At 39.3% G+C, this 57,671-nt stretch carries 37 protein-coding genes (2 of these 37 running past the window's edge); 10 read left to right on the top strand and 27 right to left on the bottom strand.

Annotation, left to right across the window (positions count from 1 at the left end; all coding sequences use genetic code 11):
• From AAEU31_RS08730 to bcsR, 11 genes are all read right to left on the bottom strand, one after another.
• A protein-coding gene (locus tag AAEU31_RS08730) for a M23 family metallopeptidase (protein WP_138556806.1) crosses the window boundary here: on the bottom strand, positions 1-323 show its start. It extends 823 nt beyond the left edge of the window; only the first 323 of its 1,146 coding nucleotides appear in the window; it begins with the start codon at positions 321-323; the stop codon falls past the left edge of the window.
• Between the two features lie 132 nt (positions 324-455).
• Complete coding sequence (fahA, locus tag AAEU31_RS08725; RefSeq protein ID WP_138556807.1) at positions 456-1,769, bottom strand: fumarylacetoacetase; 1,314 nt, start codon at positions 1,767-1,769, stop codon at positions 456-458.
• Between the two features lie 156 nt (positions 1,770-1,925).
• Complete coding sequence (gene hppD, locus AAEU31_RS08720) at positions 1,926-2,972, bottom strand: 4-hydroxyphenylpyruvate dioxygenase (RefSeq protein ID WP_062564358.1); 1,047 nt, start codon at positions 2,970-2,972, stop codon at positions 1,926-1,928.
• Positions 2,973-3,286: 314 nt separating this feature from the next.
• Complete coding sequence (locus AAEU31_RS08715; RefSeq protein WP_421967005.1) at positions 3,287-6,010, bottom strand: metallophosphoesterase; 2,724 nt, start codon at positions 6,008-6,010, stop codon at positions 3,287-3,289.
• A 115-nt stretch (positions 6,011-6,125) separates the two neighbouring features.
• The gene (locus AAEU31_RS08710; protein WP_421967004.1) at positions 6,126-7,556 is read right to left on the bottom strand and encodes a peptide MFS transporter; all 1,431 of its coding nucleotides are present in this window, start codon (positions 7,554-7,556) and stop codon (positions 6,126-6,128) included.
• A 244-nt stretch (positions 7,557-7,800) separates the two neighbouring features.
• Positions 7,801-11,613, bottom strand: coding sequence for a cellulose synthase subunit BcsC-related outer membrane protein (locus AAEU31_RS08705; protein WP_421967003.1), 3,813 nt, complete (start codon positions 11,611-11,613; stop codon positions 7,801-7,803).
• Positions 11,604-12,719: a cellulose synthase complex periplasmic endoglucanase BcsZ gene (bcsZ, locus tag AAEU31_RS08700; RefSeq protein ID WP_421967002.1), complete on the bottom strand. Its 1,116-nt coding sequence runs from the start codon at positions 12,717-12,719 to the stop codon at positions 11,604-11,606. Before bcsZ ends, AAEU31_RS08705 begins: the two co-directional genes overlap by 10 nt.
• Positions 12,719-14,968 carry a cellulose biosynthesis cyclic di-GMP-binding regulatory protein BcsB gene (bcsB, locus tag AAEU31_RS08695; protein ID WP_421967001.1) on the bottom strand — a complete coding sequence of 750 codons (2,250 nt, stop codon included), beginning with the start codon at positions 14,966-14,968 and terminating at the stop codon, positions 12,719-12,721. The genes bcsZ and bcsB overlap by 1 nt, the downstream gene beginning before the upstream one ends.
• Positions 14,965-17,628 carry a UDP-forming cellulose synthase catalytic subunit gene (gene bcsA / locus AAEU31_RS08690; RefSeq protein ID WP_421967000.1) on the bottom strand — a complete coding sequence of 888 codons (2,664 nt, stop codon included), beginning with the start codon at positions 17,626-17,628 and terminating at the stop codon, positions 14,965-14,967. The genes bcsB and bcsA overlap by 4 nt, the downstream gene beginning before the upstream one ends.
• A complete protein-coding gene (gene bcsQ / locus AAEU31_RS08685) occupies positions 17,618-18,337 on the bottom strand; it encodes a cellulose biosynthesis protein BcsQ (RefSeq protein ID WP_135925664.1) in 720 nt (239 codons plus the stop codon). The genes bcsA and bcsQ overlap by 11 nt, the downstream gene beginning before the upstream one ends.
• A 13-nt stretch (positions 18,338-18,350) precedes the next feature.
• Positions 18,351-18,554: a BcsR/BcsP family cellulose biosynthesis protein gene (bcsR, locus tag AAEU31_RS08680; RefSeq protein WP_135925662.1), complete on the bottom strand. Its 204-nt coding sequence runs from the start codon at positions 18,552-18,554 to the stop codon at positions 18,351-18,353.
• Between the two features lie 119 nt (positions 18,555-18,673).
• Here bcsR and bcsE point away from each other — a divergent pair, with 119 nt between their 5' ends.
• The 3 genes from bcsE to tyrR all read left to right on the top strand — a co-directional run bounded on the left by bcsE (position 18,674) and on the right by tyrR (position 23,707).
• Positions 18,674-20,302, top strand: coding sequence for a cellulose biosynthesis protein BcsE (gene bcsE / locus AAEU31_RS08675; RefSeq protein ID WP_421966999.1), 1,629 nt, complete (start codon positions 18,674-18,676; stop codon positions 20,300-20,302).
• A gap of 169 nt (positions 20,303-20,471) precedes the next feature.
• Positions 20,472-22,046: a cellulose biosynthesis protein BcsG gene (gene bcsG / locus AAEU31_RS08670; RefSeq protein ID WP_421966998.1), complete on the top strand. Its 1,575-nt coding sequence runs from the start codon at positions 20,472-20,474 to the stop codon at positions 22,044-22,046.
• 104 nt (positions 22,047-22,150) lie between these two features.
• A complete protein-coding gene (gene tyrR, locus AAEU31_RS08665) occupies positions 22,151-23,707 on the top strand; it encodes a transcriptional regulator TyrR (protein ID WP_135925654.1) in 1,557 nt (518 codons plus the stop codon).
• Positions 23,708-23,786: 79 nt separating this feature from the next.
• Here the strand turns inward: tyrR and AAEU31_RS08660 are convergent, their stop codons facing one another.
• Positions 23,787-24,275, bottom strand: a complete 489-nt coding sequence (locus tag AAEU31_RS08660; RefSeq protein WP_135925652.1) for a hypothetical protein — start codon at positions 24,273-24,275, stop codon at positions 23,787-23,789.
• Positions 24,276-24,384: 109 nt separating this feature from the next.
• Between AAEU31_RS08660 and AAEU31_RS08655 the strand changes: the two genes are divergently transcribed.
• A complete protein-coding gene (locus tag AAEU31_RS08655; protein ID WP_135925649.1) occupies positions 24,385-24,915 on the top strand; it encodes a thioesterase family protein in 531 nt (176 codons plus the stop codon).
• A 64-nt stretch (positions 24,916-24,979) separates the two neighbouring features.
• On the opposite strand, the gene AAEU31_RS08650 is transcribed toward AAEU31_RS08655, so the two are convergent.
• The 10 genes from AAEU31_RS08650 to AAEU31_RS08605 form a co-directional block, all read right to left on the bottom strand.
• Positions 24,980-26,221 (bottom strand): DUF642 domain-containing protein, encoded by a 1,242-nt coding sequence (locus tag AAEU31_RS08650; protein ID WP_421966997.1) that lies wholly within the window; start codon positions 26,219-26,221, stop codon positions 24,980-24,982.
• A 410-nt stretch (positions 26,222-26,631) separates the two neighbouring features.
• Positions 26,632-27,864, bottom strand: coding sequence for a DUF642 domain-containing protein (locus AAEU31_RS08645; RefSeq protein ID WP_421966996.1), 1,233 nt, complete (start codon positions 27,862-27,864; stop codon positions 26,632-26,634).
• A 242-nt stretch (positions 27,865-28,106) separates the two neighbouring features.
• On the bottom strand, positions 28,107-32,192 hold the full coding sequence (locus AAEU31_RS08640) for a poly-gamma-glutamate synthase PgsB (protein WP_421966995.1): 4,086 nt from the start codon (positions 32,190-32,192) through the stop codon (positions 28,107-28,109).
• Complete coding sequence (locus AAEU31_RS08635) at positions 32,185-36,459, bottom strand: hypothetical protein (RefSeq protein WP_421966994.1); 4,275 nt, start codon at positions 36,457-36,459, stop codon at positions 32,185-32,187. Before AAEU31_RS08635 ends, AAEU31_RS08640 begins: the two co-directional genes overlap by 8 nt.
• Positions 36,444-37,187, bottom strand: a complete 744-nt coding sequence (locus AAEU31_RS08630; protein ID WP_421966993.1) for a hypothetical protein — start codon at positions 37,185-37,187, stop codon at positions 36,444-36,446. The genes AAEU31_RS08635 and AAEU31_RS08630 overlap by 16 nt, the downstream gene beginning before the upstream one ends.
• On the bottom strand, positions 37,177-39,444 hold the full coding sequence (locus AAEU31_RS08625; RefSeq protein ID WP_421966992.1) for a hypothetical protein: 2,268 nt from the start codon (positions 39,442-39,444) through the stop codon (positions 37,177-37,179). The genes AAEU31_RS08630 and AAEU31_RS08625 overlap by 11 nt, the downstream gene beginning before the upstream one ends.
• Positions 39,431-42,544, bottom strand: coding sequence for a poly-gamma-glutamate biosynthesis protein PgsC/CapC (locus AAEU31_RS08620; RefSeq protein ID WP_421966991.1), 3,114 nt, complete (start codon positions 42,542-42,544; stop codon positions 39,431-39,433). The genes AAEU31_RS08625 and AAEU31_RS08620 overlap by 14 nt, the downstream gene beginning before the upstream one ends.
• Entirely contained in the window at positions 42,544-44,439 is a 1,896-nt protein-coding gene (locus AAEU31_RS08615; RefSeq protein WP_421966990.1) for a hypothetical protein, read from the bottom strand. The genes AAEU31_RS08620 and AAEU31_RS08615 overlap by 1 nt, the downstream gene beginning before the upstream one ends.
• Before the next feature lie 9 nt (positions 44,440-44,448).
• Positions 44,449-46,662 carry a CapA family protein gene (locus AAEU31_RS08610; protein WP_421966989.1) on the bottom strand — a complete coding sequence of 738 codons (2,214 nt, stop codon included), beginning with the start codon at positions 46,660-46,662 and terminating at the stop codon, positions 44,449-44,451.
• A 330-nt stretch (positions 46,663-46,992) separates the two neighbouring features.
• Complete coding sequence (locus tag AAEU31_RS08605) at positions 46,993-47,646, bottom strand: OmpW/AlkL family protein (protein ID WP_421966988.1); 654 nt, start codon at positions 47,644-47,646, stop codon at positions 46,993-46,995.
• Between the two features lie 233 nt (positions 47,647-47,879).
• On the opposite strand from AAEU31_RS08605, the gene AAEU31_RS08600 reads away from it, so the two are divergent.
• Both AAEU31_RS08600 and dapE read left to right on the top strand, forming a co-directional pair.
• On the top strand, positions 47,880-49,298 hold the full coding sequence (locus tag AAEU31_RS08600; protein WP_421966987.1) for an MATE family efflux transporter: 1,419 nt from the start codon (positions 47,880-47,882) through the stop codon (positions 49,296-49,298).
• 70 nt (positions 49,299-49,368) lie between these two features.
• Positions 49,369-50,547 (top strand): succinyl-diaminopimelate desuccinylase, encoded by a 1,179-nt coding sequence (gene dapE, locus AAEU31_RS08595; RefSeq protein WP_421966986.1) that lies wholly within the window; start codon positions 49,369-49,371, stop codon positions 50,545-50,547.
• 45 nt (positions 50,548-50,592) lie between these two features.
• On the opposite strand, the gene olsF is transcribed toward dapE, so the two are convergent.
• Positions 50,593-52,308, bottom strand: a complete 1,716-nt coding sequence (gene olsF / locus AAEU31_RS08590) for a bifunctional ornithine lipid synthase OlsF (RefSeq protein ID WP_135925617.1) — start codon at positions 52,306-52,308, stop codon at positions 50,593-50,595.
• Positions 52,309-52,431: 123 nt separating this feature from the next.
• Between olsF and AAEU31_RS08585 the strand changes: the two genes are divergently transcribed.
• Complete coding sequence (locus AAEU31_RS08585) at positions 52,432-53,352, top strand: 2-hydroxyacid dehydrogenase (RefSeq protein ID WP_421966985.1); 921 nt, start codon at positions 52,432-52,434, stop codon at positions 53,350-53,352.
• A gap of 97 nt (positions 53,353-53,449) precedes the next feature.
• Positions 53,450-53,584 carry a hypothetical protein gene (locus tag AAEU31_RS08580; protein WP_421966984.1) on the top strand — a complete coding sequence of 45 codons (135 nt, stop codon included), beginning with the start codon at positions 53,450-53,452 and terminating at the stop codon, positions 53,582-53,584.
• 62 nt (positions 53,585-53,646) lie between these two features.
• Here AAEU31_RS08580 and smrA read toward each other — a convergent pair whose 3' ends face one another.
• From smrA to AAEU31_RS08565, 3 genes are all read right to left on the bottom strand, one after another.
• On the bottom strand, positions 53,647-54,228 hold the full coding sequence (gene smrA / locus AAEU31_RS08575) for a DNA endonuclease SmrA (RefSeq protein WP_199526988.1): 582 nt from the start codon (positions 54,226-54,228) through the stop codon (positions 53,647-53,649).
• Between the two features lie 148 nt (positions 54,229-54,376).
• Positions 54,377-54,622: a hypothetical protein gene (locus AAEU31_RS08570; RefSeq protein ID WP_135925610.1), complete on the bottom strand. Its 246-nt coding sequence runs from the start codon at positions 54,620-54,622 to the stop codon at positions 54,377-54,379.
• A 100-nt stretch (positions 54,623-54,722) separates the two neighbouring features.
• Entirely contained in the window at positions 54,723-55,166 is a 444-nt protein-coding gene (locus AAEU31_RS08565; protein WP_421966983.1) for a hypothetical protein, read from the bottom strand.
• A gap of 149 nt (positions 55,167-55,315) precedes the next feature.
• Between AAEU31_RS08565 and AAEU31_RS08560 the strand changes: the two genes are divergently transcribed.
• On the top strand, positions 55,316-55,699 hold the full coding sequence (locus AAEU31_RS08560; protein WP_135925605.1) for a response regulator: 384 nt from the start codon (positions 55,316-55,318) through the stop codon (positions 55,697-55,699).
• Between the two features lie 72 nt (positions 55,700-55,771).
• Here AAEU31_RS08560 and rpsT read toward each other — a convergent pair whose 3' ends face one another.
• Positions 55,772-56,032, bottom strand: coding sequence for a 30S ribosomal protein S20 (gene rpsT / locus AAEU31_RS08555; protein WP_036967030.1), 261 nt, complete (start codon positions 56,030-56,032; stop codon positions 55,772-55,774).
• A gap of 243 nt (positions 56,033-56,275) precedes the next feature.
• On the opposite strand from rpsT, the gene murJ reads away from it, so the two are divergent.
• Positions 56,276-57,671, top strand: the 5' portion of a protein-coding gene (murJ, locus tag AAEU31_RS08550) for a murein biosynthesis integral membrane protein MurJ (protein WP_281546493.1). The gene runs 185 nt beyond the window's last position; 1,396 of the gene's 1,581 nt are visible here — the first part of the coding sequence; its start codon is at positions 56,276-56,278; the stop codon falls past the right edge of the window.

Below are 57,671 nucleotides of genomic sequence, written 5' to 3'. Positions count from 1 at the left end.
CTTTGTAATAACGCTTGTTTTTGCTCTAGAATGGCCAACTGTTCTACTTGTTTTTGGTATGTAAGCTGTTGTTGAGCATGCTTTTTTTGCCATTCTTGTTGCTTGCTAAGTTGTGATTGTTCAATGCTGGATATTTGATCGGCTTGCGAAATGATTTGCAGCGTCGAAATGCTTAACCAAGCAACTGCTGTTAATACAATTAAAAACGTCGTTAGTTGTAACCAAGGCGCAAGGATAAGGTGCTTTACTTCGCCGTTCTGACGGATCAACAGCTGTCTAGCTGGAAAAAACGTGCGATAAAAAGACTTAAGTTTAACTAACATAGCGTATAAAAAATGACTAATAACCGAGTTAAGATAGCAATATGATTCAAAAAAGCTAGCAAAAATTTGTAACCCAGTTATAAAAAATGCAAAAAAAAGGGCAAAAATTGCCCTTATAACAAATAATTACTTTTATTTTGCAGGTAACACTGTACCTTCAACTGAACCAAAGCCAATGCGTGCAAAACCGTCTTTTTCACACCAACCACGCATAATTACGTTATCGCCGTCTTCTAAGAAAGTACGTTGCTCGCCATTCGCTAGAGTGATCTTTTCTTTACCACCGCGAGATAGCTCTAATAATGAACCGGCTTCTTCATGCTCAGGACCAGACTGCGTGCCCGAACCTAACATATCGCCCGGTTGGAAGTTACAGCCATTTACTGTGTGGTGAGCGACCATTTGCGCAACTGTCCAGTAAGAGTGCTTGAAGCTTGATTTAGATACCTGTGTTGGCGCTTCACCAGCTGCACGCATCTTTTCAGTTTCAATTTGCACATCCATTTTGATATCGAATGCACCAAACTCACGGTTATGAGCTGACTCTAAATAGTCCATTGGTTGAGGATCGTTTTCGTCACGTGTCCAGTTTGTTCTAAATGGTGCCAGTGCTTCTGTTGTAACAATCCAAGGTGATACTGTCGAAGCGAAGTTTTTCGCAAGGAATGGACCTAATGGTTGATATTCCCACGCTTGTAAGTCACGCGCAGACCAGTCATTAAATACACAGAAACCAAATACGTGGTTTTCAGCGTTTTCAATGGCAATTGCATCACCTAATTCATTACCTTTACCAAGGTAAATACCTAGTTCAAGTTCGTAGTCTAGGCGTTTACAAGGGCCGAATGAAGGTACGTCAGCATCAGGAGCTTTGGTTTGACCGTTAGGACGGTGGAACGTTTGACCTGATACATCAATTGACGATGAACGGCCGTGATAACCAATTGGTACCCATTTGTAGTTAGGTAAAAGAGGGTTATCTGGGCGGAACAGACTACCTACTGCTGTTGCGTGGTAAATAGAAGTATAAAAGTCAGTGTAATCACCAATGCGACACGGTAGCGCAAATTCGATGTCTGCTTGAGCAATAAGCGCTTCGCTTAATTGTGCTTGCTCACTGGCACCCTCACGGAGTGCTTTTGATAGGGCAAGACGAAGTGCAGACCAATACTGCTGACCAAGGCCCATAAATTCATTTAATGTAGCTTGGCTTGCTGCTTTAACAGCAACCTGTGCATCACCAGAGAATAAACCAAGTTCGTTTACTTTCGCTAAATCGATAACTTGGTCACCAATTGCTACAGCGCCACGGAACGCTTCGTCTGAATTTTTACGACGTACTTCTGCAAAAGGAAGGTTTTGAATTGGGAAGTCACAGTTCGCTTCGTTAGCAGATGCAACCCAGCTTTTTAAATTAATATCGTGGGTTTCGTTAATTAGGCTCATACTCTTTCCTTATTTGTTCGCGCTGATTTGTTAGTTATCTATATGGAGGCAATCAACGCAATTTAAACAGTTACTTTAAAAACAGAATTCAAAACGAGAAAAAGCAGCGTGTGAATATACCCAAACCACACGCTGCTTTTTATTCACTATGATGATTTAGATTACACCACGGCGCTCTTGATCACGTTCGATTGATTCGAAAAGCGCTTGGAAGTTACCTTCACCGAAACCGCCGTCATCTACACGTTGGATCATCTCGATGAAGATAGGACCGAATAGGTTCTTTGAGAAGATTTGCAGTAGGTAACAGTTTTCGCTTTGGCTATCTACTAGGATTTGATGCTTACGGATCTTCTCTTTGTCTTCTTTAACCCAAGGCACACGGTCAAAAATGGTGTCGTAGTACTCAGGGATGATATCAAGCGTCGCAATCGTTGATTGGTCAAGCTTATCAAGTGAGCTTACTAGGTCATTAGTAAGGAATGCTAAATGCTGTACACCCGGACCATTGTACTCATTTAAGTACTCATCGATTTGGTTGTTGTTGTTATCTTTACCTTCGTTGATCGGAATCGAGAAAGTGCCGCACGGTGATTTAAGTGCGTAAGATAATAACGCTGTTTTTTGACCTTTAATGTCGAAGTAACGTACTTCAGTAAAACCAAATACGTCTTTATAGAAGTTAGCCCATGTTTCCATCGTACCTTTGTAAACGTTATTGGTTAAATGGTCGATACGGATGAAGCCTTTGTCTTCAACAATGTTTTGTTCGCTTAGATCTTCGAAGTCTGACTCATAGATAGACCCTTTGTCGCCAAATTGCTCAATGAAATAGATTAAGCTGTCGCCGATACCGTAGATAGCTGGGTAAGGTAAATCTTTGTGTGTTGAATCTGTGGCAGGTTTTGCACCGCGCTCAACAGCAACTTCGAATGCTTTTTGTGCATTCTCTACACGCCAACCCATAGAACAGATCGCTGGACCGTGGCTTTTAGCGAATTCAGCAGAGAAACCATCACGCTCATTGTTTAGTAAGAAATGAATGTCATGCTGGTTATAATAAACAATGTCTTTACCTTTGAATTTTTTTAGCTTTGAAAAGCCAAAATCAGTAAACACTTTGTCCATGTAATCTGCATCTGGTGTTGCGTATTCAGTGAATTCAATGCCCACTAGGCCTAACGGATTATTTACTTCGCTCATTGTCATTACTCCCGCAATTATAAGCACTGCGCTAAAAAGAATTATTGTTCTGTAATGAGCGGATGATTAACCAGAATCTTAATAAGGGGAAGATCTCGACTACATTTAGTCAAAGCAGCCTTTGTAAATTAAATGGGACAATGATTTTAATTTCATCAGTTGCATTATCAAAGGCAATGAACAGGGCACTACTTTGACTAATGGATGTCATCCTTTGTTTAGGTTATCTATTTGTTTTAAATCATTAATTTCAGCATTTGCAAGGCGATAAAAAAGGCCTGAAACGGCCTTTTTCATTAAGTTGATTGTATAGTTTAGTTTACGGTTTGGCGCGCTTTGTTAAAAAACTTGCTACGTTGTTGTAACCAAGGGTGACTCATAATTTGTGGTGCAGCTTGATAATGACGCTCAACCACTTGATTTAGGGTACGGGTTGATTGCGTAAAATTAAGTTGCTGTTGCGCAGCACCCATATTGGCAATTTCATCATCAGTCATCGCACGACCAGCAAATAACAAGGCGTTTAAGTAACCCGGCTTAGTTTCGTAGTCATTATCGGTTAAAAGCAGCGCCGCGTTGTTAATTGCCCAGCGTTCATCAATTTCACCTTCATCTTTAAAACCAATTAGCTGGCCATCAAGGTAAATTTTTAGTGCGCCATTGTTTGGAGCAGCATAAAACACAAAGGCAATACGATGCCAACTGTTAGCAGGTACTTCACCAAAATAGCCGCTGTCGGTGGTGGCAATACCAATGGCGTTATCTCGGCTAACGTACAGGTCTGCGTCATCACTATTAGTCATATCGGTTTGTAATAATGAACGCCACTCATTGGTGCTTTGTTCTGGCCACATAATATCCATCACTAAGGTGTAATCAGCGATAAACCCTTCTGTTTGGTAATCACCGTTGGCAGCACTATTAGCCGTTAAGGTTAAGCCTTGGGTTGGGCTATGACGAGCGAAAGCTAACACGCCTGAGCCACCATTTGGTAAATCAGCAACGTCAAGCTCTGAGGTGGTGGCAAATTGACTATTCTCTGGCCCCCAGTTTTTGTCTTCAAGGTCATAAAAGCTGAGTGTTGCGGGGCCAAAGTCACTACTAAAACCTTGCTCTGGGTTATTAAAATTCCATACTGTGACTGCATCATCCGTTTTACAGGCGTTAAGTGTGTTATCGGTGTCAATATATAAACATTGGCTGGTGCGTGATCGCGCGTAGTTATCAAGCAACCACCAACTTTCAGCGACCAATTGGGCTTCTAAGCTTGGCAGAGTAGGAAAGAACAACCCAGTATTAAGCGCTGGGCCTTTAAATAGGGCAACCTGATAAGTGCTTGCATCGTTAATGTTATCTGGCACTAAAGAGACCCATTCAGGCTGGCTTGCAAGCATGGTTTTTAATTGGCTACCAGTCACCGCGATTTGATAAATGGCATTAAACCCTGAGGTATTTGATGGCTGGCGTTCAACCTTAAACGCGGCATGAAAGTCTTCTTGGGTTAATGTACCCGGTAGCCAGCGATCTTGTACTTGGCTTGCATCAAGCAAGACGGCATCAATAGCAGGGAACTGCTGCATAGTCGCTTTGGCTGTAATTGCAGTGAGTTCTTCTGCTGTGGGGTAGTTTTCTGAAACGGCAATTTCGGTGTTTGCATCTGGCGCATAACGACCCATGATTTCATCGATGGCAGTTTTAGTGCTTTCATCTAGGGTCGTAATGCTGGCGGTTGGAACTGTATTGTAATCAACATCAGCAAGTGTCTTGTCTTTAAGGTTAAAGGTTAAGGTAAGATCAGTTAGCCCTTGTGCAAAAAAGTTTGGCTGAATAACAATGCTGCCGTTATCTAAGGTTTGATAACTTTCACCGCCATGGGTATGCCCACCAAGCACTAAATCAATGCCCGCTACATTTTGTGCAATTCGGGTATCTGTGCCTTCACCTAAGTGACTTACCATCACCATGTAATCAACATCTTGACGGTATTGGTTAACAATCTGCTCCGCCACTTCTTGCCATTGCCAATTCATTTTGAAATTAGCGATAAAGTCGGGAATAGGATCGTCTTCAACTGGTTCATCAAGTTCATTCCAAGGCACTGAAGTCATGCCAAAAAAGCCAATTCGAAGACAACCAACTTGAACAACTGAAAAATCGACACCGGCAAACGGCGTATCATCGCTACCATTATATTTGGTATTACTTGATAACACGATAGCATTATCGTCATCGGCAAAATCTAGCAGTTGCTCTGGTCCCCATGCATAGTCGTGGTTACCAATCACACGTACGTCAAAGGCCATGGCTTTTATTGCTTCGACAGTGGCTAACCCTTGTGATGTTTGTTCAGCTACGGTGCCTTTTTCATAATCGTCGCCGCCATTGGTAAATAAGGTATTTGGGTTTTCAAGTTTGGCATTGTCGTAGTAACTGCGAATACGGCTAAATAACTGCTCTTTAAAGCCAAAGCGCGCGTGTAAATCAGCAACATGGATAAAGCGTACAGTTTGGTTACTGGCTGTGTCACTACATTGCTCGCCAATGGTTTTACTTACTGCAGACACGGTGCGCGACATTAAAGCAAAACTGCCAAATTCAGTGATAGCGCTGACTGCAAATCCATCGTCGCTTAGCTCAGTGGTTAGCGTTTGCCATTGTTCATCGACTAGCTGCACTATGCTAAAGGCAAGGTTAGTTTGCTCATTTGGTAACTTAATCGCCAAACTCAATGGCTCTGCAAATATCAGATTATTGGGGCGAAAAGTATGAATTGCGGAGACAATACCTTGCTCTATATCTGTGCTTGAAGCGGTTGTTTCAGTGTAAATAAACGTGGTATCTGTTGTAACCGTGTTACTTGTTGCGTTAAGTGTGACATCGCCTTGTGCAAATTGTGCGGAAAAACCATTTTCAACAGAAATAATTAAACCAGACTGAGCAGGAGCTGTTGTGACTTCTTTTGTTGTTTTATCGCCACCACATGCTGTCAGTAATAAGCTAGTCAGAATAATGACCAGTAGTTGAGTGTTTAAGCGCACTTGCTCAGTTCCTTTGCAAACCAAATTAATATCGGAATATAGTATCAGTTTTAAGGACGCAGAGGGAATAGGGAAGAGAGAAATACCCCGCAGCGGGCGCTACGGGGAATAAATATTATTGCTTTTCAGCTGTCACTTCTAGCTCTTCAGCTAAGATGTGCTCAGTAGTTTGTGGCTCATGTTGGCCTTCAGCTCCATGCATCCAAGCTACTAGTTTGTCGCTTAGTAAGTACATGATAACAGCAGAAAGAACCGCTGTTGCGCCTAAACCAATGAAGATACCCATAGCGTTATCTAGCGCTTCTTCACCTTCACCTAGGAATGAACCTACGAAACCAGCAATCTTGTTTGCAACCGCTGTACATAGGAACCAAATACCCATAAGCATTGAAGCTAAACGTAGAGGTGCAAGTTTACTCACCATAGATAAACCAATTGGCGATAAACATAACTCACCTAGCGTGTGGAATAAGTAGAATAATACTAACCACATCATGCTGATTTGTAAGTGCTCACCTTGACCTTGTGTCATAAGCGCTAAGATCATAGTGATGAAACCAAGTGCTAAGAAAATAAGTGCAATAGCAAACTTAACTGGTGAATTAGGTTCACGTTTATCAAGCTTTAACCAAATAATGGCAACTAAAGGTGCAAATACAATAATGAAAATTGAGTTTAAAGATTGGAACCAAGAAGCAGGCACTTCAAAACCAAGTAACATACGGTCAGTGTAGTCGTTAGCAAACAAGTTCATAAGACCACCTGCTTGCTCAAAGCCCATCCAGAAGATAATGCTGAATACACTCATAGTGAAAATAACTTTGATGCGATCAGTTTCAACTTTAGTCAGTGGCTCTTTAGTGTTTGATTCAGATTGAGCTTGTGAAAGCTTAGCCGAAGGTACAACACCAATATCGCCTAAGTATTTGTTACTTAATGCAAGTTGCATAAGTACAGAGATTATCATACCGATACCCGCTACGATGAAGCCCCATTGCCAACCCATTGCTGCTGCAGCATAACCTGCAACAAGTGGACCTAATGCACCACCTAAGTTAATACCCATGTAGAAGATAGTGAACGCGCCATCACGACGTTGGTCGCCTTCTTTATATAGGTCACCTACCATGGTTGAAATATTTGGTTTAAATAAACCGTTACCTAAACAAAGCAGTGTTAAACCAATGTAGAAAACGTTTTCTTCTTGGCCAGCTAAATAGCTGTGAGGAATACCCATAGTGAAATGACCCGCAGCCATTAATAAACCACCAAGGATAATCGCTTTACGTTGCCCTAAAACATTATCAGCTAACCATCCACCCAGTAACGGTGTAATGTAAACAGCCATAGTGAAGGTACCGTAAAGGCTTAGTGCATCGGCATTTGACCAGCCAAAACCACCTTCTTGCACAAGAGCAACTAAATATAATACTAAAATAGCGCGCATGCCGTAATAACCGAAACGTTCCCACATCTCTGTGCCGAACAACAGGAATAACCCTTTAGGATGCCCTAAAAAGTCACCTGCTTTAGGTAATGAACTCATATTTACTTCCTAACTCTAAGATTTTTATTGAGGCCTTATTGTTTTTGCTTTAGTCGTTCTATATTTAGAATGAGTGAACGGGTGGCCATGTTTTTTGATGCAGCTAAGATAATGGTTTGTTGCTCAAGTTTTGTACTTGAAGGAAAGGGACACACCCTTATCCTAGCTACAAGTGCGCTACAGTATACATAGACCTTATGGTGAGGGGAAGATCTTGCGACACTTCCCCTATGTAGTGCGATAGTTAGTAGTTTGCATAAGGCACTACAGGTTTACCCGGGAAAGCCAGCTCACTGTAGACTGGATTAAAGTAATAACGGAAATACAACTGACCGTAGTTCGGCTCATAAAAATCGGCTCTATCTAGGTTAAAATAACCGCCAAAGAACCAGTGGGGCGTGAACCTGTATTCAAAGCTTGCCCCTAAGTTATACGATAAACCACTGCTGGTATCGCCCTCAAAGTAAGGCACAACACCCGTTACAGTAGTTTGTGCCTCAGCTTGGCCTTGTAAAATAGGGTCGTTCGGGAAAAACGCGATGTCGTCTGTGGTGGTGGTAGACCAAGATACCCCAGCACGAAGCCTATAAATAAAATTATGACCAACCCGTTTATCAAAAATAACAGGTAAAGATGCACCCAAGTAGTTTTGTGGGCTGTAATAGCCTCCGTGCCCCCAGGTTTCTTCACTTAAATTATACTTATATGACCAGTGCAATAAGTTAAGTCCTAGGCTTAATTCGGTGTTTCTTTCGCGAATATAGCGATAATAACTACCACCCATTAGGCTGTAGCTTTGGTTATCTTTAACGTTTTTACCTTGCAAGATTTGATAGTTGGTACTTGCCCAAAAACCCCAGTCTAGGCCTAGGTCATGGGATAGGCTAAGTTGTAATTGTGTTGCTCTAACGCCACCCCATACTTGGTTGGTAAAGACATCTTCAAGTCCGGCGTAAGATAATACAGAGCTAGTTACTGGGCGTTTATTAAACGTGACGCCATAACCAAAATCGCCTAAATCACCTTTGTAATTAACGCCCCACACAATGTCTTCGACTAAAAACCCCAATGGGGTAGTGCCAATATCAAAGCGCCATTGTTCATTTTGCCAGGCAAGGCCAATATCCGTGCCTTGTTGCTCTGGTTTAATTGTTAAAAATGGACAGTCAAAAATACACAGAGCCCCTTGTCCATAGCGACTGCCTGCAAAGGATTCATCAAAGCGGGTTTCTTGGCTCGATATTGTCATCGGGTCTAGTATAACAATCCCTGTGCCACCCCAAAGTGGAAAACCAGCTTCAATAGGTGTTGCACCAGCGCCAAGAGTTGACTCATTTTGCGTACTGGTTTGGCTGCTTAGGTTGATTGCTGCAGTGATATACGCCTGCTCATCGCGCTCGATGCTTTGCAATTGACGTTTGGCATTATTGACATACCAAGCTTCATTTTCATCAAGGGCATACAGCTCATAGTTCTGCTCATCAGTTAAATTGCTTGTTGCAGTTTTTTTATCAACGGCTGCACGGTACCAGCTTTGTGCAAGCGTAGTTTGTTGTTTAGCTTGTGCAACTGCTGCCGCTTGATAATAGAGCTCTTGGTTATTGTTTGATTTAGCCAGCAATTGCTCAGCGAGATTAATGGCACTTTGTGTATCTGCAAATTGTTCAAGTGCGGTCATTAATTGCTGTTGACGATAACTTTGCTCAGTTGAAACCTGATTAATTTGCCCAGCAATGATGCGATCAGCTAAATCATCTCTTTGCTGCTGACGAGCAAGTGTCGCAATAGCTAAAGCAGTATCCGTTGACACAGTTTTTCCTTTTGCGGTGTGCTGCTCAAAGCGAGTAATAGCCTCTTTGTTATTGCCTTGCTCGATATGAGCATTGATCAGCGCCTCTGCCAGTTCTGAGTTATCTGGGTATTGCGTCGCAAGTTCAGACAGCTTAGCAACTCTATGATTATTATCAATAAAACGATTAATATAACTAACTTGCAGTGCTAACCATTGTGATTGATCAGCATCGGTTGCGTTACTCGGCAGGTGATAGTCTGCAAACCAGCTCTCAGCGGCAATTTTATCGTTGCTTTCAATTAGCCAATTTGCATAAGTCATATGCCAATAAGGGCTCAAGCTTGGGTCACGAGTAAGGGCTTTCTTCAGTTGCCTAATCGCATACTGTTGCTCATTGATTTGCTGCCACTGGCTGGCAAGCTCAGCTTGCATTAAAGGCGTTAATGGTTGAGCTTCTAACTCGGTGAGCTTATAAATCACCGTGGCTTTATTAGTCGCTGTATTGTTGGCAGAGAGTCTTTCAAGCTTAGTATTAATGCTTAGCTGCTCTGTTAGTACATTAATTTGTTCAGTACGTGCGTTATTTGGAATGTAATCTAAGGTTGCCAGTGCGCCTTGGTAATCATTCAGCGAACGTAAAAATAAAGCATGGCTGTAGCGTAGCTCGGCATCTAACGGAAATTGCCACAAGGTTTTTTTATAAAGTGCTTTGGCATGATCAACCAAACCCTGTTGTTGATATAAGTTTGCAAGGTCGTAGTAAAGCCAGCTTTGGCGAGGGCTTTGTTTGATTGCTACCAGTAATACATCAACCGCTTCATCAAGCTTGCCTTGCGCTGTAAGTTCGTCTGCACGGGCTCGTAATTGTTGGGTTTGTAAGAGGGTATAATCCTCAGCAACCAATGCATGTTGCTGACGAGTTAAACCATTATAAAATTGATGGCTACGTGCATAATTACCATCAGAGGCAGTTAATTCAAGCATGGCACGCAAAGTAGGCTGTTGTAGGGGATCGTCTTTTAGCACTTGCTTATAAAGGTTCATCGCGTTTTGGTATTGCCCAGCTTGTCTGGCAAGTTCAGCACGGTAAAACAATACAGTATTAGGGTCTTCATTTAAGGTATCAGCTAAATCAAGTTTAAGATCAGCCTGTTTTAATTCATTGCTACTGATGGCCGATTTAGCTTCATCTATGTATTGCCAAAAACGTGCGGTATTGGCGAGACCTTTTAATACCGTTATGCGATTTGCATCTATGCTGTATTTTTGAGCTTTTTTAAAGTACTGGTAGGCATTGGCATTTCTGCCTTGCCTTAGGTTCAGTAAACCTAGGCTGTTGTATATTTCGGGGTCATCTGGGCGACCCTGTAAGGCGCGTTTAAATAGCGCTTCGGCCTTTGTAAAATTTCGCTTTTCTAGTTCGACACTGCCTTTTTGCCATGCTTTGAAAGCTGGATCGGCTTGTTTTTTTAGCTCCGCTTGGTAATCCTTTTTAAAATCATTAAATTGAAGTTTTCCCTTACTGCTGAGTGGGAAAGCATCTAAATACTGCTCGTAAGCGTGAAGCGTGTTTTTATCAAGAGGCATCGCCTTTAGTGTTGATAGCCATGCACTTTCTGCTTCAACGCTGTAAAAATTACTATGGGCATAATGACTTAATAGATCCAAGCCTTGTTTATTTGTTGGGTTTTTACTTAATAGATGGCGCGCATAAGCAAGCTCGATACGACCGCTGTGCGGATATCGAGACATTAAGGAGCGATAGCCATTTAAAGCATACTCATATTGTTCATCGTCTTGCGCAAGCCAGTTAATATGCTCAAGCTCAAATTCAATACTTGGGTAGGTTGATTTAAATAAGCGGTTATAAATTTTCACAGCCTCAATATACTGACCTGCGCGAGCACGTAAACGAGCTTGTTGGATAGCCGCCTTGTCTTCGTTATCGACCCGAATAAGCAGTGCAATGTTGGCTACACATGGGTGTGATTTTTCAGACAGCTCACTCAGTCGTGAACGTGCTTTTGTCGTTTCTTTAAGGGCATACAAAACACGTATTTCAGCACATTTTACTTGGGTGTTTTGCGGCGCAATACTTAACAGCTTTTCTAAGCTGTCAGACATTAATTGCGTATCGCGCTCGACTTCACCTAAATGTATTTGGCTAATTAGCCAATCAATAGACTGAGTATTAAGGTCTTTATTTGTTGCTGCGAATGCACTGGAGCTTGCTAAAAACACAGCAAGTAGCCACTTTATTGGCATTTATTGCTCCAGTTGGTTGTTAAGGCACCGTTTTTATCAAGACTAAAACGTTTTGTCATAAAACCATTGCTAAATAGGTAAAGTACACTGTCGTAGTATCGATTAGTTGTAAAGCGTGTATCCATCATCAGTGTTTGTTGAATAGCACCGACAGCTTGTGATTGATTCTCAGTTTCTAGAAGAGGCAGCATTGCAGCGCTAAATCCTGTTGGGCCTGTGCCACGAGTTTTACCGTTAATAGCATTAGTTTGTAATGGCACTTTACCAGATGCAGTTACGCTATTGGCCATGGGTTTGAACTGCTGCATAAGTGCTGTTTTGTATTTTGCATCTTCGGCCATCATACTAGCCCAAAGGTAAACACGAATAGCATTATAGCTCCCTGTTGGCGGCGCATGTTCATCATGATAAAAACCCTTATCGGTATTGTAATTAACCCAATCAGGACTGAAACCTTTGGGAGCAGTGCTAATTAGCATGTCTGCGGAGTTATCATGTAATTGCTGCCACGGTGAATGAGGGTATAACTGGCTAAATTGGGCCAAAATAAATAATGGCGCATAACTAGGGTTTAGTTTCCAATGTGTTTCTTTCTCAAAGCCGTTTGGCCCTGGCAATAATGTGAGGCCAAGGTTGGGAATATAGGCTGTTTCTTCGCGAATAATGCGTTCAGCCATCACTGAGCTAAGTACTGCGTATCGTCTTTCATTCCATAAAATAGCAGCTTGTGACAGGGTGTAAGCAATCCATAAGTCTGAATCAGAAGCAGGGTTAGAGTCTAAAATTTGTGGTTGATTGTTTTTAATCCCCCATTGCCATGCGGGTAAGCGTGTACTTAAGTCACCCTCAGAAAGCTGCACTTCGGTCCACTCGAGTAACTTATCAAAGCTTGCTTTGTCATTAGCAAGTAATGCGAAAAAAAGTGCGTAAGACTGTCCTTCTGAAGTCGTTATATCGTATTGAGTGCCTAAATCAATCACGCGACCTTCAGGCGAGATAAAGTGGTGTTTAAATGTATTCCATTGAGGCCAAGCCGCACAGTTTTGCTCGGCTGACACATTGATAGACAATGTCAAAACGAATAGTAAAGAAGCAAAGATTTTCATTATGCGTTATCTCCTTCAGATAAACGTTTTTTCGTTAGTAGTGCCAACAATCGCCAAAAAATAAATGAAATAAGTAATAATGTAATAAGCGATAAAATTGCTAAAACAAAGGGGCGATCTGAGAGATGGAACCATATTAAAGTATGGATTGGCACTTGGCCGACATAATACTGTTCATCTGTTTTAATCGTTTTTATACCCTGACTATTTATGATCGCTGAGCTACCCATAATTTGGGCTGTTTTTTCGTCACTTAAGAGTCTGTCAGATAACAGCGTGTAAGCATCGTCGTTAGTGGCGATTAACGACACCACTGAGCGCTCAGAATCGAACGGCGATTGAAAGCCTGATATTACCGCTAATCGACCAACACTCTTTATGCTTACTTTAACTTTGTCGCTATCTTGTGTGTCGTATGCACCATTGTAGATCGCTTGATCAACAATACGTTGGCTATTATTGATTAACACACTGAGATCACTGTCTTTTGTTAGCGATTGTGTGAATGAGTCGGGCTTACCAATAATGATAATATCTTTATCAGTGAGGTTTAACTGTTCGCTTGGGAACTGAATATCTAACTGATGCGCAGGATAGCCTGTTATCGCTCCTAAGTGGCCGGTAAAATTGAGCAGTAAACTGATCGCTTTAACAGAGCTATTTGCCTCCATCAATAATGTACTTTGATGTAAGTCAGCAAATTTAGTAAACGGAAAGCCTGCATTGGCAAAAGCGCGCAAGTTTGGCATTGCAATATAGTGGTGAAAGCGGCTTACATCAATACTTGAACTACCGTCAATTGCACCAAACTCACCGCCAGCTGGTATTGCACTACATTCACCAGACTTAGAAACAGCAAAGTTAAAATCATAAGTAAGCTGATTATTTGTTGATAAGTCGAGACCATTAAGCTCAAAATCTTGTCGAGATTGGTTCAGCTTTTCGTTTGCCAGTAGAGGTAATATGGTCTGGCTTGATAGGGTGTCACTGCTTTTATTACTTAAAATAAAGCCATCAATAAACTGACCGTTTATCAGCATATTTAAACGTGACAGCATGTTTTGCTCAACGGGAGTGTTACGGTAATTTAAGGTAATCGGGATACCATTTTCACGCCAAGTAAATAAGTCTGGTGCAAAGCGTAAATCAAGACGCACTGGCTGACCACGTAAGCCCTCTGACTGTAATTGGGTTGGGTAATCAATAAGCTCAGCAAATGTGACTGCGCGATCTGAGCGCACCCAAAAAGGCGCATCGTAGGCTTTTCTAGGAGGAAGCGTGTTTATGCCATCTATTGTTGCGCTTCGACCCGTCATTACTTTATAGCCAAAGACTAGACCAACAACGGCTTCTTTTAATTGTGCAGTGTCTTTACCTAATACTAGAAGTACTTTGGCGTAGCGTTGAGTCGGGCTGCTGATAATTTCTACAGTAGGTTTTTCAACATCAGGGTAATTCAACAAAAAATCAGGCTTGTTGTTATTGGTGGCAAAAACAACACTGTGCTGAGTGGGCGCGTGATTGATTTTTACTGGGAACTGCGCTTTGCGCCATTTGGCTTGCGCACCAAAGAAGCTTGATAATGTGACAGCAGCCTCAAGTGTTTGTTCATCAGGTTGTGATGCAAATATAAAAGGTAAATTGACCTTCGTTGAATCACGGTTATCAAAAAATGGTGCTGGGAAATATTCGAATAAACTGTCAAGTGCTAGTGACTGATTATCAACTGTGATCCGGCTACTTTTACTTAGCTCAGCCCAAATGGTGGCACTGTGATCATCTTGGCAAACGAGGTCATAGAAACCGACAAGTTCAAAGCGAATTTGGTTAAAGTCCTTGATTAACTTGGGATTAAGAGCAACTTTATGCTCATATTTGTTACCAATAAGATTATTTTTATCACCGATGGGTAATACCGTCATTAGGTTTTCATTTAAGAACACTTTTAAGTGAGACACCTTGCCAATCAAAGACGGTGAATGTGTATACGAAAAGTCTAGCGTTAACTGCTTACCTAACTTGTCTAATCGGTTTGTAAAATCAACACGGGCACTATTATTGATACCATCTAACTTGAATGTACTTAACCCTAGGCTTTCAAAGCTCATAGTCAGCGTTTCTACAGGTGCCTGCTCTGGATAGCCATCTTCAAAAATAGCTTTATTTGCAAGAGGCTCTGCACTGACGACCCACTGCGAAAAACTTAGTGCGTAAACAGTCAGCAATAATGTTGATATTGTTTTTATCATGATGATTTTAATGCTTTTATTGGTTTTTTAGGTAATAACGACGCTACAAAATTTAATATGTTTGATACAAATAGAATCAACGGTCTTAATTGATTTGGAGCATGAAATATTAAGTTTTTAAAGCCTCTTAGGCTGGTATAGAAAACATGTGAAAAACTGTATGACGGTTTGTCATGTTTGAAGTTGTCTTGCCAATCAAGCCACGCATCTGCACGTGAAAAAGTACATTGGATAAATGCTTTTTGCTTCTCTAAATCGAGCTCTTTAAGGGTTAACCCCATCAGTGAATCACGGGTATTGCAGACATAGGTGTCAAACGAAAATTGTTTTAAACCACGACTCATTAATAGCTCGATTTTATCGTTTACTTGGCACAAATGATTGTGGCCTGTGTCAATACCAACCCCATTATTTGAGTAGTCGGTTACGCGAACTTTGATAGTGCGTCCATTTGCTAAGCGGATGGCTGCGGGGAAGTTGGCTTTGACTCTGTGTGAGCTGCGCACTTGCTTTGCTTCAGCAGCAACAGCGACTGCGGCACCTAAAATGATAATATTGTAACTTGCCCATAACATGCTAATGAGTAAAACTCCGATATGAGAACTATCACCAAAGAGTAATCGCGATAGGCCATATGCCATACCAATTACGTTGATAAGTAACAGTAATATATACGGTTTTGATATTATCCAATCGTAATGCTCTGACTTGTTCAAGCCGCCTTTTTCGGTGACATTGAACTTACCTTTATTTGGATTAATAAGGGCAACCGTTGTGGGTTTTAAAATGTACCAAGCAAGTACTGATTCATAAACCTCACCCCAGAAAGAGTATCGGTACTTTCCTTGGATACGAGAATTGGTCATTTTGACTTGCAATAATGTGGGAACAATATATAGAAAGATTGCGATAAAGGGGGCATAGATAATTTGCGCATTAAAGTAAATTAATGCCAGTGGTGCAGTAAGAAAAACAATACGCGGTATGCCCGATAAAAAGTGCAGCATGGCATTGAGGTAACATACGCGTTGCGCAATACTCAAGCCTTTGCCTAATAATGGGTTATCTAAACGGAAGATTTGCGCCATTCCGCGTGCCCAGCGAATACGCTGACCTACGTGTGCAGATAAACTATCGGTGGCAAGGCCAGCAGCTTGCGGAATATTAATGTACGTGGTTTTGTAGCCAGCGCGCTGCATTCTAAGAGCTGTATGGGCGTCTTCTGTGACGGTTTCTACGGCAAAACCCCCAATTTCTTCTAGGGCTCTGCGCCTTAAAACAGCACACGAACCACAAAAGAAGGTCGCATCCCACATATCATTGCCATCTTGAATTAACCCATAGAACAGCATGTTTTCATTAGGGATTTTTCGGTGATTTTTTAGATTTCGTTCAAACGGATCGGCTGAGAAAAAGTGATGAGGTGTTTGCACCAAGCACACTTTACTATCATTGATGAACTGGCCCATTGTCATCTGTAAAAATGAGCGAGCAGGGATGTGGTCGCAGTCAAAAATAGCAATGTAGTCGCCATTGGTTACTTTCATCGCATGATTCATATTGCCAGCTTTGGCATGTTTGTTATCAGGACGAGTTAAATAGCCAACACCAATTTGCTTTGCGAATTCGGCAAACTCAGGGCGCTTACCATCATCTAAAATATAAATGTTAAGCTTATCTGTTGGCCAATCAATACTTTGAGCGGCAATTGTTGTTGGTTTAACGACATCAAGTGGCTCGTTATACGTTGGTATATAAATATCGACAGTCGGCCAACTAGACGTATCTTTACTCAATGCGATCGGTTTACGCTGTAATGGATTGATGGTTTGAAAAAAGCCTAAAATTAGCACTAACCAAGCGTAGGTTTCTGCCAGCAATAAGCCGATCCCTAATACAAGGGCAAGTGGATCGCCAAAGTTTAGTGTATCTGAATAGCGCCACCATAGGTAACGTGTTGATGTTGTGATTGCTAAAGTGACTAAGACAATCGTTGCCATTTGACCCTTTACTCGTCTTAAAGAATAAGCGACGACTAAAATTAAACTAATAAATATTGCTTGTGCTTCAATACTAAAAGGCACAGTGACAAACACTGCAACAGCGAAAAAGAGCAGCACTGCAAATAACACTTTTAGATAGCGGTGATGCCACAACTTTGAATCAAAAGGTTGCCGATAAGGTGCTGCTTTTACACTCTTTACACTAAATGACCATGTGCGTTTGCAAATTCTTACTAACAGCCGATCGATTAAATTTAAATAGCGAAAAAAAGCGCTAACCTTTTGCCAAGATAGTATGTTGCTTTTATCGTTTGATGTTTTGTTTGTTACTCTAAATAAGGCAAGGTAAAACGCCTGTAATAAAATACGGACACAATTGCTGGCAGTGAATACAGGCTGATTTATATGCGGAAAATAATATGTTAGCTTTTGTTTTATTTGGTATTTACGTTGCTTGTCTAACTTTATAAATACAGAAGTTAGTAATAAAAGAAACGGCAATGTGAATGCGCCAATCAGGCTCATTTTGTGTTGGTTATAGTAACCATGAAATTTATAAAAAACAAAGCGAACGAGCTTCTTAGTCAAAAAGAAGCTTAATATTATTCTGGTGACTCGCTCAGGCCAACTGAGTGTTTTATTGTGGTTATTTGTCATAACTTGCGCGGCTTACAAGCCAGCCTGCGAGTGTTTCAAAATCGTCATTGGCAACACTGTACGGAGCACAATTGATAGCAACATTGCGAAAAGCGGTGGCTTCTTTAATCACTTCGTCTTTATTAATAAATAGCGGTGCTAGCAGCGGCAATTCCGATTGCCATAATTGTAATAGGTCGGACTCAATTTCTGAGGCTGAATGGTATTTGTTGATTAAGAAATAGTGCTGCCAAGTTGAAGTAGCCGTTTTTAGAGACTGTAATCGCTTATATGCCAAACTATGACAAATGGCATCACAGTTAACGATTTCAAGTACTATATCATTGCTATTTAGTGGATAGCGAAGCACATCGATATGCGCAGGACAATCGAATAACATCCATGTATTTTCATCACAATCAAGTTGCAATGAGTGTTTGATAATACTTGAAAAATCAAGCCCCATATTGGTTTGATTACCATAGGGTAAAAAAATGACGCCATCATTATCTTGGTGAAACTGCTCACAAGCAGAAGCAAAATCAGCGTAGTCAGTCCATCCTAAGCGGTGCTCCCAAGCTAGTCCGAAATGAAGCCCTAGATCTCCTTTTTGGTCTAAGTCTATGACAAATACAGACTCATTTGATTTTCTTAACGCGCAGGCAAGGTTTGCAACCACTGAGGTTGTGCCTGTGCCTCCTTTAATTCCCTTTAAGAAAACTCTTTTCATGATGACTCTTTAACTACTTTATTATTCTTGTGTATTGGGCATCTGCTATTGCGTTTGAAATATCGCTAATAAGAGGATACTTCTCTATTGTTTTACGATTTTTTTCGACATCTGTAATTTCGACATACTCTTGCTGCCTGCCACCAAACTTTTGCAATAAGTTGTCTATGTCGTATTGAGTTAATGTATTCGATTTAGTTACTGCAAAGTTATTCATTTAAAACTCATAGAAAAATATTTGTTTAAAAAATATCAACAAGCGATGGACATAGCCTGCATTATATATAGAATACCGCTTAAAACTAGTACTAAAGTATTTTTTTAAAGGAAATATTTGTGTCATATTTAGACATAACAGGGTTAAAGGCTGCGTATTCTGAGTTAAGGCGAGGGGCAAGCTATGCGTTTCTTTCACCTTTAAATAGCCAGCTTTTGGAGTTAGTTGGGCATATGTTGTCTAACAATAAAGAACCTGTATTTGTCTTGTCTGAACAAATTGATTTGTTTTTTGATGGCCAAGGCTCGGATGTTTTGTTTAATTTATTTGAGCAAGGGTTACTCTATCCGTTTCATTTACAGCATAGTAATAACGTATCAAAAAGCGCCTCTTTTTCACGAGGCATCATCCGAGAATTAAAGCACTACAAACAGTTACAAAATAGCAGTGTCTTTGTGCATTTAGACTCTGCTGTTATTGCATCACTAAGTGATGAGCAATTAATTGAGAAGCTTACCCTCTACCAAGCACTCACTAAAACTAAGGATGTGACTTTAGTCTTTTTAATTTCAGGTGCGCAGCTTGGTGAAGCGAGACAGCGATTACACGCTATGAATCGCTTTTTTGATGGTTTAGTTCATATGACAAAAGAAGCGTCAATTCGCTCGCTTGAGTATGATTTTTGGGCGCATAGAGAGGGTGTAATTGCTGGACGTACAATTAACCTGCAATTATTTAATGGTCAATTAGCACTAATAGATTCAGACGTTAATCGTACTGTAGAGAGCGATGTATTATTGCAACAAGATTTAGACGAAGACGAGGTATGGCTGACTAGGAATGCAGTTCCTCAAGGTACCAAGCTTCCGGCTTCATTTAAAATGATAGATGATAATGATACTTTGTTTTCAATCAGTCTAACTAAAAAGGCGGCAACCATAGTTTTTGCTGTTTCACGCCATACAGACTTATTAGCGTTAGCTAAAGATTGTTTTTCACTTCGTAAAAAGTGTGGTCGAAAATTAAAGTTGGTAATACAAAATGTAGATGGTGTCATTCGGCACCAAGATGAGTGCCTATTTTTAACGCTCGGTGTAAATCTTATTTTATATAGTTTTTCAGAGCCATCACGTTTGTTATCTCAAATTCAATCAATTCAAGGGTTTCAATTTTCTAGAGCGCTTCCTCACTCATTGGATGATGTGCTTAAAGAAAGCGAAAATGTATTATCAAAAGGTTATTTGCCAATCACGAAATTTTCTGAGCAAGTATTAAAGCACAGTGATTCAGCAGCTAATTTAGGTGTCAGTGGGGTGTTTGTAAAACTTCAATTGTTACCAAGAATAGATGCTATTCATCCGCTGCATTTATTTCACGTAAAACGAGAGGGGGACATTCTTAGTTATGCAGATGGGTATATCTATTTGTACCTTCATGCTTGTCGTGAACACGATGTAGAGAATGCGATTAAACATTTGTTTAAGTTGCAAATAAGTGATTTCTTTTCATCAAAAAATATCATTGCAGATCATTTTTATATTCAACAGGCGTGTCGACGTATTCATCAACGCTATGCTGACAGCGATGCACCTGATTACACTAAAGAATTGCAAAATAATGTGCGAAATATATTAGATGCAAAGCCGGCAGGTATCGCAAACTTGGATAAAGAGAAGCCTGAATTTAGAGAGCTTAGCCGGCCAATTTCAGAACAGGTTAAAGTGACCTTAAAAAGCGAAGTATTATGAGCTTAAATCAATTTTTCATCACCTTTGCTGTTGCATTGGTGTTAGGGCTCTTTGTTAGTAAAGCAGGTAAGTTACTGTTTAAAAGAGCTTTATTTTTATATCGCACATTGACATTTAGGCATGTGATATTGACCCCCTATACCCCTAAAAAGCAAAAGAAGGATAACAAGTGAGGTTGTCAGGTCTAGGTATTTGGAATTTATATTTTTTAATTAAGTTTGTATTGTTTAGCCAAGGAGCTATTTCCTTTGATCTATTTGCAAATTTAGCGTTCTTTTGTTTTCTGGTTATTTCATTTGATAAGGTTTGGTTAACACGGCTTAAACAGGCTATCAGTGTGGTCATTGGCATTGTCTTGATGTATCAGGATTCTTGGCTGCCGCCTATTTCGCGTTTAACAAAGCAAGCAGATAATTTACAAGATTTCAGTATTAGCTATTTTTTTGAAATAGCTTTTCGCCTGATCAATTTAGATTTTGTCTTCGCTTTATTTATTGCAATTGTTTTTTATTTTCTAACTGTTAAATGGTTACGATATACCAGTTTGTCAGTTGTTGGTTTTATCTATGTATACTGGCTTGGCTCAACACCTTTAAATGATAGCTCTTCACCGGTTTTAATGGCTACTAATGAAAAAGCTCAAACGCCTGTCACTGTGACGCACAGTGCTCAGCAGAAAACACCAGATCAACAGTTAGGTGACTTTTATCAACAGCAATCGCAGCTTATTAGTCAGTTTCCGAAAGCCTTTAATGGTGAACCATTTGATGTTGTTGTGCTTAACATATGTTCATTGGCAACGGCAGATCTCAATGCAATTGGTGTAAAGCCTAGTTCACTTTTTGCTAATTTTGACATTTTATTTAGTCAATTTAATTCTGCGACCTCGTATAGTGGTCCGGCAGCTATTCGCTTGCTGCGAGCAAGTTGTGGACAAACAAGCCAAGCTGACTTATTTAAACCTGCCAGACAAGAGTGCTTACTATTTAATAATTTGGCAGAGTTAGGATTTAACACAAATGTGGCTATGAATCATGATGGACATTTTGATGATTTTATTGGCTTGATTAGACAGTATGGTGGTGTTTCGGTACCTAAACTTGATTTTAGTAATCTAAAGCCTGCTCAATATGGTTTTGATGGTGAGCCTATATACTCTGATGCTGATATTTTATCTAATTGGTCGAAAAAACATCAGAGTAGTCAGCAGCCTCAAGCACTTTACTACAATACCATTAGTCTCCATGATGGCAATCAAGTTGCTGGCCGTGAGAGGATGAATAGTTTGGCAAGTTATCCATTTAGACAGCAACGTTTATTCAATGACATTGATACTTTTATTAGTCAATTAGAAAGTTCAGGGCGAAATGTATTGCTTGTGGTAGTGCCAGAGCATGGCGCTGCTTTAGAAGGTGACAAGCTTCAGTTTGCAGGCTTACGAGAAATTCCGAGTCCTTCTATTGTTTCTGTACCAGCAGCTGTGAAGTTTATAGGCCCTAAAATACAGCATTCTCAGTTAACCGAAGTAAATGAAACGATGAGCTATTTTTCGTTATCTGAGCTTATTAATAATGCCTTTGAACTTGATATATTCGCCGCTAAAGTGCCTGTTAAGCGTGTATTAGATAATCTGCCTACCTCTGCGAAAGTAGCAGAAAATCAAGACACAGTAATGATGTATTTTAAAAATGAACCCTATATTCAACTTGATGGTGGAGAGTGGACGAAATATCCCGGTAAATAGACAGTTTACTTAAATTTGTCCAAAATTCTTTACAATAGACTACCCAGTTGATGGGACTTAGCGTATTATTCTCATACTATAGGTTCCCGTTTTTTGAGGATGTAATGCGTTTAGATATCCACTGTGCTGACCGAATAGGTATCGCACAAGAGATTCTCAATATCTTGGTGAGTTACCAGGTCGATTTAAAAGGCATCGAAGTAGATTCGGTAAATTGTCGTATGTACGTCAGTTTCCCACCTATTGAGTTTGAACAATTCCAAAAAATTATGCCATCAATCCGCCTGATTGATGGTGTAAAAGATGTCCGTACCACTGCATTTTTACCTTCTGAGCGAGAGCATAATGAATTAAATACATTACTGCGTGCATTACCTGATGGTGTTATTTCTATTGATGCAAAAGGGTGGGTGCGCTTGTGTAATGATGCTGCTTGTCGCGACCTGCAATTATCTGAAAGTGAGGTTATAGGCGCCAACATCAATAACTTGCTGAAAGGGTTTAATTTTACTCGTTGGCTTGAAGGGAAAGAGGTTCTTGGTCAAACCACACGGGTAGAAGTGGCAGGTGAAGACTTTATTGCAGATATTTTGCCTATTTCTGTACCACAAGGCGCTGAAGGGGATGTATTAGCTGGCGCGGTGATTAATATTAAGTCGCAAAGTCGACTAGGTCAGCAAGTGAGTGCGTTTCGTCGTTACGGCCAAGAAAGCTTTGCTACCATACATAATTTTAGTACAGCAATGCGCCGTGTTGTTCGCGAGGCGCGTAAAATGGCGCAGTTAGAGGCTCCGATCCTCATAACAGGTGAAACCGGTACTGGTAAAGAGCTCTTAGCTCGTGCCTGTCATTACGCGTCAAATCGTTCTGTAAAACCGTTTATTGCATTATCGTGTGCTTCATTGCCGGATGATGTCGCAGAGTCTGAATTATTTGGTTATGCGGGTTATGAAGAAAACGCAGCACCAAAACGCGGCGTTTTAGAGCAAGCTGATGGTGGTACGGTATTTTTAGATGAAGTTGGTGAAATGTCGACTCAGCTGCAAACTAAGCTACTACGTTTTTTACAAGACGGTACCTTCCGTAAAGTTGGCGATGAAAACGAAGTAAAAGTAAATGTGCGTATCGTTGCTGCAACACAAAAAGATTTACCTGCTATGGTTCAAGAGGGCACTTTTAGAGAAGATCTATATTATCGTATCAATGTACTAACTCTAGAAATTGCACCACTACGCGATAGAAAAGCTGATATTGGCCCGTTAGCAGAGCATTTTATTCAAAAGTATGCCCAGCAAAATGGTCATTCAGTACCTGTATTATCTGAAGATTGCTTACGTTTTTTACAGGATTATCCTTGGCCTGGAAACGTCCGCCAATTAGAAAATGCGATTTACCGTGCTGTGTCCTTGTTAGATGATAATGAATTACGTATTGAGCACCTGCAGTTACCAACTTTTACCCATGATTTAGGTTATCTTGAGTCTGACTTTGAAGGAACCTTAGACCAAGCGGTAAAACGTTTTGAAGCAACGCTATTGCGTAAGTTATACCCTGCATACCCAAGTTCTCGTCAGCTCGCTAAACGTTTGGGGTTGAGTCATACCGCAGTGGCAAACAAACTCCGAGATTATGGGATTAACCGAAAGACTGTGAAGGTTTAATGGTAACAGCTTGCAATAATATTTAATTAAGCAAAAAAGGCTTAGGTGAAAACTAAGCCTTTTACTTTTCTATTGAATACTATTGTTTGGTACCCATATCTTTGGTAACACCATCAATGGCGATATTTTTTATACCATCGTGATCGAATTTGATCACGATACTAATATTATTGCGGGCAAAAAAGTAATCTCGGTTATCAAGGCTAATTACGTAATCACCTTTAACAGAATCACTGAACTTTCTCTTTTCAAGTTTTAAGGTGTGATCGGCAATATTCCAACTAAAGCCTTCAATGAAGCCATTATTGAATTCTTGAACCCACACTTGCTCTTCATCTTTACTAAGCGTGATGGCTACAGAGTAAGATTCTGGTAGTGACATGTCATAACTTTTATCGCCAATGGTGAACTTCTCAGCTTCTTGTTGCCACGCAAAACCAAACTTAAATGCCTTTTCGACACCCGTTGGATAGCGTAAAGAGCCCTCACCAGGAAAGTTAAAGTCAGCAAATGCTGAGCTGGTGAAAAAGCTTGCACTAAATAGAGTTACCAAACTAAATAATTTCATTAGGTTATTCTTTTTTTATACTAATATATGCACAGATTAGAGCAGATTATTCGCCTTAGCAATATGCTGTGATACACTTTGTGAATTATCAACTGGTTAGACCTTTACTGTGAACCTCTATTTTCGACTAATACTGCTGTTTTTTAAAATTAAACGTAATCGTGATTATCAACAATTATTAGACACGATTGATATTGAATTCAAAGCGTTACCAACCGATTGCGATATTAATTTCCATCTGACTAATTCTCGTTATTTAGCGATGATGGATCTTGCTCGTACCTGGATGACTGAGCGAGTAGGCTTACTAAAACATATTATGAAACGCCGTTGGTTCCCAATCGTTAATGCGACTGCAATTACCTATATTCGTGATATCAAACCTCTTCAAAAATACACAGTGAGTACGCGTTTAGTTGGCTGGGATCATAAATACTTTTATATTGAGCAAAAGTTTCACTCTGAGCGTGGTCTACATGCGATTGCTTATGTGCGTGGTGTATTTAAACGTAAGAATGGCGTTGTGAGCGTTGAGGAAATGCTTGAAGTCGCTGGCTTTAAAGGTGTAACACCTATTTTGCCAACAGAAGTGATGCATTGGAAAGAAATGTTAGAGCAAAAGAAACTAACAAATAAATGATACCAATTTAGTGATTAATAAAAAAATGCCAGCTTAGCTGGCATTTTATGGCTTTAAACTCAGTTTACTCCATGCAAACTGCTTCACTAACATACGTTAAATCGTTAACATGTGCAGGTCCATCCATTACGAATGTCGCAGCAGCAGTGTTTTGATCTAGACTATAAATTTTTGCGTTTTCTTTGCTTTCACGGCCAGATACATAGATGGTACCGTCATCCGCAATAGCAATACCAGATGCCCAGTGAATACCATGCTCACCGACTAGTGTTAACTCAAAGCTACCTTCATCAAGGGTATATAAAGCTTTACCAGTTAACACGTAAAGCACATTATTGTCGCTTGAGTAGGCGATATCACCGTCAGTGAATGTATCACCCTCATACGAAAGCTTACCTAATACTGTCTTCTCACCTGTTGCTAGGTCAAAATCATACATGTATGTTTTGCTTGTAGCGCGTAAAGTCTCACCACCTGCTTTCATTACAGAGCGGTAAATAGGGTATGAAGTGGTATCAGTAACTTCACCTTGCAAACCGTTTGCTATATCATAGCTATGAATCTTTGATGCTTTTGTCGCACTATCTAGCTGTTCCATAAAGTAAAGCATACTTCCATAGCTTGCAATATTTGATGCTGTATTTGATAAACCTGAAACTATGGTTACGGCATTTGATTCTGGGTTGAAGTGGTAGATGTAGCCATCAGTTTCTGAACCAAAATTATTAATACCATATAATCCTGTAGTAACTGGGCAAGGCTCAGAAACTTCAGTTAAAGAGATATTATCAATAAATGCGCCATAAGAATCAGAGGTTCCTGCACCAGAGAACATTATTTCAGATGTACCGCCAGTTGCTTCAACAGTGAAGTTATATTTTGTCCAACCTCGAGTAGTACTGTTTACTAAAGCTAAAGAGGTACCATTCCAAAAAACTTCTGCTTTATTTGTTGTTTCATTCCCTACTCTACGAGCAGAATAGTAGAAGGTTAATTCATACTTTTTACCTGCTTGTGTCAATACATTTTGTGAGATGCTGTAATTTGCTGTTGAATCAAGCTCTAGACGTTGCTCACCATCCTGTGCTGGTACGCTCGTTTGTTTGTTTGTTTGTATTTCAAATTTAGCATTGCTACTTCTAGTCCAGCCTGGAATTTGATCAAATAACTGCCATTCGCCGTTATGATCGGTTACAGGATCAGTATTTTCGAAAGAACCATTTTCTACCAAATTTGTACTAGACATTGCAATACCAGATGCGATGGCTAAAGGTAAAACTGCTAGTTTGGTTACAAATTTTTTCATGACATTCTCCGTTATTTATTAATATTAAAATTCTAATATTATTCATTCCTTTTTCAAATTTATATTAATGTTATTATGTTTAAATTATTGGTTGTTAAGCTTAACCTTTTGACTTTTATTGGGTTGTTTTTATCTAGGAAATTTCTTATTTTAAAGTTTGTATTTTTATTTGTTTTTTTGGGGTAGGCTTTTTTTATTTGTTTTTTATTTTTTCTAGTTAAAAAGTTTTTTTTGGTTTCATTTTCGAAGTGATTAATTTTGCTTTTGAAGGTCTTATTATTGTGTCTTTTTACTTTTCAGATTTATTACGCGTATTGTTAAATCAATGTTGAGGGAATATTTTTATGTGAGAAATGACGGAATGTTGAAAAAATGCCAGTATTAAACTGGCATTAAAATATCAAATGTATTTATTGAACTGAGCAAACTGATTCACTAATGTAAGTTAGATCATTCAAATGTGCAGGACCACGTAATACGAAAGTCGCTTCAGCAGTATTTTGATCTAGCGTATAAAGTTTCGCGCTTTGACCACTCTTTCTGCCAGTAACGTAGATAGTACCATCATCGGCGACTGCTAGGCCTGATGCCCAATTTACACCATGCTCACCAACTAAAGTTAGTTCTAAAGTACTTTCATCTACAGTGTAAAGTGCTTTATCAGTTAATAGGTAAAGTACGTTATTATCATATGAATAAGCGATATCACCGCCGGTGAACTCTTCACCTTCGAAGCTAAATTTACCTAATACTTCTTTCGCCCCTGTTTCAAGGTTGAAGTCGTACATGTAAGTTTTGCTTGTTGCACGTAAGTTAAGTCCATCAGGAGAAACTGTCGAACGGGTAATAGTATACGAGTTAGTATCTGCTAGTTCGCTTTGTGTGTTTGTTTCTAAATCAAGACTATAGATTTTTGAATCTCTAGTTTCGCTATCTAACTGCTCCATAAAGTAAAGCTTTCCGTCTTTACCAGCGATATTTGCAGCAGTGTTAGTAACACCTGCAATTGGTGAAACTGCAGATGTTTCTGGATCTAAGTGATAAATGTAGCCTTCAGTATCAGAACCAAATTTATTAATTGCATATAAACCTGATTTAACTGAGCAATATTCTGCAACTTCGGCGACAGACACATTGTCTATAAAGCCACCGGTACTACCACCTGTTCCAACACCTTTTAGAGTGATTTCTGAACTGGTTTCACTCGCTTCTACAGTAAAGCTGTATTTTGTCCAACCTTTAAATTTAGCATTAACAACACCTAAAGATTCACCATTCCAAAATACTTCAACTTTACTAGCTGTGTCATCGCCAGAAGTACGTGCTGAGTAATAGAAGCTAAATTCATACATTTTACCAGCTTCTGTTGATACAACTTGAGACACGCTATATTGTTGCGTAGAGCCAAGTTCTAGGTATTGTTGGCCATCTTTTGCTTTAAGAATACCCAAACCACTTGTTTGTACTTCAAAAGGGGCATTAGAGCTGCGTGTCCAACCTGTAATTTCATTGAATAATTGCCATTGACCACTAACAACTTCTGTTTCAAATGATCCATTTTCAACAAGATTTGTGTTTGCTACAGCGAACGCTGAGGCAACCGCTAGTGGCAATACAGCTAACTTACAAACTAAATTCTTCATAACATATCCTTTCTTTGATTAGATAAAGTGCTTTTATCTTCTTTATTCTCATCCTTTATATGAATATTTTCAATTTGGGTACACGTTTGTTTTTTTATATTTTTTAGTTTTTATAATTTAAGCTTATGAAATTTTTATATTTCTTTATTTGATAGGAAAATTCTGATTTTTAATGTTCTTTTTCTCTTGTTTTAATTTTAAATAATTAAGTTTTATATTGTTTTAATATAATCGGCATAAAGTTAGTCTTTTCTCGATTTCTTTGCGAACCATCCTGAGTTTTGATTTCGATTCATTTCACTAAGTAATTTTATCGCTTTCTCTAATGTTATTCGTTTTTCAGCAATATCGTCATAAATTTGGATGGCCCGTTTTTTACGTTTAACAGCAGCACCTGCATCTAAAAATGATTCGATCATTTGATTAAAATAACGAAGAGCTCGAGGTTGCGAACTCTCTTCGTTTACTAAAGTATTTTCGTCAGTAATCTTTTCTTGTAGAGCGGTTATTTCAGCTTGGCAAAACTCATTTTGTGCAAGCTGGCTTTTCTTAAGAGTAACTAATTTTTGTTTTAAGTAATCTATTTCTAATAGATTAAATGATACGATCATATTTAAATTTGTTAGTGCTGTTCTAAACTCTTTTGCAGAGCAATGTTTGCTCAGCATTTTTGTTATAGTTTGAGATACCTTTTGCCACTGTTGCCAAGCGTATACGTAATTCAATCCTGCCCCCTTAATATTTTGCATGCCCACAATCACTTGATGGGTATTTGGCAAAGCTAAGTTTGCAATAGCCATGGTTATCTCATCTGCGGATATGTTACTGTCGTCAAGTAGAGTAACTTTTGACTTTGTGATTAAAATTAATCGCTCTTTTATTTCATCCCTGTACTTTTGCATATCACCCTTTAAAGAGTCTAAAGCTATACGCTGATAGTAGTGGCGCAGGGTATAGAGAATAGTCGCGATTTCTTGAGATGGAATGTCTCCGGTGATTTCTTTTATACAAGACTTATTGACACTTCCTTCGCTTAGGGTGAGAAGGTTTTCTGCTATCATGTCGCCATAAGCACTACTTAGCCGCGCCTTTACTTGTGAGCCGGTGAGTAGGTTAAATTGCTCTAGTAGTGTCTCTAAGTTTTCAATATCATTAATTTCAATTAACTTATCGACTCTCTCTGTGAGCGCATCTAAAAAATAGCTATAAAATCCATCTACATTGCTACCAATCACTACGATTCGGTCAAAGCTGAGATCATTGCTTAATATTGAGGCAAATACCTTTGAACGTGCAACACGATCATTACGGTTGTTAATTAGTGCGATGACTTGAGTTTCAGGGTCATCGTTTAATTGATGCAGCTTGAGACGTTGCCAATTTTCTAACGTTGCTAATCGCTCGTTTGCGGACATGCTATTTACGAATGATTGACTTATTGTTGCAATTGGTGCTTTGGCAAAATGTTGTAATACACCTATATCTGGAACAATTCGTGCTGATGTTTCTTTAAATACATAGTCTTTATTTAAGCCTATATGCTCAGCCATTTTACAAACCAGTGCGATGTTGGCAGGGTGCTCTTGGTATGGATAAAGAGAGCGAATGTCCTCTGTTATTTGTAAGCTATCAGCCCAATGTACTTGAATTAAATTTGAGTTCTTCTGTTTCGCATTTAAGTCAAGAATTGGAGCCATATTTTGTTCGCTGGTGAATACTAGGCTATTTTCACCAATAAAATGACTTGTTTCATTTGCGACATCTATTCCTGTAGGCCCTAAAATATCTTCATGGTCTGGATAAGCATTGGTAATCGTAGAGAAATTATCATTCATCCAGTTTCTTAAAATTTTCACGTAACGTGGGGTTAACCCCATACATTCCCAAAGAAATACATCAGCTTTCACGTTTGTTGCAAAATGAAGTACATCACTTTGTTCCCAAATACTCGCTTTATCAAAAGGTCTGAACAATGGAATTTCGAACTGCTCTCCACTTGCTCTTGCATAAATAAGTGTAGCTTCACAACCTGTTGTTTTACTTATTACTTTTAAGGTTAAACTACTAAATAATGCAGCTTTTAAGCGTTCAGTTCCTGATTTACCCCGGGTGCCCCAGCCACCGATTGAAACGGGGATCTTTGCTCTATCCGATTTTATTTGTTTACTTATCCTAATATGGCGCGCCCAAAAGTATGTAGAAAAAGCCAAAACAAAAAAGATTAATTGGCCAATACTATTTTGATAAAGTGAATAGGCATACTCTTTAAAACTTGCCCACATATTGAATAAAAAAGGCGTTATAGATAGTTTCTTATATAAGTTGGCAATACTTGATTCCAATGGAAACTCTGCATCAAGAACAGATCCATATTGCTGAAATTCAAGTGCAAAACCTTTACTTCTTATGAGATCTAAGAAATCTCGCTGTTCAACCTCTGAACCATTTCGTAGATCATCTAATTTTTCAAAGTTGAATGAAATCCAACTATACGCATACATACGTTTGAGTATGTTAGAGGGTGGCGTGATAACCAAAATACCATCAGGTGTAAATGATTTTGCAGATGTTTTTAAGTTATCCTGCGACAAAATACTTAATAAAAAATCAAGCATGGGTAAGTGTGATCGAGCGCTGAACTGCTTATCATCGAATCGAGGTTCGCCAGGCACTTCTGTTTTGCTGATCTCTGCAACTGTGCAGCTCGGGACGTGCATAAATGCACTTGGCTTTCTAGCTTGTGTGTGATTAAAACTTTGGCGTTTTCCTGTGCTTGGGTTTCTAAATTCGTGCCAGAGCCGCCAAAAGCGGAAACCACGCTTATATCCCCTTGTTATTAGATAGCTTTTACTTTTTTCTTTTACGTTGAAGGCTTCATTATTTTGTGCTTGTTTGCTTAAAAGTCGGCCAAGTAAATCTTGCTCTACCTCCTTCGAACTTAAATTTATATCTAAATGTGAGTTTAAATTAAATTCGATCTCAGCAACTTGTTGCTGATACATAAAGCTGACTAACTGCTCTCGAACACGGGTAATAACGCGTCTGACGGCAATACTTTGTTCATTCTCAAGTTGTTTATTTAATACATTAATAAATGACTTAAATAATATATCTGCTTGATTTTGCTCTTCACATTCAACTTGTAAATTAAACATGATCCTTGGCGTAAGCTCCAACAGCAATCGTTTTTCTGCAAAGCTTTGTACTTTTTTTAACTGTTGGCGCCATATATGAAACGATTGTAGCTCTTCGGTAAAACGAGGATCCGTTAATTGCTTGATGAGTGTCAGCTTTACAGCTTGTTGAGTTTCTTTTTGTAAGCGAACCATTAAAAGCTTGATAGCAAAAGGCCAAGGTAATAGTGGGCATTGTTCAATAACACTTTGTCTTACACGGGGATAGGCGTGTTTTGCAAGCAAGATTAGTAATTTATAATTAGCCTCATTTAATTTTGGTTGTTTACATATAATTTTTGAAAAAGATGTCAGTAGAAACAAATGTTGTCGTTCTACTTTAGCATTTGGCAAGACATCTAAATCAATTTGTGAGCGCATAAAATAGCGGGTAAAAGTAGGTCTTAAATTGATCAGGATCTCTAAAATATCCACTTTGGCGGCATGAGGTGTTGATTGCTTCTCAAGAGAAAACAGTAGTAGCTCAACAAGATTGGAATCGAACTTAGTTTCGCCGACATATTCACTAATTAAATTAACTTGGTTGGCAAGAGCGCGAAAAATAGAGTTACGAATTGCTTCATTCTCAGTTTTTTCTAATAAACCTAAAAAGAAACTTTCTAAGTTAAGTGTTAACCATGATTTAGTTATTTCTCCCGAGTGAATGCGTAAATAACGATTAGTTAGATCACCTAGTTTACCTATTAAGAATTTCAATGATTGCTCAAGCTCAGAGACTTTATCTTGGTATCGGTTTACGATGGCTCCTTCATCAAACCAACGTTGAAATGCCTCTTGATCCTTTTGCAGTTGCAATTTGCTTGCGCCAAGTGCTGCTGCATAGTCTAAAATATGAAATTGTCTTTCCGCTTTTAACTCAGCATGATTTAAACGTTCAATAAAGCGTCTGTGATCGCTATCAAGCTTGGTCAATTGATTTTGTAAGGTATCTATTTTATGAGTTAAAAATGCAATGGCTTGCAGTAATAGCCAGTCATCTTCGTCATAATCTTCAGGCTGATCCTTGATTAGCTCCCATTGACTTAATTCATCTACGAGTTCGCGGTATTTTTGACGATATAAATCTAACCAGAAACTGGCAATATCTGCGAAAAGCAATTTTTCAAGGCGTTTTGTAAGTCCGTTACTACTCATAGTCACTGTGCTCTAGCAAATGATTTAACTGAAGTGTTGGGAATATAATTTCATCATGTGCAAAAGGAGCAAAACCTGTATGCTGATTATTACCTGATGAAAATTCGATACTTATATTGTGGTTATCCCATACCCAATCCTGTTGTAATCGAACCTTTAGCCAACCATGCGAGAAATCACCTAAATTAATTTGCGTTTGCCAAGCAAATTGTGTGATGTATTGCCAAGTGGCTGTAGCACGGTTTTCATCCTTCAAGCGGTAATAACTATCAATGCCGAGTTGGAAAATATGGTCATGATAATATTGGTTCCAGCTTGTGTTGAAGCGTAAATAATCTAGGCTTGTCCAATCATCATTTGAACTGGAGGAAACACTAAAATTTAAATAATTGTCGACCCAAGGTTGATAGCGGTATTGATAAAACCCCTGCCAACCAGATGCATGGTTTTCACGATAAAAATTGAACACACTTGAATTAAGTAAGTCGTCACGGAGATAATCGTTTAAATCAGCGCTGCTATAGCGAATAAATGGTGACAGTTGCCATTGATGGCGATGTGTTGAGTCACGTTGCCATTTTTGCCCAACATAAAGGCTGCCATCAAGAGCATATTGACTGTCAAAGCCATCATGACTTGGTTGCCAGCGGCTTTGAAGTTGCGCACCCGCATACCAGGGGGTTGTATCATCTTGCCATGAATAATAGCCATTAAGCGCCATTATGTCTGTCTGGTTTTCACTAAATGAATAATAGCCTTCTAATTGATACCAATTGTTTTCGTCGTTAAAACGTAAGCGAGCACCAACATCAATGTCTCGTCGCGTTGGGATATTTTCAGCGCTCTGAAATATTTCTTGTTGATCGTAAAGAATGAAAGCTTGCCAATTTAAATCATCACTTTGAAATGATGTTTGCTCACTTACTATTTTTTGCTGCTCAGGTGCTTGATAAGTGACTAAGTCTGGCAAAGGAATTTGCGCTTGAGTAAACTCTGAAATCTTATTGTTAAGATCACTCAGTTCCCATGTATAAAGGCGTACATGCTCAAGCTCAGCGGCTTTGACTTCAATTTTTCCTGCTGGGTGGAAAAATTGACGTTCGTTGCGACTGTAGTTATTCATTTTCTCTAATTTAATCAAGCGATCTGCATTCAACGTTGCCACTAGTGGTGTGTTAGGGACTACAGAATAAAATAGCATGGTTGTGGGTAAATCTAACTTTCTCCAACGACCTGCAATATATTGTTGTGCTTCAACTTTTAGTTGCTGAGATAAATAGGGATTAAGCCAGTGAAGGGCAATAATGTTATTATCTAGCTCTTGTTTGTTAAATGTAAAAGGAATGCTCTGCTGCTCGGTAACTGACCATATTTTTAAATTGTTAGCGAGTTTTATGGATAAGTTTGCCACATTAGCTTGAGCCAGTTCTGCAGTAGAAAAACTAAATACGAAACGAATTTGTTCTCCCTCTGTTTGGGCTAAATCTATGTAAAGTGTGTGGAATGGTCGAATCAATAATCCTTCATTGTTTTTTAAATGCGTTTTGAATTGGTTAAATCTATCAGCAAAGCTATTTTGTGCAGAACTTTGGATATCGAAAAGGCGTGTACCAGCATAATCTACAAGGCTATCTAGAGGTTGCCAGTGACCAAAACTTTCTATTCTATTTTGTAAAAAGGTCGATGAAGCGGATGCGGGTATTGTAGCGATCCGCTGTAATAATTGCGTGTATTCATTATTGTTTAAACGCTTTTTAGATAATAAATATAGGCCATTAATTAACAGCTCACGTTGTGTTGTATCATAGGCATAAATTAGCGACATAATATCGCCTGTGATTACTTTGTTCGTAGCATCAGAATAATACTCAAATCGTGTAAATAACGAATCAGAGATATCTTTGACATCTAGAAAAGTCTTCTGATCTGCTGATAAATTAAGTGTTTCTCCAGCTTGCAGACTAACGATCATCGTTGAAGAAACAGAGGTTGCCTGTTGGCTTTCAACGACCAATGTGTTTGAAGGTATATCACTAAAGATTGGTATTAATTTATGCTGGTATTCACTATCAGCCATTAACCATGCGGTTTGATACTCGCCATTTTGCTTGGCTTCAGTCCGTGCACTTATGCTCAGATGGACTGGTTCTAATGCTGTATATTGCCAAGGCATATGTTGAGAGAGTACGGTGTTTTGCAACTTCCCTTGTGAATTTATTAACGTTTCTTGCGCACCCGAAAGTAATTCATACTGTTTATTTTCGGCTTTTATCGTAGAGCTCAAACTATGGTAGTTTAGAGCCGTATAACTTTGTTCGGCAATCTGAGTTTCTTCTGCTTGATGTGCAAGCCAAAGCGCAAGTCGGTTTTTCTGTTGCTTAGTTGCAAGTTCGATCAGTATATTTCTGCACTCGCTTAATATATTTAGGTTACCAGCACATAGGGCAAACAGTTTAAGCTCTTGCTGTTCGGCTTGATAAGTGTCTAATAGCGATCTTAATGCAAACTGTTGCAATTCCTTTTGTTGCGTACTTTTATATAGTCCTTCTAAATAACTCGTAGCAAGATGAAACTGGTGTTGTTCACGTAAAATATCTATTTTAACTTGCCATGCTTGCTCTGCGACTGATGGATCGGGGTTTTGCGTTAATGGTTTTAAAAAGGCAAGTGCATCTAATGGTGCCGATTTAGCTAAATCCTTAGCGGTTAGCATAGATTGCTGCCAATTTAGTAACTTAACTTTTCTCCTTGCTGGCGCATAGGGCTGTATCATCGCAAGATAGTCACTATATAACTTTCTTAAGTGGTTAGTTACCAGTTGAGCTGTGATAGGGCTGTTCTGATCAAGAGCTCCAGGTTGTAAGTAGAGTACTTCGTTACTAGGAAAATCAGTGAGTGTTCGAGCATAAACTGCAAACTCAATAACGGGAACGTAGTCAGTAGTTTTTTGAATTGTCATGGTTTTGTGGTTTACAGGAACTGACACACTAATCGTTTGGTAATGTTGTGTTGCCTTGATATTTATTAACCAGCTTATGCCACCAGCTGTCAGTTTTAACTGACTATCTTCATCGCTTCGAGCTACAAATGTAAGCCAAGGGGTTGCACGTTTTTGACTCGATAAGTCATAACGAAGGGGGACTTGAGAAAGTGATGTAATATCCCTAACTTGCTTATTAATACGAGGATAAAACTGATCATCAACTAATCGTTGTTCTTCAAGCTCAGTGATTAGAACACTTTTTGATGATGTAGAGGCATGCACTACGCTGCTGCCTTTTAGTAGAGTCTGAGTAGACATTAAAGAAAGCAAGTCATAATGGCGTTTTACAGCCAAAGGCTCATTGTGCGTAAATACGTCATCACTAAAAACGTTGAGGGAATATTTATTGTAAACTGATTCCATCGCGTCATTAGCGGTTTTTAACCAGTAAGGTAGCAGCAACTTTTCCTTGGTTTTGTTAGCTGTTGTGTCATCGAATATAGCTCGATGGCTTTGTGTTATTTTTACGTAAGCATCTGTGTGGCTTCTTATCGTTAAATATTGCCCTGCATTAATGGCTAAATAGTCACTATTTACCAGACCTACTTGTTGATCTTGATATTCAAGAGCTTGGTTATTAATGATGTTTACTTTTGCTGTGAGTACTTCATCAACATAGGCATACACAGCGCCGTGGCGCTCCAGTGATTGCATATTTTTTCTAACAGAAAGCTTAATTTTTTTAGCATCAGGGAAGTAAAGAGTAACTTCTTCGCCTTTATCGAATTTATAAAAACGTTCACTGCCTTGCCTTGAAGAGAGTAATATTGAAGGTTTGGCAAGTTTTAATGCGCGTTTAAAGCTATCAATTTTTGTTTGATAGTGGCCAACTAAAGCTGAAAACTCAGCCTGTTCATCCTGACGGTTTTGAATTGCCACAATACGGTTGTGGCCTAAGGCCGGAAGTTGGCAGCGTTTATTAGAACACAGTAAGTCTCGTTCCAGTTGTATCCGTTGCTGAATATATTGTGTGTTGCCTACACTCATAATGAACTTATCTAACAGTTCTGAGTTGATCTCCAACCAATGCCCTTCAGGTAGCCATAAATATTGGTGTTCAAAAGAATCAACTTGTATCTTTTGTGTCGTTGCCAGCACATCTAATTTAGGTGAAGTTTTTAACCAAATCGGCGGCTGAAGTACTGCATGCTCTTGCTGTTCAGCATGAGCAGGTTTAAAGGCTAGCAGCGTAAGTGTTATAAAAGCGATTATGAAATAAGGCATTGGCTAAACTGCTTTAAAAGTAAGTTATTGGTAATTAAGCGCTCTCGTAGTTCGCGACTTAACTCGATATGGAAAAAGTGACTATTCACAGGACCTAGCGAATTAAGAATGTTTTGTGTACCTCCTAGTTCATATACATCCTGCCCATAAACTAGTGCATTAACATCTAGTTTAGAATTCAGGCATTTAGAGATGTGTAAGCTGCGTTGCGATGCATGTAAATGGCCTTCGCTAATGATGATATCTGCTTTTCGTCCTTGCTCTGTAGTGCGCTTTTCCTTTGCAAATCCATGGATTTGATAAATTGAAAATGTTTCAACGATTTTACCGTATGCCAGAATGAAGGCATTACTACTGCTATTTTGGTATTGACTAAAGTCTATAATTTTACCTTGGAGGTCGCGGCTGCTTCTATGTTTAGTATTCGTCAACAAAACTTGGCACTCACTAAACAGAGCTTTAGCAATTAGTAAAGTATGCTTGTCAAAATATCTATGCGGTGCATAAGAAATACAAGGTTTACCTTTTGGCTTAAAATGTATTTCGCCACCTGAAGTTAAAGATTTCTTGGCATACAACACACCCTCGCTAAAAGTAAAGTGCTTAGGGACTTCATCTTGGTTATTGAGCCAAGCATGCAAGGTAAATGTGAGTTGCTCAAAATCACTCTCAACACTTGTTAACGGAGTAAATAATAATGCAAAAACAATAATAAAGTTAAAGTTCATTATTCCACCACCTTACTTTTTGCTCCTGCATTGGGTACTCTTCAAGTATAGACAACCAAATTGTTTCTGAAGAACTTAAAGTCACATACTGCAGTGTCTCTATATCATTAGCTAGATTGAGTGTAACGCTCGGATAACTCGTTATTTGACTTTTTTTAGGGTGGATCAAAAAAGACTTTAATAGTTCAGAGTTGTGAAGTTGGAAACTTTGCTTCGCAATACTGTATTCACTTGTAAGCCCAAGCTTGTACTTTGCAGAATGCGAAATGTTTAAAGTTACAGGTTCATTGCTTTGGGCACGAAATACTTTAAAAACAATACTAATTGGACGTTTCTTTTTATCATATGATAGCTTTACTGGCTTATTTTTAACCAATTGATAAAGGCGCTGTTTTACCCAAGGACGATGACCATACCAATTTTGATAAATTACACTGGCTTCGTTAACTAACTGCTGTTGATCAGCAAAAGAGATGTCATCAGTTTTAAGCTCTTTTGCACTGTTACTATTTAATCGAGAGATTAAGCGGTTATCATTTGAGCTAGCAGAGGGAATAGCCTGATTTTTATCATAGAGTCCAAAATTAAACTCCTCTGCAGGTTGCTGTTCCTCATAGTAACGGTTCGGGCTTAACCCAAGAGCCACATTTGATAGTGGTAACAGATTGAAAAGCTCTTTAGATTGATAATAAGTTGTAGTTTGCTCAACATCTGGAGGCGGAGCAAATGTACGAATATTTACAAATAGATCACGTTGCGATAAGTCATAATGATTACGTGCTTTTTGTTCATACCATGCTGCAATATCATAAAAGCCATTAGTAGACTCAGTAAGAATTGGCTGGTGTGCAATTCGGCGTTGATAATGAAAACTCGCGAGTCTTGATTTCAATCGCACATACACATCGTTATTAGCCGTAATTTTTACATATTTTGTCTCTTTCCCAGTACGAAGGTAGTAGGGGGTAAGCATACCTACTGCTTGTCTTTGAGTGTTGTCTGCTATTAATCGATCAAAGTCAGAAATTTCACCTTTGATAGTAATAGAGTAACGCTCTATTTGGGTTTGGTTTTCATCGTATAGAGAAATATCTAATTGACTCGTTTCGAGAGCCCTGAGCTCAAGGTTCAAATGACTTAGTGGCACGACATCAAACTCTACGAGCTCTTGCGCATTAATCAGGTAACTACCAGCATAACTTGTTAAAATAGCGGTACCAGATTCAGTTCGCCACTGGGTTAGCAGCTCTTGCTCACTGCAAATTGTAATTAACCCCGGCTCAAGAGGCTGAGTTTGATATGTGTTTTCTTTATCTGTTAGCGTGTAATTTATAACTTTTGGTGCTTCAAACTGAAGTTTGTCATACCAGATTAATGACGGAGTCTCTTGGTCATTACTAACAGTGAAATTTAAACGATCACTATTATCTAATGTGATACTGGCGCATAAATCATGTTTGGTATAGTAAGCAGCAAGACTATGCTGTTGCTGACTAAAATCATAGGTTAGTACATTATATGGTAAGCTTTCATAAAGAATATCTGATTTAAAGTCGATTCCAGGAATACCTTGTGGCGCTATTTTTTGCCACCAAAACGCCATTGCATTCGTTATTTCAGTATTTGTTAAGGTATTTTCACCCATCGTGAGGTAATCAGTTGCACGTTTACGTCTATCGACGGGGCGTTTTAGCCAATTATTGAGTGGATCAACGTTTTGGTCAGGCGTTTTAGCATGCACTCGAACTACCACTCCTTGAATTGTCTTTTCTTCAGGAATAAGTGTAAGTGCTAAGCTCTTTGCTTGTGGGTAATGCTCAATGGGTAGGTAAAATGATTGCCCAGAAGCCACATTCAAAGACTGCTTATTTTCAATGATTTGCTTAATTTGTTGCTCTTGACTGTTATTAACTAACTTTGAAGCGTGGTGATAAACTTTGTCTACAATCACCTCTTTTTTGTCATTATAAAGAGTGTATTTGATGGCGTAATTTACCGGCTGTTCAAGAGTAATAGATTGATCAAATACGGCGTTTGATAAGATCCTAAGTGAGTGTGTTCGCTGATTTGAAAATGTATAAGTTAGTGGTTTTGTGCTACTAAGCCATTGTACTTTCGAGCGAGTTTCTTTACTGGTTTGGGGATTAACTGGTTCAGCAGAATCTAGCCAAATTAAAAAGCTATTCCAAGCAAATAAGGCCATTAACAATACAATGATAAGAACTAAGATAGCGAAAAAGCGTTTAATTAGATACATCAAAGCCTCCCCCCATCATTTTGTTGAAAACATCCACATCGATCAATTGATTGCTCGCTGGATTATATATAGCGACTAGGCTATTGTGCTGCTTGATCATCAGTGCGAATTTATCTAAGTTTTCTAATTTTATGGTTTGTAATACGCACTCATTAAGCTCTGAACATATTGTTTTCAGTACAGCAATTTGCTTATCAGCGGTATATTGATTAATTTTTCTAAAGATAATTTGTTTATCGCTGTCAGGTAACGTTAACCAGTTAGAAGGAGATAAAGTGGCTAGGTTAATAGTGGTGACTGTTGGATAAGTAGAAATCGCAAGAAGGCGCATAAGCAAACTATCTTGATCCATTGAAAACTGTTCTTTAAAGTCTGAGGCTATCCATAAAGTAGCGAGCTCGCTGTTTGCATTAAACTGTTGATAGCCATATTGCGGTGAGCTACCAATCTCAAGACCCCGAGTGGCTTTTTGGCCCGTTACTACTTGGTAATTAACACCTAAAATGCTTAAGTCTTTGGTTAGTTTTTCCATTAAAGGGGCAGCAACGTCACTTACCTGAGTATTTGAAAATGCAATTGCATTAGGGCGGATCCATGACGGAGCACTATGGCTGCGAATTTGGATATTTAAGCTCGGTTGTTGTGCTTTAAAACGCGAATAGCTTTGATGGACGATATTGAATAATGAATCTACGTTGTCTGCAGCAAGTACATTAGCCTTCGGGTGAGCATATGGGTGTGCTCCTGCAATTAATAAGTTAGCGGCATTTGAAGTCGTAAAAAGTTGGCTGGCAAAACTAAGTGTATTTCCTTCAAAAACAGGTCTTGGCACGCTTAAACTTATTGCTTCATGTTTGCTAAGCGCAAACGCATACAGACCTTGGCCAAGATCCATTGCTTCATTATTTTGTAAGGGACTTAATAGTAAATATCGGCCACTATTATTCTGTACTAGTTGTAACTGATAGTTAAGTAACTCTGCAGTGCCATTTATCTGCTTCAGGTGATTTAAAATATCCTCGTTCAGTGAGGCATTGCCTATTTGCTGTATCAATCTATATAGTGGTGTTAGTACTTCAAATTCCCAAAGCGCAACTTGGCTGTGTGTCAGTGGTTGATAATTGAGACTGCCTTTACTACTTATATACGATGAGAAATCTTCGACAATTTTGACCATTTCTTCATTGATTATGTTGAGTTTTAAATTGCTATAACGGTAATTTTCACGGTATATATACGCCAAAATGTTGGTGTAATTATCTCCATTAAGAAAGACTTCTAGCATAGACCCTTTAAAACTACTCGAAGGCAAGCTACTCGCTGTTGCCTTACCAAAATAAGTTGCTTCACTGCCGATAAACTCATGCATTTCGCGTTGGCTTATAGATGCCGGAAGTCGATTAAAGATCCAATACTGGCTTTTAACTTCAGCAGGCGTGCTTTTTAGTAAAGCTGCGGTGTAGCGGTTAGATTCACGAACTTGCAATAATTCTTGCGCCTCTAATGCGTTAATAAATGCTTGGTAAAAAGGGCTTTGCTGGTTTTCCTTTGCTAATGTTATTTGAGGCGTTTTTGTTGCCCCAAACACTAAAGCTTTACTTTTTAGATGCTGAAAAATAAGGGCTGCTGAGTCGCTAGCAAGATTTTCAGTGATAGGATACGGAACTGTGATCATGAGTGGCGTTTGTGGCGTTTTGTTAATCACAAATAAACCGCGTTGCTGATTCTCAACAATATCTATTAGGTATACATAGTTTTCATCACTAACAAGTTTAAACCCGATAGAGTTAAATAAAGCGCTAAGGTGACCTATTTTTTGCTTACTTTTAATCGCTTCATTTAACTGATAAACCGCATATTTGAAATCAGAGACTGCCTGATTGGCTTTGTAGCTACTTACTGTTACCTTATTAGAACGAGTAGTATATAAGTAGCTTTTGTATTGACTCACTTGCTGATTGAGCGTGATGACTTGCAACTGTTCTGCTTCAGGGTCAATATTTTGTTTTGTTAGTAAAGAAGGGATAAGCATTACTAAAAAGCCAACAATAATAGCAAGGCTTCCACCTACAACAGATGTTTGAAAAGTGGCTCTGAGCACAAGGCCTAACGCATTTTTTTGATAGATCTTTAGGGCAAGTAAGGTGGCTAGCATGTAACCAAATGCAAAAGTGTCGGTTACTTTTACCGTTGGAAAAAACCAAACGACGATATAGTTTAAAATAAGCTTAAAGATAAAGCCTATAGTAAAAAATAACATCAATAATCTAGCACCTTCGATATGTGCATGTTTTAGGCGAGTGAAATGGATGAGAGAGCCGCCAACGGCTAAGATAACAGCAGTTTCAATGAATGAGGTTAAAATCTTACTTGGTTGGGTAAGCTGCAAAGCTAATAGGGCTGGTAGCATGATACCATTGAATTCCCAACCATATTTTAAATTTGCTCTGGAAGCTAAAAAAGCGGTAATAACTAAAATAATATAGGCTTTTGGTGCTGCAATGATTGATGCGGCAACAGCTTCATACATAATACCTAAGTTAGCGATACTAAAATTGGTAAATGGCATGAGTACAAATCGTACTAAAATATAGGTAATGAACAACTGAATAAAAGTTACTTTCAGGCCGTACTTAAAGCCACCATTCCACATTACATTGGCAGTTAGTGCGATGATGATAAGACCCAAAGAATAAAGTTGTGATGCATAATCGAAAGTGATATCCCATTGGCTCAACTGATCTGCAATAATTGGCCAAAACAGGGTATCCATACAAACACGAACTAAAATACTAATTAGGATGATGGCAAAAAAACGGTCCCTGCCAAACATTTCACTGTAGCCAAAACGCTCCATCAAGTAATTTGCACTAAAGCGCATAACCCCAAACACAACAATTGCTTCTATAATAATCACCGCGGCAGAGGTGGGGCTTATTATCAAAAGTGGCACAATGTAACCTGGTACAACAAGGCCTGTGAGTGGAAAACCAAAGCGCAAATTCAGTAGGCATACTACAGCCGTGCCGACCCAAACAGTTGTTATTACTGATTGGCCCAGTCCACTACCTGCAGGAAAAAGCGCTAAAACGAAATCCATTAAAGTTTAGCCTCCGAAGTTATTTCGGGAGTATTTGCTATAAACTCAAATAAAATTCCAGATACTTGAAAAGGTGCACCTGATGCAGTTTGCGAGTTATCTGAATGAAGCGCTCTAATAATTAGAGTGTAATGATGTGCACCAAGTTTAGCAGGAAGCTCAACGGTCGCTTTATTAAGAGTAATGTAACGTAATTTACCCTTTGCAATCTCAATATCAAGCTCACAACTTTTACACAGCAAATCAAGCGCAGTGGTTTCAAAAATAGCTATTTGATGCTGCTTAGCAAAACGCTCTAAAGATGCATTGGTTTGAATAACTTGACCAAACAGATTAAAAAGCACAGTTGCTGGGCTTGTGTGGTTAAAAACCATCTCTAAGGTAGTAAGCTTTTGCTCCATTTCGTTCAGGGAGCTTTTTACCTTTTGGCTAATAGGCTCGTGCAGCTTAAAGGTGAGTAGCCTGTTTAATAAGGTACGGTTTTTAGCCTGTGTTGTTTTGAAAATATGGTAATGGAATAGTAGTTCAGCAACCTGAGCTGCAAATTTATTAACGTTTTGCTCAAAGGCTTGCTGATTAAAGTTATGATTAGGAATGATTGATAAAGCCCAAAACCCACGGACATCTCCGGCGTATACCAGTGGTGCGATAAACTCGATTTCACCGTCAATGATTTGCTTAAAAAATGGACGGTTGATCTTTACGATACCCAATGACTTTAACGCATTACTATAAGGCGTTCGCTGATAGTCACGTCTCATTTCTTGAATATCATCAAGTTGGCAGTTGATAGCCCGAATTTCAACGACGCGATGGTCGTCTTCTTTTCGAGCTAAAAAAATTGATTTTTCTAGATCTAACTGTTGGCTAATTAATTGTATTATGGGATCCCATGGAGAAGGGTGCTCTATAAAGCTTTGCGGAATATAACGGCCCATCATCATTTGCTGAATGTTATTTACATCAGTTGTAAGCTCTTTATCTTCAGAAATCTTCCTCGCCAACACAACCCAAAATAAAGTGACAAAGGTCAGAATGGTGTATTGGCCGATAGGGATAAATAACTTTGCAAAGTTCACTAAAAAATAGCCAGCGCAACACCAAATGATAGTTATGTTTAGTGCGACTAGAAATGAGTAACTAATCGACATTTTTTGAAAGAAAAACAGTAGGACAAATACCAGTATCAGCGCAAGTATTATCGAGATAACAAAATTAAGCTCATTTATTGTGCTGTTTTTTTCGAGACTATCAGCGATATAAGCAAAAAGAAGTAAGGGGTCATTAAGCCCTTCTAATTTAGGAGCATGTATCAGCACATTAAATTCAGCTGATTGCTGACCGACAATAATCACTTTATTTTCGAGTTGCTCACTCATCACATCAAAGCCAAGAACTCGCTTAGCTGTAAATTTAGGTAGCGCAGAAACTGCCAATTTAAAGTTAATCAGTCTTGATTTTTCATGGTTATAACCAAAAACAGCTTGCCACACACTTTCACATTCAAGGTTAGTCGCTGCTGGAATACGCATTTGATATGTCGCCCAAATCTCTACGTTAGGCACACAGTACTTACTATGCGAATAAGGATAGAAAACACGCTCATTGTCTATAGGTGCTAAAGGTTCATCTGCTAAAACAATGATTGCTTTTGGCTGGTACTCAGTAAGCTGGGTAACTAATTGTGAATGGTTAGCACTAAGGTTTTGACTGGTGATAAGCACTACATTTGTTTGCTGAGTGCTACTGAGAGATTCTATTTTTTTATATAAAAAGGCATTACTTGCTTGAAATAAATTCAGCAGGTTACTGATAATCACAATCGTAAATAAGCAAACAGTAAACCAAAAGGCTCTTTGCTGCGTTAATTGCAACAATTGTTGTAATACAACCACAATTCCTCCTTAATCAAGTACAGTGAATGTAAGCGTTAAGCTCACTTCACTACTTGAATTGACTTTTAAAAAGTCAAAACCGTGCATTTTATCGGTCTTCCATTGTCCGTTTTCTAGGTTGATACTTTGTTGCCAGCTGATCATTGCGACATCATCTAGACGCGTGATCGCTTCTCCTGTATTGGGTGGATAGTGCCTAAATTGTAGCTTTACGCCACGAGGGGGTAATTTTTTAGGCCCAAGTGTTAACTCATCAGAAGGTAAACTAAAGTCATGGCTAAAAACATGCCATGGTTGATTACCTCCTTCGCTAACGGGAATTTGGTTTTCTGCGAAGGTAAGGTCATCAATTTCTGTTGTATAAGTAAGCAAGGCCTCAAGCTGACCACCATTTTCAGATTGCAAATAGGTCAGTAACGAAAAGTCTTTACTTAGCTCTAGTGCACCTGTTTCGTCGGTTAACTCCATAACCCGCATAGTGTGTCTAAATGGAATAATAGAGGGAGTGTTGTCAAACTTATCACGGGTTGAGCACAGAGCTTGCAAACCATTGAACGGCTTATCAGTGCAAGGCAACACACTTTCACTGCTATGATCCCATCGACTTACTTCAAAGGTGTCTGCGTCGTTATCCCAATCTTCAAAATCGCCAAAGACCATAATATCTCGGCCCACTAAAAGCGTATCTAAAGAGCCACTATTAACGTCTATGGATGAAACGTAAGCAGCAGATGATGGTGAATATTGTCTCAAGTCTATGATGTCAGTGGTGGCATCAATGTTGATAGTCACTTGCTGAGTATTTTTTGTTGCCTGATTTGCAGCAAAATATATTTCAGCGTAGCTTTCTCGGGGAACAAGTGTAATATTGTCATCAGAAAGTTCGGCGATTCTTCTCAATAAATAGTGACTTAAAAAACCAGTGGTGAATCGAGGTTTATAGTCTTCTAAATAAATAGGATAAGCAAAACCACGAGTGATTTTTTGGCTTTGCGTATCAAGGTCCAGCATAACTGCAAGGCCTAATAAGGTATCAAGTCTGGGTTGGTCAAATACAAAGTTACCCAAGCCCAATATGGCTGGTATTTCATTAAATACAGCAAAGCCTTGGGCAATGTGTGGGTGATGGCCAATTAGTAGATCAGTATTTTGTGAAGAAAGAACTTCAAATCGGCTACCTATATAAGGTGATGGAGTATACGAGTATTCATCACCACCATGCATTTGTGCAATGACAAAGTCAGTAGGATCTAATTGTTCAAGTGCAGCTTTGACTGCCGCTGAATTTGTTAAATCAGCAGCCCCACCTTTATTGGTGTCAGCAACGTAGGTATATTGATGTTCTTTTCCGGTAATTGAAGTTGCAGCAAAGAGCACTAAATTAACATTATCAAGGTTATGCTCGACAGTTTTAAAAGCGTCAGTTTCACTTAAACCCGCGCCGCTATTAAGGAACCCTGCATTTGACACTTCAAGGAGTGTATCTTCAAGACCATTCTGCAAATAGTCATAGATGTGATTATTACCAAGGCCAACATAATCAATACCAATTTCAGTTAGGCTTTGCAGTGATTCAGGCAAAGAGAAAAAGCTGAATTCTTTAGTCGGATGAACTGTTGTTGGCATCGTCGTAATAGGTGACTCAAGATTAACCGATGAAAAGTCAGCAGCTTTAAAGAGCGCTGCAACTTCTGTGGTTATGGCGATACTATCTTCGCGTGCTGAGTCAGGACGAATGAGCGCAGTGTTAACATTAGGTACAGATGTGCCCATTGTCTCTAATTTGGGGTCTAGGAAGCGTCGACCAAACATTGTATCACCAGCAAATAACAAGCTTTTTGAATTTGCTGATTGTGTTTCTAATTGGATGTGTGAGGTTACAGAGTTAGGTTGGTTTACTAAAATACCTGCCTTTGGGAAATAACCTGATTGTGCAATAAAAACAGCGTGATTACCAAAAGAGAGGTTGCTAATAGAAACACGTCCATTTTCATCGGATAGGTACTCTTGACCTGCAACGTCAACGCTCACATTGTTAAGAGGTGTTTGATTTTCATTGGTAATAGTAAATACGATGTCAGCGGTGCCCGCAATTAGCGCTTCACGATCACTAATTGTATCTTGCTTTTGTTGTTGCGGTTTATCTTCACTAGGATCTTTTACTTTGCACGAGATTAGAGCTGTGCAAAGAATCAACACTAACGAATTGACAATTACTTTCAATTAACACCTCGAGCTGCCACCTAATTTATTTTAGATAGGTCAAAATTATTACAACCATTTTATAATCGCGAGCAAATAGGAACAACACGTCTTTGGCTCTGAAAATTCAGATATTGCAATGAAAAACAGTAAAATAAGTAACGGTTAAATAAACAAAAAATAAAAACCAATAAAAAGAAATGGGTTATTTTTATAGTGTAGTCTAAATTGATTAGTTGGTTGAACCTGAGCGAGAATCAAGTTCGTGTTGCAGGTTTTTCTAGAGTGGGAACAGATGAAAAAGGCCATTTAATGGCCTTTTTGTGCGTATGGGCTTTCACAAAATGAAAGTTAGAATTTGTATTTAATACCAAACATAGCAACGACAGGGTCAATTTCTACAGTTGATGTTAATGCTTTTGAGCCGCCAGCATATACAGTTGCATCTGTATCGATATCAATAAGTGAAACCATGCCATGTAGACCCCAGTTTTCACTCATCATGTAGTTGAAACCAGCTTGAGCTGCAAAGCCAAATGAGTCGTCTAGTTTGACTTCTACATCGTCAGTACCTAATGTTGCTTTTAGTGCAGATGAAGGCTCTTCATCAAAGAAAACTGTATAGTTTACGCCTACACCTACAAATGGACGGAATTTATAGGTTGCATCAAAAAAGTGATATTGTGCTAGGAAAGTTGGTGGTAAGTGTTTAATTTTAGCAATCTTATTACCAGCTAAGCCTCCAGCACCTTGAACATCATGACTAAATGGCGTTGCAGCAACTAACTCAAGCACCCAGTTATCGTCTAGTGCATAATCTATAGTAATACCTAATTGCGTGTCATCATCTGCGCGTAAGCCTAGTGCCGGAGCTTCATTGATTTTTGAGCTATCGTTGTCAGGGTTTACGTTAATAGCACCCACGTTCACGCTTAAGTTTGCGTTTGCAACAGGAGAGAGTGCTAATAGTGAAGTAAGTAATGCAATGCTTAATTTGGTTTTCATGCTGTTCTCCGCGAACTACTTGTCTTATTTGGTTGAGGCTATTATTACTAAGTTGGAGGGGACAAAACCTGTTCTAGATCAAAGTTTCAAAAATGTTTGAACTAAGTGAAGCCATTTATTGATTTAGATTAAGTTTTTAAACGGGTACAGCGAAAAAAGATTGACTCTCATTGACTTTATATTCAGTTGCGGCTGTTAAACTAACGATGTTATTAGTTTATTAGGTGTTTTTCATGGCTGCTCCCCAGCATTTATTTCTTCATGGCTCGATTTCAAAAGCGTTACTTAAATTAGGTATCCCGATCATCTTAATTAATATTTTGCAGTCTGCTTATCAGTTAACTGATGCTTTTTGGGTAGGGCGCTTGGGGGCAGAGCAAGTAGCTGCCGTTTCTGTCAGTATGCCGGTTACTTTTTTAGTGATTGCTATTGGCTCTGGGTTGGCAATGGCGGGAGCCATTTTATCTGCTCAATATATGGGAGCTGGCCAGCAAGATAAGGTAAATCATGTTGCTGCTCAAACCATGTTAATGGTGACAATTACCGCAACCATACTTGGTTTAATAGGTTATGTGTTATCGCCTTACTTTTTGACTTTATTAGGTGTTGAAGAGCAAGTGTTTGGTGATGCGCTTAAGTTTATGCATGTGTCTTTCATTGGTGTTGTGTTTGTGTTTATTTATGCCATGTTTCAGGCCTTAATGCGTGGCATCGGGCAAACTAAGGTGCCACTGTATATTGTTAGCGGTACTGTTTTACTCAATTTTGTGCTCGACCCTTTACTGATTTTTGGATTTGGTGATTTCTCTGGTTTTGGCGTAATGGGGGCGGCATTAGCCACTCTCATTACGCAAAGTTTAGCGGCATTAATTGGCGTTTGGGTATTTTTGCGAGGCCGTCACGGCATTCAACTTAAACTCTCTAGCTTCAAACCAGATTGGCAATATATGAAACAAGCGCTCTTTTTAGGGGCTCCTGGCTCGGTTGAACTCTCTGCAAGAGCCTTTGGGTTAATTATTATGTCGTTTTTGGTTGCTAGCTTTGGTACGCACACCATTGCCTCTTATGGTGTTGGCTCTAATATTTTGCAAATGGTGATGATCCCGGCAATGGGTCTTTCAATGGCTGTTTCTACCTTGGTAGGTCAAAACATGGGAGCAGGAAACCCACAGCGTGCAGCACAAATAACACGTTTAGCCGCGCTTTGGGGGCTGCTAGGCCTGACATTAGCGGGCATTTTAGCTTATGTATTTGCTGAATACTTGGTGGCTTTTTTCATTCCTGATGATGAGTCTGTGATCGCTGGTGGCGCAGAGTTCATTCGCGTCATGTGCTTAACTTGGGGCGGAATAGGCGTGCAGCTTTGTGTTGTTGCTGCATTTAGGGCTTCAGGAAACATGCTCAATGCGATGATTGTGTCACTGCTCTCGCAATGTGTTATTCAATTTCCAGCGGCGTATATTTTGTCTAAACATACCTCACTGGGGCCACAGGGCATATGGTATTCGTTTGCTATTACTAATGTACTTGTGGCAATTATTACTTATTTATGGTTCGCAGCAGGTCGTTGGCAACGAACACAATTAACCAAAGAAGACAAAGACATTGCTAAGGTGACCCAAGAAACCCTCATTGAAGAAGGAAATCATTAATTTAAGCTTCACATTGCGGTCATAAACTCTCGTTGTAATAACCCAAGCTTTCTACATAACTAGGGTTATTATGAGTTTGATATCAAATGCAGAGTTAGCAACACACCTATCAGTGCAATCTGAGGTGGTAGAAACATTACAAACCTTGATCCGATTTAAATCGGTAACGCCCGAGCAAGCTGGGGCAATTGACTGGCTCGTAAGTAACTTAAGCCAGCTAGGCTTTGATTGTGAGGTATTTAGTTTTAATCATGTTACTAATTTAATTGCTAAAATCACTTTTGGAGAAGGCCCTATCGTTGCTTTTTCTGGTCATATTGATGTGGTACCTGCAGCGCAAGGTGATTGGCGAGTTGATCCATTTAGTGGCGAGATAGTGGATGGCAGTGTCTATGGCCGTGGCGCAGCAGATATGAAAGGCGGCGTTGCCGCTATGCTTTGCGCAACCAAACGGTTTTTAGCGCAAAATAACAATAAACGCGGCACATTTTACTGGTTAATTACCTCAGATGAAGAGGGCGAGGCTGAATACGGCTCTTTACTGATTGCTGAACGTCTTGCCAAACAAGGTGTTGTGCTTGATGGTTGCTTAGTAGGCGAGCCAACAAGCCATCAGCATGTGGGTGATACCATAAAAAATGGCAGGCGGGGTGCGCTGTCTGCACGATTATCTATTCAAGGTAAAGCAGGGCATGTTGCCTATCCAGAAAACACCATAAACGCAGCACATTTAAGTGCCGAGGTTGTAAAGCGCTTAATGGCAATTAGCTGGCACAAAGATGAAGCTAGCTCGGCAACAACACTGCAAGTAACCGGAATTAATATTGCCAATGTGGTCGATAACCTTGTTCCTGCTCAGTGTGAGCTCACCTTTAACGTGCGTTATAGTCATGGCTATAAAAGCAAAGATGTTAAAGAAGAAATTCAATTTGCATTGGCTGATTTAGCATCGCAGCTAACGCTTGTTTGGGAGCGTCCGTGTGAATCATTTTATACCCTGCATCAAGCAAGTAATTGCTTGTTGCAGCAGCTTGAACAAGCTGTGCACGAAGTAACTGGCAGCTTTCCAATGCTTAGTACAAGTGGTGGCACATCCGATGGTCGTTTTTTTGCCAATGAGCACACACAAGTGATTGAATGTGGCGTGCGAAACCATACTATTCATCAAGTTAATGAACACGTACCCATAGTAGACTTAAAAACTATTGAGCAAATATATTTAGCTGCGCTTAGAAATATATTTAGTTAAAAAAGAAAAAGTCGGCGAACATGCCGACTTATTTTTTAATGACTATTAGCGTGTCTGTCCCAAATACCTTTTGGCTTTACTGGCTTTTACTTTATCTAAGTCGACAAGCACTAATCCATCAATGCAATTATTAAACTCAGGGTCGATGCTAAAACTTAAAAACTGTACGCCGCCTGGCTCGCAAAGTTCAGTGTATTGTTTGAATAGGGTTGGGACCTGTGCGCCGATATTGGCAAGCACATGTTTAAGTTCAACAAAGTCCTCTTTAATATCATTACCAGAAAATAACTGAGCACATTGTGCTTTTTGTGATTCTGTATGACGATATTCATTGTTTGGGATGGCTAACACTTGTTTAGCGCCATAATAATGTTGGTAATAATGAACTAGTAGCGATTTAGCTTGCTCGGGTAGTGCATTTGACACACTAACCGCGCCAAACAAATAGCGGTATTGCGGGTAACGGTTAACGAATGCGCCGATGCCAAACCACAAATAATCTAGGCTCTTTCTGCCCCAGTATTTGGGTTGCACGAAGCTTCGGCCAAGCTCTATACCTTTTTCTAAATACGGTGCCATATCATCGCTGTAGCTAAATAGGCTATCGGTATATAAACCTTTGCGGCCATGTTTTTCTATTATGTCTTGTGCGCAGGCAAGTCGATATGCGCCAACTAGTTCAAGTTGTTTGGCATCCCATAGTACAAGGTGTTGATAATCCATGTCGTATTTATCTATATCTCGGCGTTTACCACTGCCTTCACCGACTGCGCGAAACGCAATTTCACGAAGTCGGCCTAGCTCACGAAAAATCGGCGAGCTTCCACAGTATTGATATAAGTAAATTTTCATTCCATCAGAGGTTTCACCTAATAATTCACACTCCTCAATGGCTTTTTTAAGGTCTTTAGTCGCTTCTGGGCTGGCTATGGGGGTTTGTGTTTTTAACGGCAGAGGTTTTTTAGTGATAAGTCGATACAGTTGCTTTCTTATCAGCTGAGCTATTTCTTTATCTTTTAAATTCTCGATTAAATATGACTCAGGTGGGATAGATGCACCAATTTCAAACTCTAATGATTTTTGTCGTTGTTTAAACATCTCTTTGACCAATAACAAACTGGCTAATGGTTTATAAATCATTGAGGTGCCGTAAAATAGCGGGCTGTTTTTCGCTTTGATGTAAATAGGTAAAATAGGCGCGTTAGCTTTTTTTGCCATACGTAAAAAACCACTGTTCCATTTACAGTCTTTAATTCCCGTTGGACTTAAGCGCGATACCTCACCTGCAGGGAAAATTAATAACGCACCGTCTGATTTTAAGTGCTGTTGGATATTAGCAAGTTCTTTCTTTTTACTCGTACCAGAGAGGTTATCAACGGGAAGTAGCAACGAGTGCATTGGGGTGATAGACATTAGCATGCGGTTTGCAACAACCTTTAAGTCAGGGCGCACAGTTGATAAGACTTTTATTAGCGCCAGCGCATCGAGTGAACCAATAGGATGGTTTGCCACAATAATAATATTGCCTTCACTAGGAATATGCTCCATTTGCTTTGGCTTGTAGCGTGTGTCAAAGTCTAGCTCTTCGAGCACCTGCTCTACAAATTCAAGTCCTTGTAAGTGTGGGTATGCATCACCAAAGGCAACAAACTCTTGCTCATGTAATAAATAACCCAGGCCTTTTTTTACTAAGCCTTTTACTTTTGGTGAATTTTCTAACTGTGGTAAATTTGCTTCTATTACTTTATCAACACTGATCATACACACCTCAATCTTAAGCGCATTTAGCGATGAAATTAGGTTAAGAGTTTGCTGTGACAGTTAGGTTGCAGTTGTGTGACTTTTTAATGAGCGCTTTGAGTACGAGGCAAAATGGAGAAGACAATGATTTTACTTGTGGCTATAACAGGCCGAGATTGCAGCCAATTAATTGCTAAGCTGCAAGCTTTATTACCAGAGGTCAAGGTACAGCTTTGGTCAGAGTGTACTGATTACGAAGCGGTTGAATTTGTGCTTGCTTGGAATGCGCCCACTGATTTATGGCCTAAGTTATTAAATTTAAAAGCCGTTTCTTCTTTTGGTGCGGGTGTTGATAGCATTGATTTAACGAAGATAGCTGCACATGTTCCCGTTGTTAGAATTGTTGATGATAACCTGGCTAATGATATGGCAGAGTATGTGTTGACCCATGTATTGGCACACAAGCTTAGGCTTAAAGAGTATTATTTAAAACAATCAGCCGGCAGTTGGAAGCCAAAGCGAGCGTATTCACAGCAACATGTGGGTATTTTAGGTTATGGTGAACTAGGCAAAGCTTGTGCTAAGCGCTTACTTGCAAATGGCTTTAAAGTGAGCGCTTGGTCTAATAGTGAAAAACATGATTCTGAGGTGGACACGTATTACACACAGCATGGATTAGATGACATGCTTGGTCAAATTGATTATCTCGTTTGCTTGCTACCACTTAATCAGCACACTCAGGGCATTATTAATAAATCACTCATTAGCAAACTGCAAAGCCACACGGTACTAATTAATGTTGCTAGAGGCAAACATGTTGTTGATGAAGATTTACTCGAGGCACTTGATAACGAGCAATTACGTGGCGCTACGCTAGATGTGTTTAGCGAAGAGCCTTTGCCTAAAACACACCCTTATTGGTCTCATGACAAAGTGACATTAACCCCACACTGTGCTGCATTGTCAGATATAGAGTCAGTTACTTTGCAAATTTCAGATAATGTAAAGAGACTAATTGAAGGTAAAAACCTAATGAATCAGATTGATAGAACAAAAGGTTATTGACAAATTACAAATTAGTTTAATAAACACCTTGTTAACATCTGTAACTTTGTTATTCTGTTGTTGCTCAATAAAAAAACAACAATTAAAAAGAGGCGTTATGAAATCTAATCAAGGTGGAGCTAAATTTAGTCTAGTCGTAGTGTCAGTTATCGTTCTTGGTGTTTCAGCATGGTTTAATCAAGCTAATGCATCGGAGCAGCCAGCTCAGGCCGCTGAAGTTAGCCAATCATAACCAACCAATCTCAGTAAGTATGTGCAGCATGTTTTAAAGCTGCACTTCAATCGCTTTTTCTATTAACTTCTTTTTGAATGGATTTCTCTGTTCTCGTGTTTCTTCTCGTCTGACTTTTTAATCATCACATACGTTGCACCGCTACCACCATGGTGCTTAAGGGCACTATGAAACGCTAAAACTGCTGGAATTTCTTGCAGCCACTTATTGGTATAGCTTTTTAAAATACCTGGTTGTGATTTATTTTTGATACCAATGCCGTGGCGTATAAGCACGACACGAATATTTCGTTTGTGGCAGTCATCAATAAAATTTAAAAGCGTGCTGCGAGCTCGTTGAAGAGGCTGACCATGCAAATCAAGCGTGGCATCAAGTTGATATTTAGCTAAACGCAGATTTTTATATACTTGGCCTTGTACACCATCTTTTTTAAATGCCAATATGGCATGGGGATCTAACAGCTCAACAAACTCACTGCGTAAATAGTTTTCATCAATTGCTAAATCACACTCAGCTGCTTTACGTTTTTCTTGTTGCGCAAGTGAAGGGCCTTGTTTCGTGGAATCAAATTGAACAGTGTCATGCTTAAGAGGTTTTACGTCTTCCATTGACGAAAGAAATAAGTCGAAGTCGTTAAATGACACAGTGCACCTCCAAATTATTTATATACGTCTAATATGGTATCTCAGTTCAGTCATCTTGTAAGCAAAAAAAAGCCCAAACAGAATGCTGCTTGGGCAGAAAAGATGATAGATGGGATAGCCTATTCTATCAATTTATCTTAGGAGAAGATTAACCTTGATTGATATTCAGTTGGCCAAATGTATAGACCTTGAATAAATAAAATGTATTGATCAACACTAAGCTCATGTTCGAGATAACGCTTGACGACATTAGATCTAAGCTAAATGATAGAAACAATAAACTACACGCGCTGATCGCTGCAAAACGTAGTAATGTCAGCTGGTTAATAAAAAATGCACCTAATCCTAGGGCAAGTAGCGTTAAGTTTAAAAGCCAATCTAGCTCGTTTACCATGGTCGTATCAATTCATATCTGTGTTGAAAAAGGAGCGCCATTATGGTGATCTTTTACACAGCTTTCAACCAAGTAATTTTTAATTTTCAGATTAGTTTTTTTAATCTATTGTTAGTTTTTTCATTGCTGCGAAGAAACCACTTTTATCTGTCACACGGTACTTCTGGCAAGTGTCTGGTTTACGCTTATCTTGGCAAAGATAAATAACGTTACGACTTAGGTCTGCACGGGGACTGAGGGTTGAATCAAATAAGTTTGCTCCATAGCCAAAAATGCCTGGCCAGAACACACTCTGAGATACCATACCAAGCTTTTCATAGGTGATTAAAATAGGTTTTGGTGTAATTAGTAGAATTAATACAACCGCTGCGAGTGTATACCAACGTGATTTACTTTTTTTAAGCTCGATTTCAGGAATGCTTTGTTGCGCGACTTGTTCGCGTGCTTGTTGTTGGTTTACTGGTCTTTGTCGCTTTGCTTGTGTTGGTTTTTTTCGTTCAGGCGTTTTACCAAGCAAAGATTGTTTTTTTATTTTATTAGACATAAAGCTTATCTGGCCTTTTATATATAGCTCTCTATAATGAGATTATAACGAAGTTTTTGATATAATAGTCAAATTCAAAGCGTAAATTATTTATTTAAGTTAATATTGTATTAGCAATAAGTGTTATCTTTAAAGATTAGAGGAATAGTATGGACACGCAGCTTTCAATTCTTATCGTGGACGATGTTGGCACTGTGCGTAGCTTTTTAAACCAAACGCTTATGCACCTAGGTATCGATAATGTTCGAGAGGCATCCACAGCAGCGCAGTGTTTAAGCGCGTGCAAAGAGAAGGAGTTTAATATTATCTTTTTAGATATTGAACTACCTGATGGTGACGGTAAGGAAATCATCTCACAGATAAATGATATTTCACCTGAAGCAAATGTTGTTATGGTGTCTGCACATTCAACAGTGGAAAATGTTAAAGAAGCGATTGAAAAGGGCGCCAAAGGTTTCGTTGTAAAGCCTTTTACCCCAAAGAAGATCGCGGCAATGCTGAAAAAGTTTTACCCCGATTTAGAGATTGCATAGCAGTTATCTGAAAAACATTAAGATAAAAAAAAACCGGCAAAAGCCGGTTTTTTTATACTCATCAAAAACAAATTATAGCGCTTTGATTTTAGCTGCTAAACGGCTCTTATGACGAGCTGCTTTGTTCTTGTGGATTAGACCTTTAGTTGCGTAACGGTCTAGGATAGGTGTTGCAACAGCGAATGCCGCTTGTGCAGCTTCTTTGTCGCCCGCTTCAATTGCAGCAACTACTTTTTTGAAGTAAGTGCGCATCATTGAACGACGGCTTGCGTTATGTTGACGATTTTTTTCGCTCGTAATAGCGCGTTTTTTTGCAGACTTGATGTTAGCCAAGGTTTGCTCCTAACAATCTTAAAATAAGCTTAATTTAAAGGCCGTGGAATATGCCTGTTTTTATCATGAATGTCAACGAAATTTTGACATCTCAAGAAAAACTGCTCCTTATAACGAACATCAATTTGCCGCTTTAGCAGTTAATATCGCTATTGTAACAAAGGGTCGGGTTCGAGCCTAGTGCTTTAAAGATATTTTAGGCATAATCGCCCATCTTATAAGATTTTTGATAACGGGTTTAAGGTGGCAAAAGGATTATTTCGTTCCGGAATGATAGTCAGTGCTATGACAATGATTTCGCGTATTTTAGGATTGGTGCGAGATGCTGTAGTGGCTAATTTACTGGGTGCAAGTGCCGCAGCGGATGTGTTTTTGTTTGCCAATCGAATTCCTAATTTTTTACGTCGCTTATTTGCAGAAGGCGCTTTTGCACAAGCATTTGTACCTGTTCTATCTGAGATAAAAGAACAGCAAGGCGATGATAAGGTCAGGTTGTTTGTTGCTCAAGCTGCCGGTACTTTGGGTACCATTTTATTAGCGGTTACTCTATTTGGTGTGGTTGCCTCGCCTGTCATTGCTGCATTATTTGGTACTGGCTGGTTTATTGATTGGTGGCAAGGCGGCGAAAATGCCGAAAAGTTCGTTCTTGCTAGTGCGCTGCTAAAACTGACTTTCCCGTATTTATTTTTTGTTAGTCTGGTAGCCCTCAGCGGTGCGGTTATGAACGTATATAATCGCTTTGCCGTTGCCGCTTTTACACCCGTACTTTTAAACGTATCAATTATTACTTGCGCTATTTTTCTACATGATAAGTTTTCGGTGGGGGCGTATGCGCTTGCCATCGGCGTATTTGTGGGTGGTCTAGTTCAGTTACTGTTCCAGTTGCCGTTTTTGTATCGTGCCCGCATGCTGAGCCGCCCTAAATGGGGGTGGCAAGATGAAAACGTCAAAAAAGTTAGAAAGCTCATGCTACCTGCCTTGTTTGGCGTTTCGATAAGCCAAATAAACTTGTTACTCGATACCATGATTGCCTCTATGTTAATGACAGGCTCTATCGCTTGGCTTTATTACTCAGACCGATTGATTGAGTTTCCTCTAGGCTTATTTGGTATTGGTATCGCAACGGTCATATTGCCTGCATTGTCAAAATTACATAGCACAAAAAGTACAAAAGATTTTCAGCTGACCCTTGATTGGGGGGTAAGGTTTGTAATTTTCTTAGGCTTGCCTGCCATGTTTGGTTTAATGGTAATTAGCCCGCTTATTATTACGGTTTTATTTGACCACGGTGCGTTTCAGGACGGTGAAATTGATCATGTCCAAGCGGTGAGCTATGGTGTGATGGCTTATTCAGTGGGATTAGTTAGTTTTATGCTAATCAAAGTGTTAGCACCAGGCTTTTATTCGCGTCAAGATACAAAAACCCCCGTTAAAATTGGTATTAAAACTCTGGTTTTAAACATGGTATTTAACATTATGTTGGCACCATTTATTGGTTATTTAGGTCTGGCTTTGGCCACATCAATGTCGGCTAGTTGTAATGCTTATTTGTTGTATCATCAATTACGTAAAGAAGGGGTCTATCAGTTTTCTGCGATGAGCCTTGGTTTTACCTTTAAGTGTTTGTTTTCAAGTTTAT

Source organism: Pseudoalteromonas thalassia (assembly GCF_049257215.1).
Classification (GTDB): Bacteria; Pseudomonadota; Gammaproteobacteria; order Enterobacterales; family Alteromonadaceae; genus Pseudoalteromonas; species Pseudoalteromonas lipolytica_C.
The sequence above is the reverse complement of the archived record's forward strand: the minus strand, read 5'-3'. Positions and strand labels throughout refer to the sequence as shown.

Excerpts from the sequence above, each read along its gene's own strand:
- fahA (WP_138556807.1), bottom strand. The coding sequence starts at position 1,769 with ATGAGCCTAATTAACGAAACCCACGATATTAATTTAAAAAGCTGGGTT.
- hppD (WP_062564358.1), bottom strand. The coding sequence starts at position 2,972 with ATGAGCGAAGTAAATAATCCGTTAGGCCTAGTGGGCATTGAATTCACT.
- AAEU31_RS08710 (WP_421967004.1), bottom strand. The coding sequence starts at position 7,556 with ATGAGTTCATTACCTAAAGCAGGTGACTTTTTAGGGCATCCTAAAGGG.
- AAEU31_RS08705 (WP_421967003.1), bottom strand. The coding sequence starts at position 11,613 with ATGCCAATAAAGTGGCTACTTGCTGTGTTTTTAGCAAGCTCCAGTGCA.
- bcsZ (WP_421967002.1), bottom strand. The coding sequence starts at position 12,719 with ATGAAAATCTTTGCTTCTTTACTATTCGTTTTGACATTGTCTATCAAT.
- bcsB (WP_421967001.1), bottom strand. The coding sequence starts at position 14,968 with ATGATAAAAACAATATCAACATTATTGCTGACTGTTTACGCACTAAGT.
- bcsA (WP_421967000.1), bottom strand. The coding sequence starts at position 17,628 with ATGACAAATAACCACAATAAAACACTCAGTTGGCCTGAGCGAGTCACC.
- bcsQ (WP_135925664.1), bottom strand. The coding sequence starts at position 18,337 with ATGAAAAGAGTTTTCTTAAAGGGAATTAAAGGAGGCACAGGCACAACC.
- bcsR (WP_135925662.1), bottom strand. The coding sequence starts at position 18,554 with ATGAATAACTTTGCAGTAACTAAATCGAATACATTAACTCAATACGAC.
- tyrR (WP_135925654.1), top strand. The coding sequence starts at position 22,151 with ATGCGTTTAGATATCCACTGTGCTGACCGAATAGGTATCGCACAAGAG.
- AAEU31_RS08660 (WP_135925652.1), bottom strand. The coding sequence starts at position 24,275 with ATGAAATTATTTAGTTTGGTAACTCTATTTAGTGCAAGCTTTTTCACC.
- AAEU31_RS08650 (WP_421966997.1), bottom strand. The coding sequence starts at position 26,221 with ATGAAAAAATTTGTAACCAAACTAGCAGTTTTACCTTTAGCCATCGCA.
- AAEU31_RS08645 (WP_421966996.1), bottom strand. The coding sequence starts at position 27,864 with ATGAAGAATTTAGTTTGTAAGTTAGCTGTATTGCCACTAGCGGTTGCC.
- AAEU31_RS08640 (WP_421966995.1), bottom strand. The coding sequence starts at position 32,192 with ATGAGTAGTAACGGACTTACAAAACGCCTTGAAAAATTGCTTTTCGCA.
- AAEU31_RS08635 (WP_421966994.1), bottom strand. The coding sequence starts at position 36,459 with ATGCCTTATTTCATAATCGCTTTTATAACACTTACGCTGCTAGCCTTT.
- AAEU31_RS08630 (WP_421966993.1), bottom strand. The coding sequence starts at position 37,187 with ATGAACTTTAACTTTATTATTGTTTTTGCATTATTATTTACTCCGTTA.
- AAEU31_RS08625 (WP_421966992.1), bottom strand. The coding sequence starts at position 39,444 with ATGTATCTAATTAAACGCTTTTTCGCTATCTTAGTTCTTATCATTGTA.
- AAEU31_RS08620 (WP_421966991.1), bottom strand. The coding sequence starts at position 42,544 with ATGGATTTCGTTTTAGCGCTTTTTCCTGCAGGTAGTGGACTGGGCCAA.
- AAEU31_RS08605 (WP_421966988.1), bottom strand. The coding sequence starts at position 47,646 with ATGAAAACCAAATTAAGCATTGCATTACTTACTTCACTATTAGCACTC.
- AAEU31_RS08600 (WP_421966987.1), top strand. The coding sequence starts at position 47,880 with ATGGCTGCTCCCCAGCATTTATTTCTTCATGGCTCGATTTCAAAAGCG.
- dapE (WP_421966986.1), top strand. The coding sequence starts at position 49,369 with ATGAGTTTGATATCAAATGCAGAGTTAGCAACACACCTATCAGTGCAA.
- olsF (WP_135925617.1), bottom strand. The coding sequence starts at position 52,308 with ATGATCAGTGTTGATAAAGTAATAGAAGCAAATTTACCACAGTTAGAA.
- AAEU31_RS08585 (WP_421966985.1), top strand. The coding sequence starts at position 52,432 with ATGATTTTACTTGTGGCTATAACAGGCCGAGATTGCAGCCAATTAATT.
- AAEU31_RS08580 (WP_421966984.1), top strand. The coding sequence starts at position 53,450 with ATGAAATCTAATCAAGGTGGAGCTAAATTTAGTCTAGTCGTAGTGTCA.
- AAEU31_RS08570 (WP_135925610.1), bottom strand. The coding sequence starts at position 54,622 with ATGGTAAACGAGCTAGATTGGCTTTTAAACTTAACGCTACTTGCCCTA.
- AAEU31_RS08565 (WP_421966983.1), bottom strand. The coding sequence starts at position 55,166 with ATGTCTAATAAAATAAAAAAACAATCTTTGCTTGGTAAAACGCCTGAA.
- AAEU31_RS08560 (WP_135925605.1), top strand. The coding sequence starts at position 55,316 with ATGGACACGCAGCTTTCAATTCTTATCGTGGACGATGTTGGCACTGTG.